Raw genomic sequence first — 57,671 nt, 5'->3', positions numbered from 1 at the left:
AGCCACCAGCTGCCTGTCGTAGATCAGATACGGCAACAGGTCAATTTTATTTAGAAGCGCCACGTCACAAACCCGAAACATAAGGGGATATTTCAAGGGTTTGTCTTCCCCCTCCGTAACGCTCAACACGACGGCCCTGGCATCCTCTCCGATATCAAATTCGGCAGGGCATACCAAGTTGCCGATATTTTCAACAATCAGCAAATCTATTTTATCCAGATCAAACTGTTCGGCTGCCTTCCGGATCACATGCGCGGACAGATGGCAATCACCGCCAAACTCATCTGTGTTGATTTGCACAACGGGCGTATCGATCGACACAAGCCTGTCCGCATCGTTTGTTGTACAAATATCTCCGACAATAACACCGCAGCGGACTTCTGATCCAAGCCTGCTAAGGCTCTTTTCAAGAATGCTGGTTTTTCCAGACCCCGGAGAACTCATCATATTCAAAACAAATACATGATTGGCCTCAAACCATTTTCTGTTTTCTGCTGCAAAGGTATCATTGACATCCAGTACTTTTTTAACGACTTTTATTTCCATTACCATTTACTCACAAAACCCTCGGTTTTAGCGGTCTCCGCTATGACCAATACAGGAATCCTGTATTTCACGTAATGTGTAAAGCAACACCATACTGCCGTTTCAAGATCGGCTATTCATCGTCTGTATCCGAATTGAAATGATATCAAATTCCTGTCCGGTCAGAATTCGTATCGAACCGCGCTGACAATTCGGGCACACAAACAGGGGCGAACCCGATCTCCACTGAAATTGACAGTCAAAACACGCGAACGTCACCGGAATTTCATCGATTTGGAGTTCTGTTTCTGAAAACGGGGTATCGACGGTCATGGCCTGGAAGCAAAAAACGAGACTCTCGGGTATTACCGAGGAAAATTTTCCGATTCGAAGTCGGATGCTCACCAGACGGACCCATTGACCCTGGACGTTTCCGGCTGCAATTTTAATGAATTGCTTTTTTTCTGTTTTAAGCAGATATGCCCATTTTCGCAGGTTGTATCAACAACCGACCGAAAAATGGGCATATCGAATGTATAAATTAAATAATTTTTTTTAGAACTTGAAAACCTTAGCCGCGATATCGCCGATTTCACCAAGATTCTGTGCGACATGAATACCAACGGCCTTCATGGCCGAAATCTTGCCTTCAGCTGTTCCGCTGCCACCGCTGATGATTGCGCCAGCATGGCCCATCCGTCGTCCCGGAGGCGCCGTCAAACCGGCGATAAAACCGATAACCGGCGTATTCGGAAGATTTTCCTTAATAAACTGAGCGGCTTCTTCCTCAGCAGATCCGCCGATTTCACCAACCATGACAATACCCTTGGTTTCGGGATCTTTGGAAAACGCATCCAGACAATCAATAAAATTCGTGCCGTTGACCGGGTCGCCACCAATACCAATAACGGTTGTCTGGCCGATGCCCTGCTGGCTCAGCTGATGGACGACTTCATAGGTCAGGGTTCCGGAACGGGATATAACACCGATCGGTCCACCGGGTTTGTGCATGGCACCGGGCTGGATACCCATTTTACATTCACCGGGCGTAATGATACCCGGGCAGTTGGGGCCGATGAGACGGGTTTTTTTACCTTTCAGGTAATTTTTAACCTTCATCATGTCCATAACCGGAATGCCTTCGGTGATAGCAACGACAATACCCATTTCAGCATCAATGGCTTCCAGAATTGCGGCAGCACAAAATGGCGGCGGTACAAAAATCAAACTGGCGTTCGCACCGGCTTTAGCGGCGGCGTCCGCAACCGTATTGAAAACCGGAACGTCATCCATCTTCTGGCCACCTTTGCCCGGGGTCACACCGGCCACTACATTCGTCCCGTAGGCGATGCACTGTCTTGCATGAAACATCCCTTCTTTACCCGTTATACCTTGGACCACCACTTTTGTATTCTTATTGACAAATATGCTCACTTTATCCCTCGCTTTGTTTTTAGGTTCGCGTGCAAAACATGCGGTTTAGCAATACTATCATCTGACATGCCTTTATTGCTTGTGTCATCAGATATCTGCAAACAATCAAATCAACCTCACCTGCGCAATGCGCTGTCTGACTATTGCGACTGATTATGCTACAAGTTGCGTGATCTTCTTGGCTGCATCCTTCAAATCCACGGCTGTAACGAGATTCAGGCCCGAATCGGCGAGGATTTTACGACCTTTTTCTACATTGGTTCCTTCCATACGGACAACGACCGGTACTTGGAGGCCAATCTTTTTAGCAGCCTGAACAACGCCTTCTGCCAGAATATCGCAGCGAAGAATACCACCAAAAATATTAATCAGAATTCCCTTTACCTTGTCATCGCTGAGAATAATTCTGAATCCGTTTTCAACCTGCTCCGCACTTGCGCTTCCCCCTACATCCAGGAAGTTGGCAGGTGAGGCTCCTGCCAGATTGATAAGGTCCATGGTAGCCATGGCCAGACCAGCGCCGTTAACCATATTCCCGACGTTGCCGTCAAGGTTGATGTAATTGAGGTCATATTTGGATGCCTCAAGTTCCAGCGGATCTTCCTCATCCAGGTCACGGTATGCTTTAATATCGGGATGGCGGAACATTGCATTGTCGTCAAAATTTATTTTTGCATCAATCGCGATAATTTCATCTTTTCCGGTGAGAACCAGGGGATTGATTTCTACCAGTGAGCAGTCTGTTTCCACGCATAATTTATACAAACCATTCAGCATCTTGGTAAACGGTTTAATTGCTGCTTGCGGAAGGTTTAATCCGTAGGCCGCCTGAAGTGCATGATAGCCCTGGATACCATTCAGAGGATCGACAAAAACCTTGATCAGTTTTTCAGGGGTTTCGGCAGCAACTTCTTCGATGTTCATACCACCGGCCTCGCTGGCCATGATGCATATCTTAGCCGACCCTCGGTCCGGAAGGATACTCAGATAAAGTTCTTTTTTAATATCACAGCCAGCCTCAACCAACAGCCGTTTCACCAGTTTGCCCTGGGGCCCGGTCTGTTTGGTAATCAGGGTCATTCCAAGAATCTGGCTGGCATATTTTTCAGCTTCAGCTTTGTTTTTTGCCAGTTTCACTCCGCCGCCTTTTCCACGGCCACCGGCATGAATCTGAGCTTTAACAACTACCGGATATCCCCCCAGGGATTCTGCCAGTTTTACCGCTTCTTCGACACTGAAAGCCGGGCCGCCGTTGGGCACTGGAACGCCGTATTTTCTGAACAACTCTTTCGACTGATACTCATGAATTTTCATTATCTCTATCTCCTTGTTTTCCTTGACTGAACCTTATAGCGAAACGCCACCTTCCGATTTTGTCTCCTTTAAGGGGCCTGTATGCGCTGATTCCAATCTCATGGCCTCTGAAGGCGAATCATTGCGACGATACGCTGATTACGTTTTTGCCAGTTGTGTCAATTTCCACCCAGATTATCTTCCAGGAATCGGCTGATCCGGCAGGGCATTGAACGGCCTCCGGATCAGCCCGAAAACCTTTTCAGAGACTATCCGATAACCGCAAGCACATCGTCTTTGGCAACAGAATCTCCGGAATCAAAGGGGATGGATTTAATTGTTCCGCTGCAGGACGCTTTCAGCGGATTTTCCATCTTCATGGCTTCGAGAACGACAATCGTATCGCCTTCTTTGACGCTGTCACCTTCTTTGACCTCGTATTTAATGATCATGCCGGGCATCGGAGCGGTCAGTGCCGTTCCATCAACAGCGGCAACTTTCGGGGCAGCTTTCTTGGCGGCCGGTTTGGCAGCCGCAGCCGGAGCAGCCGCAGCGGGTCTGGCAGCCGGAGCAGCATAGCTGATGACCGGAGCGCCGCCGACTTCTTCCACCCCCACTTCAAAGTATTCGTCATCCACATATACGTTGAAGGTACGTGCCCCCTCTCCCATTGCGGGTGGATCTTTTTTCTCGACCACCTGATCTTTTTTGGCTTTTACCATCAGATCCAGCATCTTGCGGGCAGCTTCAATCGATCTGGGTTTAACTTCTTCCGGTACAGCTTCCTTGCCGTATTTCCATTTCAAAAACTTTTTACCGGTTACAGGGTAAATGGCATAGAGAATCAGATCATCGATATCTTTGGCCAGATCGCCGATTTCAGCCTTGGCCGCATCGAGTTCGGGCTCAATGATTTGAGCCGGACGGCAGGTGATCGGCTCTTCGCCTCTCACATAGCCCTTGAGGGCTTTTTTCTGTACTTCCGGATTGATCGGAGTGGCTGTTTTCCCGTACATGCCGTAGACCAGATCTTTGACCTGACCGGTAATCATCTTGTAGCGTTCTTCCGGGGTGTCGAACAGTACGTTGTTCACGGTCTGAATACCCACGATCTGACTGGTCGGTGTTACCAGCGGCACCTGGCCCAGATCTTTCCGGACTCTCGGCAGTTCCTTGAACACATCGTCGAGCCGGTCAAGGGCGTTCATTTCTCTGAGCTGATTAACCAGGTTGGAGAGCATCCCGCCCGGGGTCTGATGCAGCAGAACGTTGATGTCGATGGTTGACAGTTTGGTGTCATCCAGGATGTGCATATACTTGGGAACGATATCTCTTTCGAGAATCACATCGATGGCAACCAGCTTGCGGATATCAAAGCCGGTGTCACGGTTGGTTCCCAGAAGGCTCATGACCAGAGGTTCAATCGCCGGATGGGACGTACGGCCTGCATACGGGGCCATACAGGTATCAACGATATCCACGCCGGCTTCAATGGCCTTGAGCTGAGCCATCTGAGACATACCGGATGTGGTATGACTGTGCAGGTGAATCGGGGGCTTTACCGTTTTTTTCAGGGCGGTGATCAGGTTGAACGCATCATACGGTGCAATCAGACCCGCCATGTCCTTGATGCAGATACTGTCGGCGCCCATGGCTTCCAGAGCTTTGGCCCTCTGAATATAATAATCCAGATTATAAACTTCTCCGCCCAGCCGGGCTTCGGTCAGGGTATAGCAGATGCAGCCCTGAAAATGTTTGCCCGCGGCTTTGATAGCCGGAACAACCGTTTCAAAATTTCGATAATCATTCAGAGCATCAAACGTTCTGAAAATGTCCATTCCATTTTCAGCGGCTCTTTCAACAAACGCCTTGGCCGTATCGTCAGCATAATTGCGGTATCCGACAAGGTTCTGGGCTCTGAGCAGCATGGAGAAAGGAGTTTTCTTAACGTATTTTTTCAGAGTTCTGAGCCTTTCCCACGGATCTTCATTCAGGAAGCGATGCATGGTATCGAAGGAAGCCCCCCCCCAGGTTTCCAGTGCCCAGTAACCAATTTCATCCATCTGTTCGGCAACCGGAATCATATCTTCGGTCCGACCCCTTGTGGCAAACAGAGATTGATGACCGTCACGAAAGGTCAGATCCTCAATTTTAATCGGGTTTGCTGCCTTCGGCCTGTCGGGGCTGTAATCCATTGCCGTCATTTTTACTTGGATTTCGCTCATCTTAAGGTTCTCCTCCTAAAAAATTATATAAAACGTTTCGTTCTTCCGATGATTAAAAACTGAATTTCTCTAAATACCCCTATCGAAATGCAGATCCTTTAAAGGATCTGAACTGCATCAGCGTTCTCATCTGCATCACGTTCTGTCGAGCGCTCTGACCCCAGAAACTGATCGGCGTCGGCCTCTGTAAAGGAATTGCAGCCTGCATTGCCAGCTGTTCTTCCTCGGTTTTGATATAATTCGTTACGGCAGCCATCGCAGCCGCTATCTTTTTTCTGGTTTTCATTTGATCTCCGTTTGGCTTAAGGTGTTAAAAGATAGAATCAAATCTCAACCCATTACAACGGAATATTGCCGTGTTTCTTCGGAGGTCTGATCTCTCGCTTGCTGCAAAGGATTTCCAATGCTTCTATCAGTCTGGGCCGGGTCTGTGCGGGCTCTATAACCGCATCGACAAAGCCTCTTTGTGCCGCACAATAGGGGTTGTTAAACAGCGCCTCATATTCATCGATACATTCTTTGCGTTTTGCCACAGGATCTTCTGCCCCCTTGATCGCCTTCGCATAGATAATATTGGCTGCGCCGGCAGCGCCCATAACCGCAATCTGTGCGGTCGGCCAGGCAACGGCAAAATCATTGCCCAGATCCTTGGCACACATGGCCAGATAAGATCCACCGTAATCTTTACGGGTAACCAGAAGCAGCTTCGGCACCGTCGCCTCTGAATAGGTCCAGAGAAGTTTTGCACCATGGGTGATAATGCCACTCCATTCCTGATTGGTTCCCGGCAGGTATCCGGGCACGTCCGCGATGGTCAGCATGGGAATATTGAAAGCGTCGCAGAATCTTATAAAACGGGAGGCCTTGTTGGAGGCGTTGATGTCCAGACATCCGGCCAGAACCATGGGCTGATTGGCGATAATACCGATGGTTCTGCCATTGAGTCTGGCAAAACAGATCAGGATATTCGGTGCATAATATTCATGCGGTTCGAAATATTCACCGTTGTCCACGAGGGATGCAATGACATCCTTCATGTTGTAGCCCTGATTCGGGTTGTCCGGAATAATGGCGTTCAGGGCCGGATCAATCCGTTTGGGATCATCACCCGTATCAACGATCGGCGGATCTTCCATGTTGTTTGACGGCAGATAGGAAAGCAGAATTTTGATCTGATCCAGGCAGTCCTCGTCACTTTCGCAGGCAAAATGGGCAACACCGCTCTTGGTGTTATGTGCCATGGCCCCGCCGAGATCTTCCTGAGTGACTTCTTCACCCAGAACAGCCTTGATCACCTGAGGTCCCGTGATGAACATATAGCTGGTATTTTTTACCATAAATATATAATCGGTCATGGCCGGAGAGTAAACCGCACCGCCTGCGGTGGGCCCCATAATAGCGGAAATCTGAGGAATCACACCCGAAGCGATGGAGTTTCTGAAAAAAATATTCCCGTATCCGGAAAGGGCATCGACACCTTCCTGAATTCGTGCACCGCCGGAATCATTGAGTCCTATGCAGGGGGCTCCCGCTTTAAGCGCCAGATCCATGACCTTGCAGATCTTCTTGGCATGCATTTCACCAAGGCTTCCGGCTCTTGCGGTAAAATCCTGCGCAAACGCGAATGCAGGTCTGCCATTGATATAGCCGTATCCGGTAATGACACCGTCGGCCGGAATTTCAACCTTTTCCATGCCAAAATTTACACAGCGATGTGTGACAAACATGTCAAGTTCCCGAAATGTTCCGGGATCAAAAAGATAATTGAGTCTTTCCCGGGCAGTTATTTTCCCTTTAGCCTTGTGTTTTGCGATACCTTTTTCACCGCCCATCTGCAGAACCTTCTTCTCTCGGTCCTTCAGATCATTTAATTTATCTTGCACAATACCCATCGTCAATTTCCTTTCATCTCTCCAGATTGAACATTTTGGTTAGATAGATATATCCAACAATTTTACTTTGTTCGTCAGTCTGCTTTGTTTATGAAACAATCCGCACGATTTCTGATGCTTAGCGAACACAAAGCAATGGCCTATCAAGTAAAATACGAAATAGATATTTCTCCTCCTTCCTGATTCATATAACTTATATTGTGTAAACGAGATGTAAAATTCTTTTTTCTATACTCGGCTGATCTTGTCAAGAAAAAAAAGCAACCGACTGGCAGCATGAGTTGGAGCAATCTCTCCATTTTCAACTTCTTTTTTAACTCTTGGAAGTATTTTAATCACATTTTGATTTTTGTAAAACCATTGTTCAAGGCCTTCCTTGACAAGAAATTGCATCCACTCAAGAGACTGCTCTCTCCTTACAAGTTCAAACTCTCCGGTTGTTATCATTTTTTTCTTAAATTCCAAAATCATATCCCATATTTCTTCGATACCGGTATGTTTCAATGCACTGCAGATTTTTACAGGAGGAGACCAATTTTGAGATGAAGGGGAAACAAGATGCAGTGCCGTTTCATACTGCTTTTTAGCCAATTTGGCTCTTTGAATATTATTTCCGTCTGCCTTATTAACCACTACCGCGTCAGCCAGCTCAAGTACTCCTTTTTTTATCCCCTGGAGCTCGTCACCAGCGCCGGAAATCTGTAAAACAAGGAAAAAGTCCACCATGGATTTCACTGCCGTTTCAGATTGACCGACTCCGACTGTCTCGACGATCACCACATCGAATCCGGCCGCTTCGCAAACCAGCATTGTTTCGCGTGTTTTTCTGGCAACGCCTCCCAGAGTACCGCCGGACGGAGACGGCCGGATAAAGGCCTGCTTTTCGACAGAAAGCATTTCCATCCGGGTTTTATCTGCCAGAATACTTCCGCCACTTCTTGTACTGCTGGGATCGATTGCAAGGACTGCCACACGCAATCCTTGCTGAGTCAGCATCATACCGAGACTCTCGATAAAAGTACTTTTCCCCGCTCCGGGAACACCGGTAATTCCCAACCGGATCGATTTTCCTGTATGCGGCAGCAGCCGGTCAATAATATGCCTTGCCATTTCCTGATGAGTAAGCAGTGAACTCTCAATCAAAGTAATGGTTTTGGCCAACATCAATCTGTTGCATTCCAAAACGCCCTTTACATAATTTTCTGGATCTTTGAACATCTCACTGCCTCCAGCATTTTAGAGCTACAGTTGACGAAAACATTCGACCAACGGACATCTCCTCCGGCTTTTTCCAGCCGGAGGAGATGTTTCATTCATTGAACATCTCCGGCCCATCGAATTTGAATGAACCGGAACTTTTTACAGTTTATTTACAATATTTCGCTTCAAGAAGATTCATCACATGGTTTGCAGACTCGATAATGGGCGTGCCCGGGCCATAAATGCCTACACAGCCGGCATCATAGAGGTACTGGTAATCCTTGGGCGGAATAACGCCACCGGCAACCACCAGAATCTCCGAAGCACCCTGGCTCTTGAGCTCTTCGATCAGCTGTGGAACCAGCGTCTTATGACCCGCTGCCAGACTGGAGGCACCCACCACGTGGACGTCATTTTCAATTGACATTTTGGCAGCCTCTTCCGGTGTCTGGAACATGGGACTGATATCCACATCAAATCCCAGATCGGCAAACGAACTGGCCACGACTTTGATGCCGCGGTCATGTCCGTCCTGTCCCATCTTGGTCATAAAAATTCTGGGACGCCGACCGGTCTTGTCGGCAAAATCCTGGGTCCGTTTCTTTAAGGCCTGAATAACACTCTGATCTTTGTACTCGGATGCGTAGGCACCAGAGATTACCTGAGTGGTGGCCACATACCTGCCGAAGATTTTTTCCAATGCATCGGAAATTTCGCCGCCTGTCGCCCGGAGTCTGGTAGCCACGACGGTCGCTTCCAGGAGATTGCCGCCTTTTTCCGCGGCATTGGTAAGATCATCCAGCGCTTTTTTCACAGCAGCGCCGTCACGGCTTGCCTTAATCTGTACGAGTCGCTCCATCTGCTCATCCCGAACAGTTGCCGGAACTTCCAGAATCTCCATCGCGCTCAGGTCTTCTTCGATATGATATTTATTCACGCCAACGATAACATCCTTACCCGAATCGATTCGGGCCTGTCGTTTAGCGGCGGACTCTTCGATTCTCATCTTGGGCATTCCGGATTCGATCGCTTTGGCCATACCGCCCAGCTCTTCGATCTCATCGATAATTTTCTGTGCGCCCTTGATGATGCTGTCAGTCAGATATTCAACATAATAGGAGCCGGCCAGCGGATCTACCTCATGGCAAATCTGAGATTCCTCCTGAACGATGATCTGGGTATTTCTGGCGATCCGTGCGGAAAAATCCGTGGGCAGGCCAATGGCTTCGTCATAGGCGTTGGTATGCAGAGACTGGGTTCCGCCCAATGCAGCCGACATACACTCCAGAGTGGTTCGAATGATATTGTTGTACGGATCCTGCTGGGTCAGACTCCATCCGGATGTCTGGCAATGGGTTCTGAGCATGACGGATTTCGGATTTTTCGGATTAAACTGGGTCATCAGCCGATGCCACAGGAACCGGGCCGCGCGCAACATGGCAATTTCCATGAAAAAATTCATGCCGATGCCAAAGAAAAAGGACAGGCGGGGTGCAAAGGAATCAACATCCATGCCCGCTTTCAGTGCCGCTCTGACATATTCAACGCCGTCAGCGAGGGTAAATGCACACTGCAGCACAGAATCTGCACCGGCTTCCATTATGTGATAGCCGCTGATACTGATCGTGTTGAATTTGGGCATTTCCTTGGAGCAGTAAGCCATGATATCAGAAATAATTCTCATGGAAGGCTCGGGCGGATAAATATAGGTATTTCTGGTCAGGTACTCTTTCAGGATATCATTCTGAATGGTACCGGTCAGTTGTTCATGCTTTACGCCCTGCTCTTCAGCGGCGACAATATAGCCTGCCAGAATCGGAAGAACAGCGCCGTTCATGGTCATGGAAACCGACATCTTGTCCAGAGGAATCTGATCAAACAAAATTTTCATATCCTCGACCGAGTCAATTGCTACACCGGCTTTACCGATATCACCGGCGACTCTGGGATGATCTGAATCGTAGCCTCTGTGGGTGGCAAGGTCAAATGCCACCGACAGGCCCTTCTGACCGGCCGCCAGATTTCTTCTATAAAACGCATTGGATTCTTTTGCGGTGGAAAAACCGGCATACTGACGGATCGTCCAGGGTCTTGCGGCATACATGGTCGGCTGAGGGCCGCGGGCATACGGGGGCATGCCCGGAAGCGTATTGACGCATTCCAGGCCTTCGATATCTTCAGCCGTCATTACCGGCTTGACCAGAATCCCCTCGGGGGTCATCCAGTCCAATGTGTCTGGAGATTTGCCTTTCATTGTTTTGGTTGCAAGCTCTACCCATTTTTGTTTATCCGGATGTTCTGCCATACCAAACTCCTTTCATAAATTCTCAGGCTCCTGTGCGCCTCTTTGTTTTCATCTGAAAAAATAAATCCGATATTCCTGTAAAGAAATTAATCTCTTTGGCACAGCTCTACCAGCACACCGTTTGTCGCTTTGGGATGCAGAAATGCGATTTTCGCTCCGCCTGCGCCAATGCGGGGTTTCTGATCAATCAGTTTAATACCTTTCTCCTTCAGGTATTCCAGGGCCTTTTCGATGTTTTCGACACGAAACGCCACATGCTGTATGCCTTCGCCTTTTTTATCAATATATTTGGCGATTGGCCCTTCCTCCGAGGTGGATTCCAGCAATTCAATTTCACTTTCACCGATAGGGAAAAACGCTGTCGTCACTTTTTGTTCCTGAACCGTCTCTGAGCCTGCGCATTTAAGTCCCAGAATGTCGGTCCAGAAATTCTTGACACCGTCAATGCTTTTGACTGCAATCCCAAGATGGTCAATTTTAAGTGTCTTCATGTATCACTCCTTTCATTTTTTTGAAGCATTAGATGTTGACCGGAGTATTTGCTGGAGACAGCCCCGGCTGTGACACCATTTTCCACTGACAAAATGTCCCCTGTTCGCATCAAGAAAATATCTTTACACGCTTTTACCGGCTGTAACGCTGCAGAACCTTCCGGAAACCCGGAATAGAATTGATGATGGTGTTATCATCCACACAATACGCAATCCTGAAATGACCGGGCCCGCCGAATCCGCTTCCTGGAACGACAAGGATCAATTCCTCCTGCAGGGCCCGTACAAATTCAACATCATCGGGAATCGGCGTTTTGGGAAACACATAAAATGCTCCGGGGGGCCGGATAAACTGATATCCACAATCGGCAAGCCCGTCACAGAGGAGATCTCTTTTCCTCTGATAAACCGCAACATTCACGCTTGCACCCTGTATGGAGGCCACAACCTGCTGAATCAGGGCCGGTGCATTCACAAAGCCCAGAATCCTGTTGGAAATCGCCATGCCATCGATTAAATCCTGCTTATATTCAGCCTCCGGATGAACAGCGATAAAGCCGATGCGTTCCCCCGGAATGGAGAGATCCTTGGAATAAGACGACGCGATAATACTGTTGGAATAACAGGAAAATATACTCGGCACCGAAGCCCCCTCATAAACAATTTTCCGATAGGGCTCATCTGATATCAGATAAATGACATGACCGAACTCCTTTCCTTTTTTCTCCAGAAGTTCGCCCAGTTGTTTCAGACACGCTTCGCTGTAAATCTGACCCGTCGGATTATTGGGGGAATTGATCAGAACCGCTTTTGTTCCAACAGCGATGGCATTTGAAATACGATCAATATTTAATGTGAAATCATCATTGACAGGAACGGTTTTTAACAAACCGCCATGATTGGCGACATAAGCATCGTATTCAACAAAATACGGCGACGGAGCGACCACTTCATCACCGGGATCGAGAAGGGTTTTCAATATCACATTCAACGCGCCTGCGGCCCCGCATGTCATCAGTATTTCGGTTTCTGACAGCTGAATCTGCTGCTCAGCGGAAATATAATCCGAAACAGACTTACGGACATGAGGATATCCTGCATTTGACATATAGCCATGGCTTGTCGTCTTTTCAGCCGAGCAGACAATGGCCTTCAATGCGGATGTAAATTGTTCAGGCGGCACCAGATTCGGATTCCCGAGACTGAAATCAAATACGTTTTCAGCACCGTATTTTTTTTTAAGACGGGCACCCTCTTCAAACATTCTGCGTATCCATGACGATGTGGATAGCATTACTTTAATATTTTTAGAAATCGACATAGAGAGCTTTCCAGGTTACTTGTTTCTATTTCCAAACGAACTTTTGAGGGTTAACACGAACGACTTTCAAAAGCTTCCCCAGCCTTACCTGAATTTTTCGTCCAGCTGATTACTGAACTCAATTCTTTTAAAAAATCATCTTATATCCAGCCTCACAAACAACTTGTTTATCATATTGTTATAATTAGAAATTTCAATCAAATTCACAATAAAACATCTATCCATATTTACTTTGCCAAATGCATTTCCCATCAGCGGCAAAAGCTTGATTCTACTTTATTTGAATGGATAGATTATCAGTGCTTTATCAAAAAATTAACAAAGCTACAAGAGAATAAAACATTTTGTTTTATTCTACTGATTCTACTGATTTGATCTCTGGTATCTTCTTTTTCAAAAGACGTTCGATACCAAATTTAAGTGTCCGCTGAGACAGCGGACACCCTGCACAGGCACCCTTCAACCTGACTTTAACGACATCGCCGGTCACGTCTGCCAGTTCCACATCTCCTCCGTCCGCCTGGAGCACAGGACGAATTTCATCAAGCACTTGCCGGACTTTTTCTTTCATGCACATCCCTCCCTTTATGATAGCGATATAAATAAACGTCCAGATTAGTCTTTTTCCATATCAGCATAAAATAGTTTTCTGAAACTCTCAAAATTATTCTGCAGAATGGATTCCCGGATTTGTTTCATCAGCGTGTTATAAAAATGAATATTGTGAATGGTGTTTAAACGGTAGGCAAGAAGCTCCCTGACCATATAAAGATGGCGAAGATAGGCCCGGGAGTAATTTCGGCAGGTATAACAGGTACACCCGGAATCAACCGGGGACTCATCATGAGCAAAACGGGAATTACTTATATTAATAGCGCCTGATTTTGTAAAAAGTTGACCGTTCCGGGCATTTCTGGTAGGCATGACACAGTCGAACATATCAGCACCCATTGCGACCAGCTCGATAAGGTCCTGCGGGGTTCCCACCCCCATGATATATTTTGGCTTTTCATCCGGCAATCCCGGCAGGGTAGATTCCGCAACACCGTACATAAGCTCCTTTGGCTCGCCGACACTGATCCCACCAATCGCATATCCGCTAAATTCTATATCTCTCAGCGCATCGGTGGACCGCTGACGAAGATCCTCGAACATTCCCCCCTGAACAATACCAAACAGAGACTGGGTATCCGGGCATGTCTGTTGCCAGGTTTCATAGCAGCGTTCTGCCCATCGCGTGGTGATCTCCAGCGCGGCCAGGGCCTCCTCCCGGGAAGACGGATAGGCAATACACTGGTCCAGGCACATCATGATATCAGAGCCGATGCAACGCTGAATCCCTATGGATTTTTCCGGCGTCAGCAGATGCCTCGACCCGTCGATATGGGACTGAAAAGACACCCCTTCTTCGGTTATCTTCCTCAGTTTAGACAGAGAAAAAACCTGGAACCCGCCACTGTCAGTCAAAATCGGCCCGGCCCAGTTCATAAACCGGTGAAGCCCGTTGAACCGCTGAAGGATATCGCACCCGGGTCTCAAATATAAATGATAGGTGTTCCCCAGAATAATCTGAGCACCGGCTGCTGTAAGCTCTTCCGGCGTCAGGGACTTTACCGTACCCCTCGTGCCCACAGGCATGAACACCGGTGTCTGAATCAAGCCGCGGGATGTCGTCAGACACCCCGCCCGGGCTCTGGTTTCAGTAGATTTTGCCATTATTTTAAATTTCAGCATATTCTCCTCAAAATCAAATTGCTCAAAAGCGATGTATATCTGCAATGATATCGAGCGGAAACCCGATCTCTTATCCTGGTTCACAGCCGGCGAAAAGGCTTGTCTCAGAAATGCATTCAGCAATAGCGCACCGGGAAAACGAACCGTTTACATTCGCAGATATTATCTGATCAGCATCGCATCGCCGTAGCTGTAAAAACGATATTTTTTTTCAATGGCCTCATGATACGCATCAAACATGGTTTTGTATCCCGCAAAAGCGGCAACAAGCATCAGAAGGGTAGATTTTGGCAGATGAAAATTCGTCAGCATGGCATCCACAACCTTAAAGCGGTAGCCCGGATAAATGAACAAATCGCAATTTCCACTGCCGGGCGAAACCCTCCCGCAGGTATCTGATGCGAATTCAAGCGTACGGACACAGGTCGTCCCGACAGCCACGATTCGCCGGCCGTTTTCTTTGGCAAGATTGATTGCTTCAGCCGTCTCGGGCGAAATCCGGTAGCGTTCGGAATGCATTTTATGTTCCCTGATATTTTCAACCCTGACCGGCAGAAATGTCCCGTATCCGACATGCAGCGTAATGGCAACCACGTTAACACCTTTTGCCTTCAACCTGTCCAGCAGACTTTCGGAAAAATGCAACCCGGCCGTAGGCGCGGCAATCGCACCTTTCTGCGATGCATAAACCGTTTGATACGCAACGCGGTCATCCATCTGCTGGTGGCCGGAAGGCCGTTTGATATACGGCGGAAGCGGCATACTGCCGATGCGCTCGATAGCATTATCGACACCTGTTTCGGAAAAAAACCGGAGGATATTAAAATCATTCTCCGAACCGATGACGCGTGCTTCAAGCCCCGGATCAAAATATAACACAGCGCCCGTTTTTACCTTTTTTGACGTCTTGACCAGGCATTGAAATTCCCGGGTACAATCTTCCCCAGGGTTGTCAGAGGATTCAGAATAATTCAGAATCAGCACTTCGGCTTTTCCCCCGGATGCTTTTCTCCCGTACAACCGGCCGGGAATTACTTTGGTATTATTGATCACCAGAACATCCGAAGGGCGGAGAAGATGAAGCAGCTCTTCAAAAACATGATGGGAATATTCTGCAGTTTTTCTGTCGAGCAGAAACAGACGGGACTGATCTCTTCGGGCCGAAGGCGTTTGCGCAATTAACTCCCCCGGCAAATGATAATCGTAATCGCTGATCGTAAACACAGTGCTACCTTCTCCCTAAAACTACCAGAAACAATCCGGCAAGCATCAACACAAATCCAAATTTTCTCAACATATCATCCGGCACTTCGGTCAGTTTATATATCCAGGTTTTCATTTTTTCCGGTACAGCAAAGTATGGCAGCCCTTCAACAATCATGACCATTCCGAAAACACAAAGAAAAAATTTCATTTTTACCCTCTCAATTACCACATGCTATCAAATTAATTTTTATATCTTCAGCAAGCGACGTTTGTCAAAATAAAAGAAACCGCATCCGCACGATTGCATTCAGTCCTGCTCAGGATAACTACCCGGAAAAGGGGTGACCGCAAACAGCGAAACCAATGCACCCCTTGCTATCCATTTCTACTTGCCAAAACAAAGTAACCAATAGTAAGATTTACATACCCGTTATCCAATTGATGCGAACCCCTTCCTTACACGATAGAGGATGAATCCGTCATGAACAGCGGACATACTCCGGTAGTCAAAAAGCCTCTCTATTTCTGGATATTCTACAAGCATTTAAAGTTTCACTTCCTTCTGCTGCTGATTATCTTTGTCACGGTAGCGGTAAGGGTTGTGCCTCTGGAGATGCAGAAACGCATCATCAATGAAGCCATCAATCTAAAAGATATGAAATTATTGGTTCAATACTGCAGCGTATACCTGGGGGCCGTCATTTTCGCCAGCATTTTGAAATTTTTCATCAATGTCATTCAAACAACGATCAGTGAACAAGTACTGTCTGATATGAGAAAACAGCTCTACAGCCACATTCTGACCCTTCCGTTGAGTTTTTTCAGAAAAACCCCTCCAGGCATGGTTGTCTCGTCCTTGATTACCGAGTTGACGACATCGGGCAATTTTGCCGGCATGGCCATCTCCGTTCCCGCTTCGAGCGGATTGACACTGCTGGCCTTCGCCGGATACCTGTTCTGGCTGAACCCGTTGTTAGCCGTCATTTCCCTGAGCATTTATCCCGCGGTCCTGTTACTGATTCCCATGCTCCAGAAACGGGCCAACCTTAACAATAAGAACCGTGTAGATACGACCCGGACACTATCGAACCTGATCGGGGAAACCATCGGCGGGATTCACGAAGTCCATGGGAACGGATCGTACCACATTGAAAACAGAAAATACAGTCAGCTGGTCAACCGGCTCAAACGAATACGGATCATCTGGACCCTCTATTCCCAAGGCATCAAGCTGACCAATAATTTTTTCAACAATCTGAGTCCGTTTCTCATTTTTATCATCGGGGGCTACCTGGCCATGAAGGGCCAGCTGGAGCTTGGGTCGCTGGTGGCATTTTTATCCGCTCAGGAAAAGCTGTATGATCCGTGGAAAGAGTTAATTGAATTTTATCAGGTATATCAGGATGCCTCCGTCCGCTACAAGCGGACGATGCAGTACTTTGACGCCGAGCCGGATCATATGCTGGCGCCAGTTGGCAGAAAGCCATATGACCTGGAAGGACGCCTGGACATCCGTCACCTTTCCTTTTTCACTGAAGACAGGATTCAGCTGCTCAACGACATCTCTCTGTCTCTGGAGCCCGGAGAGCATCTTGCCCTTGTGGGGTTTTCCGGCAGCGGTAAAAGCACCCTGGCGCTCTGCATCGCACAGCTTTACCCGTATTCGATCGGTCATATTAAAATCGGAAACACGGAAGTGTCCGAACTGACCAAAAAAGATATGACGCTAAACACCGGGTTTGTTTCTCAATCGCCCTTCATTTTTGACGGCAGCATAAAGGACAATCTGGTTTACGGCTGTCTGTCCAAATGCGACGAGCATTCCACCGACACATGCGAATTTATACCTGATATAGACGATATGATTGAAATCCTTCACCAGACAGGCATTTTTGTAGATGTCCTTTCCTTCGGCCTGTCAACAATTCTCAATGCGAAGCAGCTGGAAAAACTCGAACCTGTCCTGATCCGCATCCGTGAAAAATTCAGGGAAAACTTCGGCGACAATCTGGGAGACGATGTCGAATTTATCAATGATAATAAATACCTTTATCATTCAAGCATGTTGGATAATTTAATTTTTGGAACATCGAATCCGAAGATTTTTGACGCCAGGAAACTTTCGGGGAATACGTATTTCCTGCAATTTCTGGATAAAGAAGGCCTGACCCGGCCCCTGATCGATATCGGCAGCGAACTGAGCAATCATATGGTAGATATTTTAAAAAATATGCCAGGAGATACAATATTTTTCACCCGCAGCCCCATCGGTCCGGATGAACTGGATGACTATACACAGCTGGTCGAACGAATGCGACACATACATTCAAACGAGCTCTCAAACGCAGACCGAAACCGGCTGATAGCGATCGCCCTTCGCTTTACCCCCGGCATTCACAAAATCATTTCCCTGCCAGAAGCCCTTGAACAGCGCATCATCGAGGTCCGCGCCCGGTTCAGGGAAAAAATTGTTTCGAATTATCCCGGCGCATTTTCGGTATATAATCCGGGCGACTATATCCACTCGGAAAACATTCTCAACAACATCCTGTTCGGAAAGCTGAAGCCCGACGCTCCTCACGCTCAGGAAAAAATCAACCGGAGCATCATTCATCTACTGATTGAGGAAAACCTGCTGGAAACCATTATCGAAATCGGAATGCTGTATCAAGTCGGCAGCAAAGGCGACAAACTCTCCGGGGGACAAAAGCAGAAACTGGCCATCGCCAGAACGTTTCTCAAATCACCGAAACTGCTGATTTTAGATGAAGCCACATCCGCTCTGGACAATCTGTCCCAGACCCGCATACAGAATCTGCTCGAAACCCGATGGAAAGGAAGAGTCACGACGATCTCGATTGCGCATCGGCTCGATATAATTAAAAATTATGACAGGGTGGCGGTAATGAAGTCCGGAAAAGTCGTCGAACTCGGGCCCTATGATGAATTGATGGAACAAAGAGGAGTCTTATATGAGCTTGTCACCGGAAGGCGATAGCATCTGTGGTCATGGCGAATTCCATGATGATCTTGATCTGCTGAGACAAATCTATTTTTTTTCCGGTCTGAATCCGGAAGCCTTGAAAATAATGGCTTATTTAAGCTGCAGACAGCGATTTCAGGCTGGCGACTATATTTTTCGCCAGAATGATGACGACGGGCAGGCAATCTATATCCTGAAAGGCAGAGTGCAACTGCTGTATGAAAATCACGCCCCTTCCCCGCCGATCAGAGAGTATGAAGCCGAACAATTCCTGGGCGGGCTGTCCCTTCTGGGAAAAATGCGCCGGCTTTTCTCTCTGAAAGCGGCCACCAACACGTGTTGTCTCGTATTGACCCGGGAAAAATTTTCCAAAGCACTGGAACAGTATCCGGCCATCATGCCCGTCATTTTAAACGCTGTCACCAACCGGATCAGAGTATGGGAACAGAATTTTCTACTCGATACATCAACGGCTCAGAATGAGTTAAAGGACCATATCGGCGTCAGCCTTCTGTAGTCATCTGTCTCCTGCTGCTGCGGATGCCGTCTTTTACAAATAACTGAACAATACCACTGACTGACGCATAGATTTGATATGACATCAACTAAAATTTTCTTACGTCTGAAAACCGAACTGTCGGAACTAAACCGGCTCAGCAGAGCGCTGAATCAATTCGGCGCTACGCTGAAGCTGCCGCCAGCCATCATATTCAAAATCAATCTGGCTCTGGAAGAATTGATATGTAATATTATCAGTTACGGACATCCGGAAAATCGTTTCCACCAGATCGATCTGTCTGTTGAATTCAAAACCAATGCGTTGATCATTCACCTTAACGATGACGGGATCCCGTTTAATCCGCTCAACGCTCCGTGTCCCGATTTGGCATGCGGCCTCGAAAACCGCAAAATCGGCGGACTGGGCATTCAGCTTGTCAAATCCGTGATGGACGAGGTCTGTTATCAGCGATACGGCAACATCAACTCACTGACCCTGAAGAAATATATCAATAAATAACGTTCAGTTACTCGTTTTTTTAATGAACGGGCGCTGACAATCCCCGGCAGCCATGGAAAGGATACCTTCATGAAGCTTATAGAACAGCAATACAACCGGTACCGGATTTTTAAAATCGCCGGCCGACTGGATTCAAATACCTCCCCGGAATTTGAAAAAAAAATTCTGGACGCCGCCAGAAGCACGTCTGATTTTATCATCCTCGACTTTAAAGAACTGAATTATATTTCCAGTGCCGGGCTGCGCGTTATCCTGAAAACGGCAAAGGAGATCGAACCTTCGGAAAGAGAATTGTACATATGCGGCATGGAGGATTATGTTAAAGAAGTCTTTGAAATCTCCGGATTCGATACATTTTTAAATATCGTTCCAACCCTTGAGGACGCGTTGAAGGTTCATTAACCGGTTTCAGCCTGAATCCGCTTCCTGTTGTTTCAGTCCTATCATCCCGCGTTTTCCCAGCTCTCTTAAAAACAGGGTTACCGAAACTTCGGCTTCGTTCGGATGCATTCGGCTGATTTCGGAAAATCGTTGAATGATGTTCCATACGGAGCGTTTCCCGTTGATCAAATCCCAGACAATGGTCCCGAACTCGTCCAGTTCAATTCGCTTCATCAGGACCGAAGCTGAAGTTTTGCCGGTCAATCGCATCCATCCGGCCATCCAGGGCCGGTGCGGTATCGGACAGGTGACCACCACGTCTCCACTTTCAAGACGATTTTCGGTCGCCAGAACATGCCTGGCCGGAATACATGCCAATGCTTCAGATCGGCTTATCCGTGCCGGGCTGCCGGGCTTGTTTTTTTTTCTAAAGGCACACATAACCGGAACAGAGCCTCTTGAAACGAGTGAATTGGATCGGTCGCCGGGACAGCAGTTCAACCCCTGTGATACGACTTTCGGTTTCCTGATGACAGATCCGGATTTGCCGATACCGGCGACGGATTGAAACAGCGTACCACAAACGATATCTTAAATCCGTTGACGGGTGGGGCATCTCCCATTCCATAGTCTCTGGCTTTTCAGATATACGAACGATTTTCATTCGCGGAGAAATATTCAGAGTCTGGGCTGCAAACCGCGCCAATCCGCTGTCGCGGAGAAGATAAGACGCCGGTGCCCATCGATACAGGTTCAGTTGTTCCTTTTTTGAAGACACGAACCCCAGTTGAAAATTACCCGGCCTGAAATGGTAGTATGACAGCTCAAACTCATTCGGAATTACCGCATGGATATCGTACACACGCCAGCTGATCCGTTCTTTTGCGCATTGATCGACAAGAGAGGATAATACTGTCGAATTGACCGGATCAACACGTGGTGTTTCGGGCATAATAAATTGTATCAATATGACTTGGCGACAATCCCTGCAGGATAACAGCACGCCTGCACCCCCCAAACGCTTTCCTTTCCACCGGAAACAGGCCGCATCATCAAATCCGGCAACGGCTTCTTCCCAGACAGGGGGGATGGGGACAGGTTCAACGCAGGGACAAGTTCTACCCTGATTCCGGTTGATATCCTTCAGCAACGATTGCAATTTTACCGACCTGCCAGCGGGAATCCATTTGATTTCCAAGGCCGGCAGACCTCGATGCTCCAGCATCAGGTACTGTTTTCCGATCCGTGAAATTTCCCAGGCTGCCGGCACTGTCATATGGATACGGTTCCAGTCCATGGATTTCCACTCTGCCCGATTATATATCTCTTCCATGACAAATCCGTCCTTTGTTAAATCGCTCACTCGAGGCGCTTAAATTAACGCGATAGCGCGGACTAAGGAGCGCTGTCGTTTGAGGACCACTTCGTTTGAGGAGCGATTCGCTTGAGGCAAAAAACAAAAAACTTTTATCTTATAACATCCTCAAAGGCGCAAAGCTCCCACCCCCTTAGCCCTTAGCACTCAGTCCTTTTTTTCGGGCCCGATCATAACTTCGGCCATAGTTCCGAAGAGTGGCCGCGGAGTCCCGCCCGTTCCCGGCGTACGACATTGCACGATCCGGGGAAAAGTTGCCGGGGATGGGCGGGACGGAGCACGCGACAACGTGTCTGAACTTATGGATAGACACTACTCAGGGATAAAACGGTCCCAATCCACAGTATCCCTTGCACGAATCGGATGCCCGGCTTTTTCTGACGGGTCAGGCGCCGCCTTTGTTTGCTCAAAACAGTCCCGTTCTTTTTCAATCCAGTTGGTCATCGCCAGCTTAACGGAATTGCCCAGCTTTTCCTCCACGTCTTTTGTGTTGTGCTGAAGCACCAGACTGATTCTGTTCCGGTGTTCATCGACAAATGCCCATTTCCATGCGATGACAATATGGAACGGATCACCCAGCCATTCGGAAGGCTCCCCGAACCGCTGTTTATAGCGCTCCAGGAGCATCCCGTAAAATTTTTTACTGCTGTCGTCATATTTGAGTTTGATTCTGACGATCTTCCCCGGTTCCGCGCAGGCACCGTAATGGATCAGACCGCTTTTAAATCCCTGCATATGCCGGATTTCAACCTCCCGGATATACTCCATATGACGAATAGGCAAATCCGAGGCCATATTCAGCAGCTGCTGGTATTGCGAAATATCGGTTCCCAGCACAAAGCCTCCAATACCATGAGGCGCCTGCGCCCCGCACAGCCCATGCCCGAAAGCCGCCATCATGACAACCCACAACACCACTTTCATTTTCATATCGCCACCCATCCTTATAATCGCCTTATACCCCTTCGCCCCATACCCGCCTTCTCCCCCGTACCCTACACCTTACACCCTACTCCTTACTCCCTACTCCCCGTCCTCAATATGCCATACGGCTTAAAGACTTAATGATCAGCGCAAAGCTCATAGCAAACATCCCGGTCAACCCCATTCCGCAGGAAAACCCGGCCAGCAAAACCGGCGCGTACTGACGCCACATTTTCCCGTACCGTTTCAGAAAAAAATACCTGCCGGCCAATGCGCCGATGACTTCCAGAATCATACCGTGAGGTGTGCTCTGCCCGAGGCCCCTGACCACACCGTAAATCAACAGCACCGGAAGTCTGAAAAAATTCAGAATAAAATAGGTAATCGTGCCAAAACACAGACCAATCATCACATACCCCCCGTTTAACGCCTGGAAAAACAGGGAATTTCCCTCCAGGGTTGAGGTCTGCATCAGAAGTGTATTCAGCGCCTGAAGATGCCACAGCTCCTGGGCATAGGGATAACTGGCTGACGGAATCGGGGCCAGCCGCCAGATGAACTGGGAAAAGAGGAGGCTTGCCACTATGACTACCGGGAACACGACGATTTCGGCTTTTATGATCCCCCGGATACTGGTTCCGGTCAGCTCGATCTCCCGGAAATGTACCGTGGCTTCACCATAATTATGGATTGGAATCGGGGCGTACCATATCTCGATTCCCTGATAGCCGAAAAATCTCGCTCCGGCAATAAAGCTGGCTTCACGCACCAGCGGCAGGCTGACAAACTGCCCGGCTATTCCCTCCATGCGTGCCGTAACATAGGAAAGAATCGGCGTATATACGAAGCCGTAACCCAGAAAAAAAACCCAGGGGAATCCCGGCACCAACCATACACACAGCCCCACATAGGCGAGGGTCGATGCGACGTAGATACCTATGGCGATCCAGAAATTAAAATCCCCCCGCCCGGGCGGGGGATGAAACAGATCCGAAAATGCGCCCCGTTTCCGGCTGTCGCTTTCCCGGAAGGATCTGAGCACATACCATATCCCTACAGCGGCAATGGCCAGCCCCAGCCCGATTCCAAAACTCATGTAGAAATCAAAACTATTGGCGAACACGGTATCCACGGTTTCCATCCCCGGATGCCAGCGTTTGAGAATGCCGTGTTCGTACAGAATCGGATTGGCGATAATGGTGATGATCAGCCCCACAAGCCCACCGATCACTGCCCAGAAAGGCAGCACCATACCGATAAATATCAGCCCCATGTCCAGCTGAATGCCGGTGGCCACTGCCGGAAGCACTGCCTCGGTATACCGGGTCAGCTCCACCCACGGGATCGGAATCAGACGAACCGGCTCGGTAAAGATCAAACCGGATACCGTAGGCACCAGCACATAGATCCCCCCGAACACGAGCCCGATCATTCCTCCGATGGAAAACACTTTCCATTTCCAGCTTTTTTCCTTCTCTTCGGTGGATTCTGCCAGTGCCATGGTTCCCAGAGCGCCTACCGGAGCCATGGGAAAAGGCAGCTTTTCCACATCGGATGTGATTCGATACAACGCATAGCCCAGACCAAAATGATCGACCCGCTGAATCACCTGCGAGCCGACCAGCAACAAAATCGGAATCAGCCAGTCACGATGAAAAAAAGTCCGCTGGATCAACGCTTCCGATTCCGGACCGGGCGCCACCCAGGAAGGAATGAATTCGACCAGACCCAGCATTCTGGCTGCATCCGACTGAACAAGATACTGGTTCCACAGAAGCCCCTGAAAAGGAGAGGACAAGGCGGCACCGGCCATGTAATACAGAAGAAATATTTCCTGCTGTTTGAGTTCGGTATACGAACGCTTGGCAATTTCGGCAAACAGGATAATGGTGACCCAGCGTGCGGCAGGACCGATTCCCGTACCGATGACCAGCTGAAGATACATGCTGCCGGGCATCATCAAAAACCCGATAAAAACCGATCCGACAACGGTTTTCCAGTCAAACCCCTCCTCAAAATGATCCGGAGTTTTCAGCAGATCCCTGTATTCGTCAAGCTCCCTGTCATTATACATAATTTTGTCTGTCGGCTTATATCTGTTGATTGTCCCTCAAACCCGAAAGAGGGCCCCTCAAGGTCCGAAGGACCGATCCTCAAGCAAAGCGCTCCTCTTTATACCGGTAAAACTTGATAGCTGACATTCCCAAACAACCCCACGATAGCCCACACGCCCGCCATCAGCACATCGCCCATGATCAGCCCCACAAAAAAGTACCGGAGCTGCCTGAACAAGGCGATTCCGCCGTAACGCATGCACAGGGCATTACACATCCAGCCCACAAAAAAACTGAACCATAAAATTTGCATGGCTGAACTGTAGGCCATCAAATAGCCGACCGGATGAATCGGCCACCAGTAAAACCGGTGATAACAGACCACCAGCGCCAGCATGACCCCCGCCCCGGCCGCCGCGAAAAGCGTCACCCATCTGCCGGGGTCTACCGGCGTCTGTATCAGGGTCTGCACATTGTCATACACGGCCACGGTGGTCTGTATGGCCCAGTCCAGCTGAAGCTCCCGAATGCCGAACCGGTAACACAGACACAGCATAGCGACAAACGAGCAGAGAATCCCTGCCAGCAGAACAACCAGAATAGCACCAAATACCAACCGCCGGTTGCCGACATCCTGGGTAATCTTACGGGCATGAACCAGTGACGGCATCAACGATTCTCTCAGATCGACAAACAGCACCTTCTGGGTAACCGCGGCAACCACCATCGCCACCGGCGTAAAAAACTGTGCGCCGGCAACGGTCATGACCATATCGATCGGTGCCGCCGTCAGCGTAAAATAAGCGATGCCGCCCTGGCAGATGACGCGGCTTGCCACAACCATCACCATCAAAAAAGCACCCAGGAGCAGACAGGCGACCTTCACCGGCATGCCGAAATACCGGAACCAGAGGACAATACCGACAGCGCCTGCCACAAACCCCCAGAACGACAGCCGCAGGGAAAACCACTCGGTTTTTACCTGCGTGGACGGTTCCAATCCGAACGCCTGGCGCAGGACATCCATCAGGTGATACCGCGCAAGCCATACAATAAACACAAAAAATATGGCATACGCCCCTATCATCTGCGTTTCTTCCGGCCGGGAAAGCGTGGGGCCGAAGGTCACCCCCAATGCCGCGGCCGGAATATTATAACCCAGAACGCCGAGAGCCCCGATCAACAGCCCGCCCAATACGAAAAACAGCCAGAAGCTGAATGAAATCTGGCGAGAGGTCAGAAAAGCAAATCCGATAAACGCCGGGTAGATATAGAGTTTCAGCTTATAAAATCCTGAAAACAGACCATATTTGGAAAAATAGGGACCTGCCAATATCAAGGTCGGAATCTGGGGAACGCTTGGATAGTACGCATGAAGGCCATTTACCGTATGCAGGCACACCGGAACCAGAAACCCGGCCAGCAGAAAATAATTAAAAAACAATCGCCAGCCATCCCGTTGCTCCAGCGCATCTTCCATCAGGCGGGGAACCTGAAGCAGGGGAAAATTCATACGTTCATTGTGAATCCACTGACGGCTTAAGATATTCACCAGGCAGATCATCACCATGTAACACAGGATAATAAAGCTGCTCCAGACGGCAAGCGGCCCTATCCAGGATGACCAGGGAATGTTTGTGAACGTCTGCCACCACGACATCTGCCGCCCCCCGGGAAGGCCGTTATACAAACCGGCAATCGTATCCGGCTCCCGGGGGCACCAGCTTTTCGGAAGCAATGGCTGCAACTTGTCTTCCCACTGGTTTTCCACCGTGGCAAAGTGATAAGGCGCGGTCATGTTGACAAATAATGTCCGAACCAGGCCGGTATACGCGATGCCTGAAACCAGCACCATCAGGATCCATATGACGAGAAGCTCCCTGCCTGTCAGCGGCAGCCGTTTAAACCATCTGCCGACACCGGCCATGACCGGCATCAGCACCATCAGGATAAAAAACGGCGCCAGCGGAAAATGCCCTCCCCCGAGGGGTGTTGCCTGCCGGTACGCATTGTTGAACGGCGTCAGCAAACAGATAACAACGGCAAGAACCAGACCTGTCACCAGGGCCCGGACCCGTATCCTGTCATGTGCATAAAGCTCCCCGCCCGTTTCAGCAGGGTTGAGGGATTTTTTCGGGGAAAAATCGTCTGTCATAATAAAGCTGCTTTCACCGAAAGATTTTTCAGACCTGATCCTATCTTAAGCAACATTGAGTGCAAAGCATCCCCGTTGTAGTTCTTATGTGTCCATCGGCGTTAAGGGATGAGAAACTAAAGCGGACCTTGCCCGCACCCCAATTTCCATGGAATTGCCGTTACAAAAAACTCTTTAATTTTCTACCGCCCGTTCGCTTCGCTCTCTTGAGGCACAGCGCTCGCAGAGACAAAAAACCGCTGTTTCGAGGCTCTGCATCTCGAGCGAAGCGGGCGGTAACTATAAGGGGAAAATTCTTGTCTTTTTAACCATCCGCACTTTTGTTAAACAGTCGGACTGGATCATAACCGCGGCCATATTCTCTTACGTGTAGCTTCGAAGTCCCGGCCGTTGCCGGCGGACGACATGGCACGATCGGGGGAAAAGATGCCGGGGCCATGAAGTGTTAAGAAGCCCAAACAGTCGTTTGGTTCCTTTTCTGACCTTATCCGCGAGTATCCGCAGCAAAAAAATAAATTTCAGTCGCGGATTTTCTGCTCCTCCGCTCTGTCAAGCAGTGACTCATAATGCTGCTGCACCTCCCTGTCCAGAGATCGCCAGACCAGAAGCTGTTTGCGCAGTTGATGAAGAAACGTTCTGTTGATCCGTTTCCAGGCGTTGACCTCCCCCGAAAGTCTTATCATTTTAACCTTTATTTCCAGAAATCCGGAATCTTCCGCAGACGGACAAAACGACAGCTCAACCCGTTGCATGATCCCGAAATCAAACGGAGCCAGCCAGACGTTGGCATGAAATAAAAAACACGCTTGATCGCAGGCAATGGCCTCCGAAACCGAAAACTGTTCCCGCGCGTCCTTCGAAAAAACCGGCGAAGAAACCGGACAGGCAAAGTCATAGGCCAGATCTCCGGTCGAAAACATTCCATGTGAAACATTCTGATGTTCGTTAAAATACACGAACACATAAGCGCCGATACTTCGGTTTTCACCGTATTTCATCAAAAAGGGCAGGGTGACCTCAAGCACATTACCAACGGGTTCAGGCAGTGCCCATCCCCGGTTGACATCCGGAATCGCAATCCGGGACGCCACCCTGGACGGGTACAGAACCGATACCAGTACCACCAGAAAAACCAGCATCATAGCCGCCACACCCGTGAGTGAAGAGTAATTGACGGTAATCCCTTTCCACAAAGACGTTCCGGAAAACATCACGGCGGTCGTCTGGGCGAGGATATAGCCGAAGACTACGCTGATGACTGCAAACGCCATGGCTTCTGCAACAAACAGAAACGATACATGCGACGGCGCCAGTCCGACCGATGTGTACACGGCGATCTCCCGCTTGCGTTCATACACGCTGCCGACCATGGTATTGAGAACGATCAGGATGGAAATCAGAAGCGGGATGACAATATTGGGCATGCCGCTGTAACTCAATGTATCGCTGACATTATAGACAAAGGTGCCATCCGGCTGCCCTGCAAACAGCGTCAGTCCGAACCGGTCTATCAGCTGCCGGGCCATTTGCGAAATAGACGCGCCCTTATCCGGATAAACCGCCAGAGATTTAAAATTTCCCCCCATGGTCAACAATGTCTGACAGGGAATGATAATGGTTTGATCCGCGGGCAGGTGCTGGTAACGGCTTTGAAACGCACTGACATCCTCGCCGGATTCCATGGCTTCCTGCTCCACCTCGGTCATTTCCATGGACAGTTCGCCCGGGAAGGTAACCGGGGTGAGCGGTTCCCCGTCAAGATCCAGCCACTGATCATACGCATTGTCTGAAAAGGTGCCCACCACCTCAAACGCTTTCCCCCAGAGATACACCCGGACGCCTCCGGGCCCTGCCGGATCGATTCCAAGATATCGGGCCATCCGCTCGGGCAGGAGAATCGCGTTCCGGTCGTGTTCATTGAACCAGCGGCCTCCGGTCAGCATCCGGTCTCTGCCGGCCAGAAGCATTTCCCGGTACGACAGGCCCACCAGTCCCCTGCCCTCAAACACCCGGTCCTGAAACCGGACCGGCACTCTCACCGGCTGGGTTCGGTCCTCATTTTCCATCCAGACCCTTGGCAATGCCACAGCCCTGCCTTCAAAACTATCCGCCAGAATATCCAGAGACTCAACCGGCAGGTCATTCCAACCGACTCGTTTCAACAGCAGCCCATGATACGGTGATTGATTCTGGAATAAAATTCGTGAGTGACGCCGGACAGACTTGACCGACGTAAAGCTCATGATGGTAAAGGTCAGAATAATCAGGGTCATGCAGGTCAGCACCGTCCTGAGGCGTCGTCGACTCAGATTGCTCACCCCGAGAAAGAATGCCGCGGCAAACGCTTTCCAGCGACTGATCTCTTCGGCTCTCATATGCTTTGCCCGGCGCTGAAGCAGCATCATCTCCTGTTCAAACCGGAAAAAAATAATCAGCGTCACGACCAGCGACAGTCCCATGATAAAAAACGCCAGAATAACCACCATCGGACTGTAGGCCAGCTCAAATGCCGGATGGACGTGATATATCACCGCGATCAGAACAAGCAGAATCGCAAAAAACGCGATAATGCGTTTATGAATATCGGCATATGAAAACATCAGCCGCTCCATACTGAATGCAAATGGCACAAACAAAGCAATGTAAAACAGCACCCCCAGCAACACATCTTTCTGGGTGGCATCCACATGATCATAGACCCGGCTGGCCAGGGCCCATGACCGGCGGGCCGAATCAAAAAACCGGTCATATTCCATAGCAGCTAAATACCCGCGGGCGCTGGCTAACGCGGCCTGGCCCTCCTGCTGGATCTGACGGATTTGCTCATCGGCGACCCCATGGCGTTCAAGGTTTTCAATCCGCGGACCCAGCAGCACCCACATGTCCTGCGCCACCATAAACTCGGTCCGGTGAATGCAGGGCCACTCATCGACCCGATAACCGGTGCCCTCCGGTTGACGTTCCGAAGCATGGGTCAGAATCATCTTTTTGGTCAGCATCGTATCAGACAGTGTCATTTTGAGCCGGCTGCCGCTTTCCAGATAAATCGATGAAACAACCGAGGCGCGGGTATCGATCCGGCTGTACCAGTACCGCGCGGGAGGGGCGTCGCGTCGCCCGTCAATGAGCTGAATCTTTGTCAGATATCTGAAACTGCGGGGCTCGAGCAGATTGAACAGAGTGGTCTGTCTGCAGGCAAACATCACCAGATTGGTTTCCATGAACCGACGGCTCATTTTGATGCGATAAGCGTCTTTACCGGTTTGTTTCTTATCGATCGCCCACACGACCGCACCGGTTACCGGATCAAACCGGTATCCCTCGATGATGACCTTGTCCAGCACATGTTTTTTATCAGCAACACCATGCAGATAAAATCTGCCCATCGCATCCACCCGGGCATAATATCTGCCCCGGCCCTGGTAACACATCAGGATGGTACCCGGCGCCGGCTGATCGGCAAACAGCTCACCGTGCCGGATAAAATTGGCCCGCCCGGTCACAGAGGCAAATCCCTGTCTGAGAAGCTTATCCCCCACCCGCACGGGCGACTCGGCCAGCTGTTTCAACAAAGCGCATATCAGCGCGCTTTGCCGGATGCCATTGCGGTCATCGACCTGATCCATCCGGTCATCAGGCGTTCCCCATCGCTGTCTGGCATCATTTACGGTGGCCAGCGTCAAACCCACATACCCGGCCAGCGCGCTGACTTCTCCGCCCATAAAGGGCTTATCCGGGAAAAAACTCTGCCACGGCCGGAGACGGTTTGGACGAAGCGTATCCTGAAACAGATTCCCCGGCATGGTCGTCTGCTGAACCTTTGCGGCCGCCTGAAGCAGCATGTCATTGATAGCGCTGTAGGCCTCGACCCGGTTGATGTCGGATTTTAATGAATAAAGCCAGCCCCGGTTAAACGCACCTGCCCCCGCCCCATGGCTGGAAAGGTGAAGCGATATCACGGCGACCGGCTCACGTTCTACGACCCGTGCCCTGAACTGCCGGGCGCTTTTCAGATGATTCAGCTGGCCTGTGGCATCGGTGATGATCTCCTGATGATCTGCCGCAACCAGAGGAATCAGCCGGCGCATTTCATTTTGTTCTTCATTGGAAAGATCTGAAAATGCCGAGCGCCACCCCATCCGTCTGAGCAGAAGCCTCCGGCGAGCCAGCTGCTGTATAGTTTGCTGGTTCGAGGCATCTGAATTCTGAAGTCGAAGCCGCATGAGCTCCCTTGATATCTCATCGACCTCTGTTTTTATTCGCTCGGATACCGCCCCTGCAAACAGGGCATCTGACCTGGCTTCGGACAGGTTCTCTATCGAAACCCGCTGAAGCGAGATCATCACCGCCCGACTTTTTTCAACCATCGCACTGAGCTGTTTCTGGAGCTCCCGCATATTCCTGGTGGGGGTTGAAATACTCCATATCATTTCACGCATCCCGGCCAGGGTCTGTGCATGACCAGCGGTCGCCACCAACAACACGGCACGACCCGGAGGATTACGCTTCAGGGTGCGGGCCAGATCCAGCAGCGTGGCAATGCTGCAGGCTTCATCCGCGCCCGGCGAACGGCCCGAAACCATGGCGGTACTGTCATAAAAAGCCTCCACGATCATCATCTCGCTGTCCAGCTTCGGATCCGTACCGGGAATGAGGCAATACACATTTTCCGCCTCCACATCCTCCCATCGCATGTTACTGGTCAACCGGATCAGCGGTGAAACCCGGCCGTCGGGAGCCGTTTGAACGTCACCGAACACCTGTTGTATCTGCTCGAGGCTACTCCAGAAACAGGGGAATTCAACTGGCGAAAGTTCGACTTTTTCTTCAAACTGCTCCCGAAATACATTTCCCCTGTCAATATAAATCAATGCCCTGGCGCCGAGGCTGGCCGCATGCAGCCAGTTTTTCCCCGAATCCATCTCCATCAGTATCACGGCGCCTGAAACCGCCTTGCCGTTAAATTCGGCCAGTGATCCGGACCCCACATAAAACAGCGGCCCTTCCATCCCCGGCGGGGGTATGGTTTCCGGGGTAATCACATTGTACCGGAATGCGGCGATCTGTATTTTTTCCCCGCTGCCCGGAACCGATAAAGTGCTGCCGTAATGACGGACTACCGGAGTGGAAAACAACTGGGTCCCGGTCTGATCATACCCGAGACCCGAAAAGGTGTTCCGGATATAGTCAGCAGCTTTGCCGCATCCCGGCGTGCCGGTACTCCGATCCCCCATGGCTGACAGGATGGCAATAGAATTCATGAAGCCGGATTCCGCGATTTCGGCAGCCGCTACGCTGTGAGACGCGCCCTGCAGGATCAAAGCGCACCACACGGCCGCAAGTACCTTTGACAGCGCCCTATGGCTTATGAAATGGCAGACCCGGGTCATTGGCTGGCTCTCATCCTTTTTGCTTCCGTCTTTTACTGCCTATAAATTTATTATCAGAAAAACCCATGATTACGGACCGTCTCCAATCTTCACCGATCCGTTCCGGCAACGCTACCTGCTTTCAACTTCACCGACGGAAATGGACAGCTCATGGCGGCTTTCTATCTTTTCCACCCGGCCATCCCTGATCCATACAACCCGATCCGACACATTGAGCATCTTGATATCGTGGGTGGCGGATATAACGGTCACATGACGTTCCTGACTGAGATGCTTGAGAAGTCTGATGATTTCCTCTCCGGTAGTCAAATCCAGATTTCCTGTGGGTTCATCCGCCAGGATGATGGCCGGATCGTTTGCGAGCGCCCGGGCCACGGCAACACGCTGCTGCTGACCGCCAGAAAGCTCAAACGGTTTATGGCGGAACCGGTCGCCAAGGCCTACCATCTCCAGCAAACGGATTCCTTTCTCAACGGCTGCATCGTTGCTCATACCGGAAAAAATCATGGGTAATGTCACATTCTCTAAGGCCGTCATGACCTGAATCAGATTGAATGTCTGAAAGATGTAGCCGATTTTCCGACATCGGAGCCATGCCAGCTCATATGCGTCCAGTTGCGCGATGTCGACCTCATCGATAAACACTTTGCCGGAAGTCGGTTTATCCAGCCCGCCGATCATGTTGAACAACGTGCTTTTCCCCGATCCGGAAGGTCCCATGATCGAAAGATATTCACCCACGGTGATCTCCAGCGATATACCCTTGAGTGCCTGCAGCTGTGTTTTCCCGAGCCGGAATGTTTTGGTGACGTCATGGACGCGAACAATACGGTGAGCTGTGTTCATGATGAGTTACCCGTCATTTTTTTTCGAAGGGTGTCAGAGATGTAATTCGGATTTTTCCTTATAAAAAATTTAATCTCACGCAAAGGCGCAAAGGACGCAAAGGGTTTGTCTTTATTTACCCGTGATTTGTCTCATACAAGATTTTATTACATTAACAAAAACAACAAGATGGATTATTTGTTTAAAGTCATACCCACATTGCCGCTTCATTCCGAAGGCAACCGGACACAACTCAACTCCAGTAAGAATTTTTTGCGCCTTTGCGCCTTTGCGTGAAAATTATTTTGTCTCGACTTGACTGAATCAAAAATGGCTTTAAATCGTAAAAACAAAATTTCCAATCAATTACTGTTCAACTCGCATGGCTTCCACCGGCCGCATTCTGGACGCCACCACAGCCGGATACAGGACACCCAAAAGACTCAATATAAACCCGATGCCGGTTGCCAGGCACACGGATTGTGCCGCAGATGCCCATGAAAGACTGGCGATGGCTACCGGACCGATTCTGATCCATGCGTTGATCAAAGAAAATCCGCCTCCGACGACAGCGCCCAGCCCGCCTCCGATCAGCCCCTGTATCCCGGCTTCCAGAAGAAACAGCCGGAGGATGAACCGGTCCAGCGCCCCAAGGCATTTCATGGTTCCGATCTCCCGAAACCGTTCGGTAACGGCCATCAACTGGGCATTTACAATCCCGACCATACACACCAGCAGAGAAAGCGCTACCAGCCATCGCTGTTTGGGACTGCTTGCGGCTGAGGTATCCTCCGCCTCAAGATCATATCCCGAACGGACAAGTGCCGGTCTCAACAAGGGATCTCCGGTAGCCAGAAGCCCGCTGGTGATATCGATGTTCACGTTGATAAAACTGAAAAACGAAACAGCCAGCACCAGACTCATCGTTGTGATGGCGGATCTGAAAAACCGGACCCGGATACTTTCAAACGCGATGCTGACCGATGTCTTAAACGGCAGCACCACCAGACGGTTGACGGGAAGTTGTCTATGCCCGGGTTGATTGGAAATCATTTCGGCGCTCCTGGCCCTACAAGCGCTACATACTGATATAACTTATTATATTGCCAATAGACATCATTCATTAAAAAACGATATTGTAATAAAATTAATCTCACGCAAAGGCGCAAAGGCGCAAAGTTTTTGTTTTTTTCATCCATGATTTTTTTCAGACCAGTTTTTTATTTTAACAAGAGCAATAAAATAACTCGCTATCGCGTGGGCTTAGGACCGCTATCGCTTGAGGAGCACTTCGTTTGAGGCAAAAGATAAAAAGCAAGAGGCTTTTATCTGATAACATCCTCAAGGAAGGAAAGCTCCCGGCCCTCAAATTGGACACGATTCCTCGTGCCCCTACACCAGTTTTTCTCTGTGAACTCTGTGTGCTCTGTGGTTAAAAAAAGGTTTCAAACAAAACTCCTTGTCTAAATCATCAAAAGCACCCTCTCCTGTCCTTCAGCAACTTTTTCTGAAAAGGAAAAATTCACCACAGAGCGCACAGAGGACACAGAGAAAGATCGAAAAGTATCCATTTACATGGATCTGGTGATCATTTACCTATTCTCCTTTTGCGTTTTTTGTGACTCTTTGCGGCTATCAATCTTTGCGCCTTTGCGTGAAAATTATTCTGCTCCCGGCTCGAAGTGTGGGCTGACAAGATTTCAGAAGGATATACATAATTTCCCTACGCCAGATCCTTCAGATGCATCGCCAACAGTTCCCGGCGGGTTGAAATAATCCGGCAAAGATGTTTCAGAAAATAAAATGCGGCATTATTCATTCGCTGGTGGTGGATCATGATTCCACAGAATCCGCATGAAATCGCCTGATGAATCTCGCCCAACAGATTTTCCCATCCCTGTTCGGACCGGATTTCTTTTCGTGTGTGAAGATCGACGTTGACCGGAATATCCGGCAACCCATCCGGAGGCGGGCAGCAGCTGCCCCGGCTTCGCGATACGGCATGGTATTCCAGGTCTTTGAGCTGCTGAAGCGTTGTCACATCACAACGGTTCCAGGGGGGCGTAAATGCCGGATAAAAATCCGGTCCCAGGAGGATTTGAAGCCGATACCGCCCTTTTTCAAGATCCGCCGTGATATCCTCCCGGCTCCGGCTGGCGCCGAATTCACTTTTTTTCCCGGCGGGTTCATGGTTGACATGCCGCCAGCCATGCTGGTGCCAGCACCACAGCGCCCTTTCACCTGCCCCGGATTTTCTGAGATCTGCCCACCGGGCGGGCGTAACCCATGCCGGCACAACGGCCAGTGAAAGCGGCAGTTGATGTGCCAGAAACAACGCCATCAACCGGTCAAAGCTGTTGCCCGGAACCGCCACGTCATCGGCCCTGAAAAAAATGGTAACGGGCCGGGCGGATCCGGCCCGGTCAATGGCCGCAGCCACCGTACGTTCAAGCCGGGAAACCATATCCGATGGAAGGTCCAGCCACAGAGAAGATACGCTCACGCCCATGAGATCCTTTCCCGGCCCGATGGATCAGTACCAATCGGATTCATTCGCAGCCGCACCCATCCGGCCGTATGCTCAGCGCCCTCAAGATCAATGTCCACCGGCCCGGGTTTGGGTTGCGAAAGCATCCGGGCCATCTGCCGGGATAAAGACACGGGTTTAAGATCCTGATCCTCAAGCACGTCAATCCATCCATATCGGGCCAGTCGCTCTGCCCGTATCCGCTGTTCCCGGTTTTGAGCAAACGGCAGGAGAAGCGCCGGGGTCCGAGCCGCCAGAACATTCATGCAGGTGTTATACCCGGCCATGCTCACCGAAAGGTCGGCTGCCGCAATCAAAGACAGAAATTCCGGATCAAACCGCCTCACGGCAATCCGGTCATCCGTAAGGGATAGCAGCTTGCGGTAGTCCGCCGCCGGCATGAACGGGCCTGACACCATCTGCAGACGAACCGCCTGCCCGGATTTCATCTCCCTGACTGCGTTTGCTACGGCTTCCAGAAGGCGGCAACCCACCTTTCCGCCGCCGGCACTGACCACCACCAGCGCCTGATCCTCTTCGATGCCAAGCCGGTCTCGGGTCATTGCCCGTGCCGCCGGCGGCGGTTTTGATGCCACAAATCCGGTATAGGCCACCTCAATGGCGATATCATTCATCCGGCAAAATGTTTCATCGAGCGTCAATATCCGTGGATCGGAATGGATCAACAGCGCGTCAAAACTACGATTCAGGCGTTCAGCCACCCGGCGCTCATATTTTTCCGCATTTTCCTTCTCCACGAGAATATCTCTCAGACTGCATACGACCCGACACGGTAAAAGTTTTCCATTTTTGATGCCATCGAGGACCGGTTCCAGTTCAAACCGAAACGCCCGGCGCCCGAACGGATAGAGTTCAATCAGAAACAAATCCGGTGCTTCGTTTAAAAACAGATCATACAGCTGCCGCGATCTTTCCTGTTTGACGCTCTCCAGACTTTTACCGGACTGAACCGGTGACAGATTCTGAAATTGGGTATCCATCATCAGCCCGGCCTGTCGAACCAGCCGCACGTGGGCAGGAAAATCCACCTGAATTCCGGGTCCGCCGCTCACCAGAAGCACCGGTTGAGGCGCCAGTGCCCGGCAGATTTCCAGACTCCTGAAAAAATGGCCGATCCCGAGAACATGCTGACAATAGTAGATAATTTTCATTTATTCCAGTGGTAGCGCATTGATCTGCGCCTTGAATTCGTTGTGTTCATATATGAGCCAGTGCAGATGAAACGGCTGGATCAGTTTTTTCTCCGACGGAAGAAACTGCCTGCCACAGATCCGATACAGCAGGCATTTGATGACGCCTTCATGGGTCACGATGAGAATGCGTCTGCCCCGGTTATCACGGATGATGTCGTTCAGAACCCTCATGCTTCTTTCCCGTGCCTGGTTTCTGGACTCACCGCCCGGAGGGCAAAATCGCCATCCCGATTGTACCTGCCGGCGCAGGAGGTCAGGCGCTTCTTTCTGAATCTGAGCCAGGGTTTTACCTGTCCAGCTTCCCCAATTCTGTTCTCGAAGCCGGTCATCTGCCGCCAGGGGGATCTTCAGGTGTTGATTCATCAATTCTGCGGTTTTCAGCGCTCTTTGGCTGCTGCTCGAGCACATGGCATCCCAGGAAAGCCGGCTCAGCCGCTGGCCCCACGCCCGGGCCAGCTCTTCGCCTTCGGGAGTCAGAAGGACATCCCGGCGACCCTGAATCCGTTTTTCCCGGTTCCATTCCGTCGGGGCATGCCTTACCAGCCCAAACCGGAATGCAGGCGTCGTTTCTTTCATGAATTTTATCCTGACGGACTTTTTTTGACGGGATGACCGGAACAATCCGAATCCATCATCGTTTCACGCAAAGACAATCGGGAAGCCGAAAGGCGATTCAAAATAGCCTCCACCTGCTGATAATTTATGTCCAGATCATGCTCGGTCCGCACGTATTTTTTGGCATTATCTCCCATAATCCGCCGCAGAGCCATATCGGATATCAGCCGTTCCATGGCCTTGACATAGACGTCCATATCAAATACCGGCACCAGAAAGCCGGTCTTTTGATCCTGCACCACCTCCGGGATTCCGCCGTTTAAAAAGGCAACCACCGGAAGCCCGCATGACTGCGCTTCGAGGAACACCATCCCCAGAGATTCGCGAATTCCCGGAAAGGCGAAAATGTCTCCGGCACTGTAAAACCGGTACAGATTATTCCGGTCAATTTTCCCGACAAAACGGACCCTGCCGGGAAGGCAGTCGTCCGCCAGGCGACGGAGCGTTTTTCTTTCCTTCCCGTCTCCGGCGATCACCAGAAAACCGGGCCTCCCGTCTTTGAACAGCGCTGCACATGCCCGGATCACCCAGGCCAGTCCCTGTGATTTGACGCCGGGCCTGAACATGGCCGCTGAAACAATCACCGGGGCATCACCCACATTCCATTGCTGCCGAAGTTCGGCCCTGGCATCGGCGCTGAAGGCAAAACGGTCCGGAAAGATGCCCGGTTTAATGTACGTGAGATCGCCGGGCAATATGATCCGGTTCAGGTTATCCAGATCTTCCCTCCGGTTGGTAAACACATGCGCGGCTGCACGCAGGGCGATGGTGTTGAGTTTAAACCCGGGCCTTGTCCGCCAGTGCCGTTTGCGTCTGGTCGAATATATCCCCTGGAAAACGATATAGAAAATATTCGTCCGGCTGGAAACAAATGGCCCCAACACATCCGGTGCCTTATAATAGGTATGATAGGTCAGCCACAGATCCGGCCTTGCCCGCCGTACATACCGGACCGTCCGGGCCCGGTCCCGCAATACCCGGGGCCACAACCAGAATTTCCAGAAAATCCATCGCATCCGGACCGAAGGTGCCGGCCATATCTGATGCCCCCGCCGCTTTAAAAATGAATACAACCCGCTGGCAATGACCAGATCGCCGGATGGGGTCTGGCAGTCCAGGGGTTTAAAGGGTGTACAGAAACAGATCCGCATATGTTTTGTTTCCGGTTTAACTGGCTGTTGATGAGAATACGTCGGTTGGTTTCACACAAACCGAAAAAAAGCATCTCACGCAAAGGCGCAAAAAAATACATCACGTTTTAATTACCTTTTATAATCCCCGCAGGGAACACCCACGTATCGCCGCCCTGCGGGGGCTTTAGAAATATTGTTTATATCGTTATCCACGGGCTCCCGCCCGTGGCTACGGTGTTCCGCCCTCTGCGAGGGCTCTTTCGCAAAAAAGCCACCCGTTGTTGTCGTTCCATTCCCGCGTTGGGTCTTGATCATAACAACGACCATATTTTCGTGCGTGCAGTCTCAGCCCCAAATCCCTTTTGCGCCTTTGCGCCTTTGCGTGAGACATTTTTTTCAAACCATTCGGTGTGCTCACAAAATCAGGGGGGTCCGGAATTTACAAAGCTCAAAACGCATAGTTGTATATTTTCTGTGCCGGATCAGACTGTAGGATTTTTCCGGATTCCGGGCTGTTCGGAAAGGACACAACCCCTTCCTTCCGATAGATACCGGCCAGCTGCTGGATCAGTTTCCGGTTGTCAAAGTGCTGCTGAACGTTTTCTCCTGCCAACCGAATGATACGCTGTCTCAGAGGGATATCGGTCAGCAGTCGAATCATGGCCTCTGCCAATTGCTCGGGGTTTCCGGGCGGCACCAGCAGCCCGGTCCGTTCATGTTCGATCAGCTCCGGAATGGCTGAAATCCGGGTCGCCACCACCGGAACTCCCATGGCCATGCTTTCCATGAACACGTTGGGAATTCCATCGATGTCACCGTTCGGCGCCGTTTCACAACCCAGGACAAACAGATCGGCCCGTCGATAATGTTTCAGAACCTCATGATGGGGCATCGTTCCGAGCCAGCGGGTGACATGACCGATGTTCTCCTCCCGGATCAGGGACAGAATTTTCTCCCTGTCTTCTCCATCGCCGATCAGGGTGTACTGAACCGGAACATTCAGATCACAGAGCCTTCGAATCGCCTTGATAACAACCGGCAGTCCTTTTTTGGCTGTCAGCCGGGCCACCGTCACGATCTGAAAAGGCGGGGCCGGGGCCATAGGCGTATCGATGGATTTATGAGGCATCTGACTCGCGAACAACTCCAGATCAATGCCGTGATAAACGCGATAGACCGGGGCTGCTGAATCCGGCAACAGCCCCTGAAGGTAATGTTTATTGTATTCTGTGCAGGTCACCACGAAACGGGCCATCTGCATCTTTTCCGCCAGTTGCCTCGGATCAGAGGTATAGATGTCTTTGGCATGGGCCGTAAAGCTGAATCCCAGACCGCTGAGGAGGCTCGCATACAGGGCGACCGATGTCGGAGAATGGGCAAAATGGGCATGCAGGTGAGTGACACCGCTTTGCGGCAGCAACCGGTGAACCAGGTATCCGGCCTGAAGCAAATGCTTCACGGTGGCCAGTTTCCGGGTTCTGCGAAACCGGCGCCATGCCAACCGCATCGCACGCAAATACAGCCGGGGGATTTGTCCTGCCAGCAATCCATTGTGATAAAGCAACCGGGGCAACGGCCTTAAAAGGGTTTCCGGCAGATAATCCACCGCTGCACGGATCTGCCTGACGCTGTCATGGCAAAAAGGCTCCCGCGGCTGACGCATGGAAAACAGCCGGATTAAAAATCCCAGGCGCTCCAGCAGCAATATTTCATTGGAGATGAACGTTTCGGAAATTCTCGGATATCCTTTGAGGATCATCCCCAGAACCGGTTTTTGAATTTTGTCCATTATGAAATGTTTTAAACCTTTCTATCCGCTTTTTCATGGTATCCAGCCCTGTCAGACGAAACCGGGAGATGGCCTCAAGCCTGGGCCCGGGAGATTCGAGCATCTCGATGATTTGTCTGCCAAGCGCTTCGGGCGAAAGCGCATTCCACGGAATATAATCCGCCAGCTGGTGCTGTTTGAACACCCGGGCCCGAATCAACTGCTCTTTTCTGGGGGTGTCCCGGGGGATCACGAGCGCCAGGGTTTTCTGTGCGAGAATCTCACAAAGCGTATTGTACCCTCCCATCGTTACCACCAGATCCGCTGCCGCCAGTATTTCCTCCATCTTCCTGAAAAACCGGCAGCTGATCACCCCAAGCCGCCTGGCCCGTTCAAAAACCATCTTTCGTTCCTGTTCGGGCATAAAGGGGCCCGTGATCAGTACGCTCTGAAAGGAAACTTTGCCGGATGCCCGTTCCAGCATCGTCAGGTAGGCATCCATCACCGGATATCCGTCGCCGCCCCCCCCGGTGGTGACCACTACCAGTTTTTCGCCATTTTTGAACGCATAGGTCTTTTTCATCTTTCGGGACGCATCCTGATCCGTAATCTTTCGGGGAATATATCCGGTAAAGCAGCTGTGCCGTGCCACGGATTCGGGAATCGCGTATTCCCGGATCGAATCATAAAAATGTTGAAGCCCGTAAATCCAGACTTCACTGTAAAGGCTGTCGAGCACCTCATAGATGCCTTTGCGCGTCCAGTCGTTTCGAACGGTTTTGGCATCGTCCATAATATCCCGAAGACCCAGCACCGTCCGGGCCCTCGGCAGATTCCGGCGCATCCATTCGAGCGTTGGCAGAACCTCCTTTTTCAGACCGAGCGGTTCCTTGTCCACGATAAACAGATTCGGCTGGAAGCTTTTCGCCGTCGCCTTGATGATGCTGCTGCGAATATTGAGGGCATGTTCCGAATTGATTTTGATGGAAAGCGGCAGATACTCTTCATTGGTCTTTTTAATCATTCCCGGAATTCTGACAAAATCCACATGATCCGGAAACGCAAACCTGCCGGCAATGGGGGAGCCCGTCAAAATAAGGATATTTGTCGACGGCCCCCGCAGATGGGAAGCAATGGCCATGGTTCTGCGGATGTGGCCAAGGCCGTAGGTGTCATGGGAGTACATTAAAATATTGTAGGTGGAATTTCGGCCCATCGATGGTTCCGATCGCTGAGGCAAATACCGTAAAAACCGGGACAAAACCTGCTGAACAAGGGTTCTTCCCATCTTCAGAATTCAACTGACGCATCGTGAAATGCAGAAAATAAACTTTTGAAGCAAGTGAGGTTTGAAGCCAACCATCTTATGTGAACGGCGATGAGCGTTATGACACCATCATACTTTCGGAAACTGTATCGACCTGAAAATCATCAGGTAAGACAACTGCTGAAATACATATGAAAGGCAATACGGACATACGGTAATTGAAAAGCTTGACCGTTGCATCTGATTTTTTGCTGGAGTAGTATATAACTAAAGCTATGCGATTTTCAGTAAAAGATCAAGATGCTTTTCCTGTTTCGTTCCTGAGATATCTGTTTATCCTGTATTAATATCAACGGTACCCAACCGTATGGCGATCCCTCAGGACCTCGACGAGGCCCTGATTTAATTTTTTTTCTGCTTCCTCACGATACGATTCAATACGGATGATCCCATGCATATAACACGGACTGATTTTCCAACCGATTATCATTCATGCCCCCTCAAACGGCTTGAAACTTTTTTTCACCTGATCGATTCCGGGCATATCTTCAACAGCGTCAGCCCGGATTCCTTTCATCAGCTTCGGGCCGCTGTCGCAGATGCCCTCGTTCAGTCCCTGGTCTGGCATCGCCCGACGCTGGAGACATCCAGGGGACTTTTATGGCCCTATGAATCATTACGCGAACGAGCACCTTTTTTCGAGCAGCAGGCAGAATCCAAAAGCCCCTTTATCCGAAACCAGGCCAAACTATTTCTGACACTTCTTCCGTTTCCCGGCCAGTGGCACCGAATCATCACCGCAGAAAACGAGCTGATAAAAAACCCTGAATTTCAGGCATTTATATCCACAGAGCAGCACAATATTGAAGCAAAAATCCGGCAAAAACACCAGAAGCGGTTTAAACTCCGCCATTTCTGCCAGATCTTGAAAAAGCCCCGACTTCCACATGAAAAGGGTATTCTGCGAATTTTTTCACTCCCCTATCTTTTCACCGACCAAAATTTTCTCAAGCAGCTGTGCCGATATTATTTTTTATATATTGAGCCTCCGATGGGTATCGTCTTTCGCCATGCATGGTGGAGACATTTTACAGCGCAAAGCGATCCATGCCTTTTTGGCGCGGGATCCGATGAAGACGCGCGGTTTCTTGAGAGCCAGGAAAACGTTCTGACCACCCGTCTGGCACACGGCGATTTTCTGGAAAACGACATCTGCCCTGCGGCCGGCGGCGGTGAAAAAAAATTTGATATCGTATTCAATGCCACATTTGACGATCTCCCGAGAAAACGCCATCTGCTGATGCTTTCCCTGCTCAAGCATCCGCTATTGAACGCTGCGTCGGCACTTTTTATCGGGCGGGGAGAGCCTGCCGCGGTTGACCTCTTCAGGGAAAAGGTCCGCCAGGAAGGGCTTGAAGGCCGTATCACCGTTTTGGACAACCTTCGCCGGCAGGATGTGACCGCATATCTCACCCGGTGCCGCATGGGGGTTCATCTGTCCCTGTATGAAAACGCGTGCAGATGCATTTATGAATTTTTCAGAGCGGATCTTCCCTGTGTGATTTCCTCGTCAATGGCAGGAATAAACCTGAAAATCTTTACCCCGCAGACCGGTCTGGCCGTAACCGACAAAAACCTGCCCGAAGCCATCGGTTATGTCCTTTGCCACCCGGATCAGTTTTCCCCCCGGAATTGGTTTATGACCCGTTCGGGAACCCGAAACTCCACTTACCGTTTAAACCGACAGTTGAAAACCATTTATACTGATTTCGGTTATCGATGGACAGAAGATATCGTCGCCCTTGGAAGCAGTGGCGCCAACCGCTATATTCATCCATCGGATTACCGGCGGTTCGGCGAGCAGTTCAAACAGCTTCATGATTTGTTTTCAGCGCACTGCCCGCTGTCTGTCCTGATAAATCCGGACTGAATTAAAAAATTGCCGGCAGCGTGTTCTGGAAAAGCGCTTGACTAATTGTTCATTTTTAGCAAAACTGCGAACTTAACGCCCTTGCGGGCGGACTTCTGAACGCTATCGCTTGAGGACCACTTCGTTTGAGGCAAAAGACAAGAAGCTGATAAAATGAAAGAAAAAATAAAAACGCCGATCCTATTGAACAAACAAGCGGATGTTCCCCCAATACAGTTTCATATCAAAGGACGATACCATGGAATTTGAACCGGTCATCGGGCTTGAAATTCATGCCCAGCTAAAAACAAAAACCAAAATTTTCTGTAGTTGCTCGACCCGATTCGGGGCACCTCCCAACACCCATACCTGCCCGGTTTGTCTGGGAATGCCGGGTGTGCTTCCTGTGCTGAACAAAAAAGTGGTTGAATTTACCATGCGCATGGCCCTGGCAACGAACTGTACCATCGCCCATGAAAGCCGGTTTGCACGAAAAAATTATTTTTATCCGGACCTTCCCAAGGGCTACCAGATTTCCCAGTACGAACTGCCTTTAGCCGAATCCGGCCATATGGATATTGAAATCGATGGACAATCCAAACGGATCGGTATCACCCGAATTCACATGGAAGAAGACGCGGGCAAACTGACCCATGACCCGGTCCGCCCGTACAGCCTGGTGGATCTGAACCGGACCGGAGTCCCGCTGATGGAAATTGTCAGCGAACCGGATATCCGCTCGCCTGAAGAGGCCGGAATTTATCTGCACCACATGCGCGCCATTGTCCGGTATCTGGATATCAGCGACGGCAATCTGGAGGAAGGCAGCTTCCGGTGCGATGCCAATATTTCCGTACGCCCCAAAGGACAGGCTGAATTCGGCACCCGGGCGGAAATTAAAAACCTGAACTCCTTTAAAGCCGTTGAAAATGCGCTTGCGTATGAAATCGACCGTCAGATTGACCTGATTGAAAATGGCGGAAAGGTGGTGCAGGAAACCCGGCTCTGGGATCCGGATAAAGGCAAAACCATCTCCATGAGAAGTAAGGAGGAAGCCCACGATTACCGGTATTTTCCGGACCCGGATCTGTTGCCCCTGACCATCGATGATGCCTGGATCGAAAAAATTAAACAAACGATTCCGGAGCTTCCCGACAAGAAAAAAAAGCGGTTCATGTCCGAATACGATCTGCCGGTCACTGACGCTGAAATTCTGACCGAAAATCGTGCGATGGCCGAGTATTTTGAAAATTGCGTACGATCCTTCAATCAGCCCAGACAGGTCTGCAACTGGATCATGGGCTCCCTGCTGGCACTGCTCAACGCTGAAGGAAAACCCATCGACGAATCCCCCATATCGGCTGAACATCTGGCCCGGCTGCTTCAGCTCATCGATCAAGGGGTCATCAGCGGGAAAATCGCCAAAACCGTGTTTGACGAGATGGCACAAACCGGAAAAGAACCGGGGGCCATTGTCAAAGAAAAAGGACTGGTTCAGGTCTCTGACACATCGGCTATTGAAACGGCGGTTGAAAAGGTGCTTGGCGCCCATCCGGACGAAGTCCAGAAATACCGGAACGGCCAGACCCGACTGATAGGATTTTTCGTTGGCCAGGTCATGAAGGAGACCCGGGGAAAGGCCAACCCGAAGATGGTCAATGAGGTATTGGCGGAAAAACTCGGAGAACCAGAGGACAGGGGTCAGGGGTCAGGGGTCAGAGGACTGAGGACTGAGGACTGAGGACTGAGGACTGAGGACTGAGGACTGAGGACTGAGGACTGAGGACTGAGGACTGAGGACTGAGGACTGAGGACTGAGGACTGAGGACAAAAAAGCCGGAAGCGGTAACCGCTTCCGGCTTTTTTTTATGCTATATCATCAGCTTTTGACTCAGATAAAAAATCATCAAGTCTTAGAAACTGAGGGACAGTCTTGAACCGATTTCGTACGGATCTGCGTCATCTGCGCCTTTGTAGGTGGCATCTCCGGCAAACAGGTAAGCGCCGACCAGATCCAGATTCAGGTTATCCATCAATTTTACGGTGGCAACCAAGTCAAATTCCGTTCCCAGGTCTGTATCGCCGGCGGCATTATCTTCTGCCAACTCAGCATACCACAGGTCAGCTTTCAGCGTGACATTGTCCATGGCTTTGAAGGAAGCGCCCAGGTTGTAGGCAATCAGGTTGGAAACTGTATCGCCGCAAGAACCCGCGGAAGCCTGATTATCCAGGATGCCAAGGCCCATGATTTCAGCCCAGTAGTAGGACTGGCCTGCGGGTACAAAGAAGGCCTCTTGATCAGTTGAAGTTGAAGTGAGATCCTGGCCGGATGCATAGAATATCTGACCATGAAGGTTCATTGCGTCCAGGTCGTAACCTGCACCGACTGTAAAAACGTAGGCGGAGACATCATCAGAATTTCCGGTGGCGATCACGTCTGCACTGCCGGTTTCATAAATACCGGTAAACCAAACAGAGGCTGCATCAAATTTGGCGTCAAAATCAACACCCAGGTAATACAGATCCACTGTATCGTATCCAGCCATTCCACCTGCTGCCCAGGAATTCGCATCGCCTGATTTTACATACAGAACGTAAGGTGTGATGGTCATGGCATCGCTCAGGTTAAAAGACGGAGCCACTGCGTAATAATCCACATCAGCGGTATCGACTGTGCCGCCTTCATAGGCTTTCATCCAGATAAAGGGAATCTGGAAGCCGTCACCTTTGTAGGTCACAACGGCGCCGGAAAAATCATCGTCAAATATAATACCGCGGGCCAGAACCCTTCCCTGGATACCGACTTTGAAATTCATATCGGCATAATTGAAATCTGCGTAGGAATTTTTGACAACCAGCGTGTTGCCATCAGCTCCGATATCACCGCCAACGGTATCACCCCATACGGAATTGAATTCGAACTTGTTGACGAACTTCAGATTGTCGTTGATTTTTGCCGTGTAGTAGATCCGGGACCGGGTATCCACGCGGGTCACATCTTGAGTCGATGCAACATCTTCACCGTCAAAATTTTTCTGCATGAACGCCCGTGTACGCCAGTAACCGCCAAACTCATTTTCCAGTGCTGAAGCCGGTACGGTAAACGCAACGACCAGCAGTGCTGCTAATGCAAAAACTGCTAATTTTTTCATCTTGTCTGTCTCCTTAATGGATGATCACTTTTAAAAAACCTAATACCTGACCTATGTAACAACCTAATACCTAACCTAATTGTAACCTAATAAAAACATAATACCTAACTGATTTTGATTGATTTTTCTGCGGGAGTCACCCACCTCCTTTCGTTCCGAATTGAAAAAACGAAATCTCAAAATCAAGCCTATACTATATAAACGTATGTCACAGTTAGCAATACTATTATTCAATGTCAATGTTTTTTTATTATCCGGAATGCCCCCCGCGGTTGAGGTTGAACCGCGTTTATCTTCCCGAGAAAAGATACCATATGTCGCAATTTGCAAGCCATTTAATACCATATATTGTTTATTCTGTCTTCCCGTACCTGCGATCCGGTCGTCAAACAAACCGATTTCTCCGCAGGTCTGTTAAAATTTCTTTAAAAATATATTTCTTCATGCTAAAAGAATTCAATTTAACGCCTTAAAATTGTTCAAATGTTGCAGGATGAATTTAATGTCGGATTATTGCGCGAAGCGCTGTCAAATCTTCGACCATGGCATTTCTGACCCGACCCGGAGAGCTTCCTGACCGCAAACCGCTATGATGTCTCATTGACAGCCTGTTTAAAGCCCGGCACCCCATAAATTATTCGATAGATTCGCCGGCTATTGAACCTTCATTTGGATGATCCCGCACATGAATCATACTATTTTTTAAGAGAGAGGATTGTTTTGAAAACTAAACTATTTACCGCCTTAAAATCAGTCATCGGATTACTTCTGATCATGTTGCTCACCAGCAGCTCAGCATTTTCAGCAGGCCCTTCACGCATCCTCATACTGCCATTCGATGTTTTTTCCGAAAAGGACCTTTCATTTCTGAAAAACGGCGTCAATGCCATGCTGTCCACCCGGCTATCAACAGATAAAAGTATCGTCCTGCCACACTCCGAATCGATCCAAAAGGCCGTCGAACAGCTGCCACAGCCCCTTACGGTTCAGGCAGCTGCAGATTTTGGTGCCAGATTTAAGGTTGACTACGTGGTATCCGGGACACTGACGGTGTTCGGTGACAGCATCAGCACCGATGCCCGATGCATCTCCACCACCCGGCAGCAATCCCTGGTTACCTTCAATCAGGCCGGAAAAAGCACGGATGAGGTCATTTCCCATATCGACCAGTTCTCCAGCCAAATCCGAAAAAACGTATTGGGCATCCGTGAATCCACCGCAGCGGTTGCTTCTTCACCCGCAAATCCGGCCACAACGCCGCAAACTGATTACCGAACCCATCCGGACAAGCTTTGGTCGGCAAACAACCCGCTCACCGACGAATCCTCCTACGATGAATCTTCTCCAACGACCCGGAGCCTGGGCGGCATCTGGAAAAGCCATAAATTCAACACCCGGATCCGAAGCATGTCCGTTGCCGATGTCGACGGCGACGGAAACAACGAAACCGTTTTTATCGATCAGCATACGGTCTTTATATATCGGTTGTTGAACCGCACCCTTGAAAAGGTTGCCGAAATACCCGGTGGAAATTTTGAAACATATCTCAGCGTGGATGCCGCCGATATCAATCATAACGGAAAAGCGGAAATTTTTGTCACCAACCTGATCGAAAAAAGCCAGCGACTCAAGTCATTCGTCCTGGAATGGGACGGAACCGCCTTCCGGACGATTTCCGATTCAAAAAACCGCTACTATCGGATTCTGGATACCGATGGAGACGGAAAGCGGCTGATCGCCCAGAAAAAAGGGATGAAAGAACTATTTGTATCCGGTGTCAACCAACTGGTATGGCTCAACGACGACTATGTTGACGCCGATCAATATCCACTCCCGAAAGGAATCAACGTATACGGATTTACCGTCGGAGACGTTCTCAACACCGGGCAGCCGGTTTTTGCCGCGTTTACAGACAGCGGTATCATCCGTTTGCTGGAGAACAATGGAACCGAGGAATGGGCCAGCAGCGAATCCTATGGCGGAAACCCTGTCTTCCTGCAGTTCGATTCGGATGTGTATTCGGAAAAGGGCCCGAACAAAGAAAAAGGCCATTACTATCTGCCCCAGAGGATCCATATTTCGGATATTGATAACGACGGAAAACGGGAATTAATCCTGATAAAAAATAAGGACGCTGTCGGGAAGCTGTTTTCCCGGTTCCGGAGTTATACCAGCGGCCATATCCAGTGCCTTTCCTGGAACACTCTCGGAATGGTGCCCAAATGGAAAACCCCCACCCTCTCCGGTTATATCAGTGATTATGCCATTGCTGATGTCGACAATGACGGGCAGAACGAACTGGTATATACAGCGGTAGCCAAAACATCTGCACTGGGATTAGGAGAGGAGAAAAGCTTTGTAGTGTCACAGGAACTTAATTTTCAACAAAACTAACCCGAAGATAAAGGTAGCAGATGATGAAAAAAATAATTTTTACGCTGGTGTTATTGTTTTCTGTATCTATCTGTTATGGCGGCAATGTGGACACCTGCGGCATCGGTTCCAAAGCCACTGCTCTGGGTGGAGCCTTTTCTGCCTATGCTGACGACCCCTTTGCCGCGTACTACAATCCGGCGGGCCTGAGCCAGATCGACCATATTATGATTTCCGGCGGCGTCCAGATGCTGGACCCCAGTTTGAATATTTATGACTACCAGATATCCGGCGTCGCCGGCTCCACCGACATATCGGACACATCGGACAATCTGTTCGTCCCTCATTTTGGGGTGGCGTACCCGATTTCAGACAAAATCGTTGCCGGATTGGCCGTTTATGTTCCCTATGGACTGGATATTCAATGGGACGGCAATGCGGCTGCGAATCCGGCTGCCTACGACTGCACCCGTTCCTACTATTTCAGGGAAGTGGTGACGCCTTCTTTTTCCTACAAATTCAACGATAAATTTGCTGTCGGCCTGGGAATCTCTCTTGGAAAATCCGAAACCGGCGTGGAAAGAAACAGTTATGCCGCAAACAAATTATACGGACGGGATGTCAAAACTGAAACCGAATTAAAGGATGATTTCAACTATTCCTATAATATCGGCGCCATGTTTAAACCGATTGAAACCGTCACCTTAGGCCTTACCTACCGAAGCCGGACCGACACGGATTTTGAAGGGAATCTGACGGTTACCGGATTGACGGCTGCCCCTGTGGCACTTGATGCAGAAACATCGATCGATCACCCGGAGCAGATTCAGGCCGGCATCCGCTATCAGCCGCATGAAAAGCTGTCGCTTGAGTTCGATTACGTATGGACCAACTGGAGCCTGATCGACCGTTATATCGTGAATCTGACCCCGGGCCCGACGGCCATGGCTTTGCTGGGAAAACAGCGCGAAACCTTTGAGCGGCAATGGAACGACACCACCCAGATTCGATTCGGAGTGGAATGGGCCGTTAACCGCCTGCTGGTGCTTCGCGCCGGCTATTTTTATGATCCATCCCCCATTGAGGACAACACCTTTGATATACAATGGCCCGATGCAGACAAAAAAACCTATTCCGCCGGATTGGGCCTCAACTTTGACAGATGGTCCATCGACGCAGTCTTTCAATATGCGATGGTTGAATCCGAACGCCAGATCGGCGGAGAAAGTGAGACGCTGAACGACGCCTATACGGTGGTATCCACTCCGGATATTTCCATGAGTGCCGACGGCAACATATGGGGAATCGGCCTGACGTTTAATTACAGTATATAATTTGTTATTTATTTCTGATCTTAACCGCCCGTTCGCTAACGCTCACTCGAGACGCAGAGGGAAAAAATGTCTTTTTGCTCTGCGTCCTCTGCGCCTCAAGCGAAGCGGGCGGTATAATTTTTCCCTCAAGCCCTGCAAGGGCGCCCCTCAAGGTCCGAAGGACCGATCCTCAAGCGAAGCGCTCCTCAAGCCCTGAAGGGGCGGTCATCATCACACAATCCGTCTAAACAGTTTTTCCACAGATGTAAGACTCCACGTAATCCAGGTAGGCCGCCCATGAGGACAGAAGGAGGGTTGTTCGCACAGATCCAGCTGCTTGAGCAGATGCTTCATCTGCTCCCGGGCCAATGGCTGATTGGCCTTCATCGCCCCGTGGCAGGCCATCAGGATCAGGTAGTCGTCCAGCGCCATGGACTTGTCCGATTCGGGGCCGGTTGAAAAACCGAGCGCTGCCGCCTTTTCGACCATCTCACGGATCAGGGGAATGACCGGCTTGCCGGAGAGCAGTGCCGGGACAGATTTGACCGCAAAGGTGGCCCCGCCAAACGGCTCTATTTCCAGGCCGTATGTTTTCAGGTCCGGAATCATCTGCGTCAGCATGTCAGCCTCGACATACCCCAGATCCAGGGTCTCCGGAATGAGAAGGGATTGAACCGAAACCGGGGATTGTACGGAGCGGTTTTTGAGCTGCTCGAACAGGATGCGTTCATGAGCGGCATGCTGGTCCACGAGAAACAGCGTATCGGATGATTCACAAATAATATAGGTATGATGGTATTGACCGATAACAGCCAAATCGGAAAATTTTCCGGGACGCCACAACCCCTGCTGCTCCCTGACTGGCAAAGTGTCCGTGTGATGTCCCCGTTTTTCCTGAACACCCGCGGTGTCTGCAGGCCGCTGTCTTACTTGGGAGGACTGCGCAAAGGCAGTCGGTTGAACTGTGTCATAACCCGCAGCTGGTTCTGAAATTTGAATGCTATCGACCGGCTCGGCATCCGGCGTAATCTCGATCCGAATTTCAGACAAATCATCAACTGGCGTATCCGGTGAAGCGAAAGGCAAGGGGTCTGATGAAATGCCCGGCGCCGTAACGGTCGTATCATCCAGCGAGCCAATCGGAGTGCCCGCAGGCAGGGCATCAACAGCTGCACCCGGAGTATCCGATGCGGCATCCGGTATTTCCTTTACAGAAGTCCACGAGGGCCGATCCGTAACATCCAGCGTTTTTTTAACGCTTTCGGCGATACAGTCAAACACGTGCCGGGAATCGGCAAACCGGATCTGGTGCTTGGTGGGGTGAACATTGACGTCCACCCGGTCAAAGGCAACCGTGACAAACACGGCAGCTGCCGGGAACTGCCCTTTCATGAGCCGACCCGCGTATCCGTTGAACAGGGCATGCTGAATCGCCCGGTCCCGGACAAAGCGTCCGTTGACATAAACGTAAATACCGCGGGAGGTGCTGCGCCGGACATGCGGAGCGGTCACCCATCCGTCGACGGTAACCAGAGGATCGGTGAATTTGATCCGGTGAAGATTGCCCCTCAGCTCCTTGCCCAGGATATCGACCACCCTCAGAATCGGATCGGATACAGCCCCAAAGGTCTTTACGATGCGTCCGTTATGGGACAGCCGGAACTGAACATTCGGCCATGCCATGGCGATGCAGCAGACCGTATCAATAATATGGCCCATCTCCGTGCCGACGGCTTTCAAAAATTTTCGCCTGGCCGGTATATTATAAAACAGCTGCCGGACACTGATCAGGGTACCGACCGGCGATCCGGCTTCAGAAACCCGTTTGACCTGACCGCCATCCACCTGAACTTCGACCCCGGTTTGAGAATCCCGGTCCCGGGTGGACAGGGTAAACCGGGATACCGATGCAATACTGGGAATTGCCTCTCCCCTGAAGCCGAGGGTCGAAATGCCGAACAGGTCCTCATTGCGATAAATCTTGCTGGTGGCATATCGTTCCAGGCAAAGCAGGCCATCATCATAATTCATTCCCGTGCCGTTATCCGAAACCCGGATAAGAGACCGGCCACCGTTTTGCACTTCGATCATGATCCGGCTGCTGCCGGCATCCAGCGAATTTTCAACCAGCTCCTTGACAACCGAAGCCGGCCGCTCGACCACTTCACCGGCGGCAATCTGGTTGGAAAGGGTTTCAGGAAGAATTTTTATACGTGACACAAGTTAACATCCCCCAACCGGTTTTACGCTTTTTCTTCGGTAATCAACCGGGCCAGAAACGCTCCATCTTTCGGAGACAAATTAAATTTGACACTGGCCTCATCGATCAGTTTCTGAAGGGATATTCTGCGCTGATCTTTTCTCATCTCAGATATCCACTTGACGGCCTTTCGCAGATCCTCACCCTCGGGCTGTATACTCATCATGACTCTCCCTGTTAAAGATTCATATCATTTCATCGTGTTGAACGTTTACAGCGACGGCTTCCGGGTATGCCAGTCGGTTGCCTGCTCAAAATTATACGCTACATTCAGCAGAACCGCTTCATTAAAATGCTGGCCCATCAGCTGAAGCCCTATGGGCATACCGTCAGCTGAAAACCCGCACGGGATGGACATGCCGGGTATTCCGGCCATATTGGCCGACAGCGTGAAAATATCCGACAGATACATGGTCAGCGGATCGTCTGCCTTTTCACCGATCCTGAACGCCGGGGTCGGCGTCACCGGTGACAGAATCACATCACAGGACTCAAAGGCGGTCGTAAAATCCTGCATGATCAGCGTACGGACCTGGGATGCCTTTTTATAATAGGCGTCATAATACCCGGAGGAAAGCGCGTAGGTTCCCAGAATAATCCGCCTCTGAACCTCGGTGCCGAATCCTTTTGACCGGGTCCGGTGATACATTTCGATGAGACTGTCGGCATCGGCATCCCTGAATCCGTAGCGGACGCCGTCATACCGGGCCAGATTTGAACTGGCCTCCGATGGGGCGATGACATAATAGGCGGCCACGGCATATGTTGTATGAGGAAGCGATACCCGGACGCATTCGGCCCCGAGCTGCTCCATGACGTCAATGGCCTGCCCTACGGCGCGGGTTACGTCCGGATCGATCCCTTCCCGATTATGATATTCTTCAGAAATTCCGATCCGGACCCCCTTGAGCCCCGTTTCTGAAAGCGCCGCGTAATCGGGCACCTGCCTCGGGACGGAGGTTGAATCCGACGGATCATAGCCGCAAATGCCATTCATCAGGATGGCGCAATCGGTGACATCTTTTGCCAGAGGCCCGATCTGATCCAGCGATGACGCAAAGGCCACCAGACCATATCGGGATACCCGGCCGTACGTAGGCTTCATTCCAACAACGCCGCAATGGGAAGCCGGCTGGCGGATCGATCCGCCGGTATCCGAACCCAGAGATCCAAGACACATGTCCGCAGCCACTGCAGCAGCGGACCCGCCGCTGGAGCCGCCGGGGATCCGTTTCAGGTCCCATGGATTTTTGGTAACTTTGATGGCTGAATTTTCCGTAGATGATCCCATGGCAAATTCATCCATATTCACCTTTCCGACCATCACAGCGCCGGCCTGCTTCAGTTTAAGGATCACCGAGGCATCATAGGGCGGGATAAAATTTTCCAGAATTCTGGATGCGCAGGTGGTCCGGACCCCTTTTGTACAAATCAGGTCTTTAATGGCCAGCGGGATACCGGTGAGCGGCGTGATACGCCCCGCAGCAATGGCGGCATCCGCCTGAGCGGCCTGCGTCATGGCCAGCTCCCCTGATACGGTGATGTAAGCCGCCACATCCGGCTCGATCTGATCTATACGGTCCAGCACCGCCCGGGTCAGCTGCCGGGAGGTGATCTGGCCGGTCCGCAACAGATCATGCGCCTGATGTATCGTCAGTTCATAAAGTTTCATGTATCGTGCTCCTTATCCGATCACTTTCGGCACCTGAAAATTTCCGTCTTCCTGCCCGGGTGCGTTACTCATGGCGGCATCCCTGTCGATAGAAGATTTCACTATATCATCCCGAAACGCATTGGTCAGGGATATGGCATGCGTCGTCGGGGCCACTCCCCGGGTATCCACCTGATTGAGCGTATCGACATATTCCAGTACCTGTCCGATTTGACTGGCAAATTTATCAACCGATGCGGGATCGATTTCCAGCCTGGCCAGACTGGCCACATGCAATACCTCTTGTTGTGTAATTTTCATGCTGTTCTCCATGCGGTAAACCTGATTACCGCTTCTCATACAGTTCTGTTTGCTGCTCCGGTTATCGGCTGACTGTCCGTTCGAACGGACACGGGGGGTTATGATGCATTGCGGTTACGGATCAGCATCGGTTTAAATTTTTCATTTTTCAAACGCTGCATCGTTTGCGCTGCCTCATCCCTTGTTTTAAAACTGCCGATTCTGACGCGAAACCATATCCCCTTGCCAGGAATATTTCCCTCGGTACGGCATGCCGGATATCCTTTCTTTCTAAGCGAACTGACCAGCGCGTCGCACATGCTGCCGTCTTTCATTGAGGCGACCTGAATAACATATTCGCCTTTGCGAGACTCCTTTTCCGGTGATATGACGGGTTTATCGACTTCGGCTGCCAAAACGAGCTTGGATATTTCAGCACGCTTTTCCGATTTTTTCAACACAGCTGTTTTATGAGGGATGGCTCCGATATGAACGGCCCCGGAATCGACAGGCATCTCAACGGATTCAGCATCATCGGTTACTTTCAGCGCCTCATAAAATTCAAGCTCATTTTTACCGGACATATCTTCCGGAATAATTTTAAACCGGTTCTGTTGTTTTTGATCTACCGTTTTTTTGAGAGCCGCCAGTTCATGATGAATCTTTTCGATATCAAATTTTATCGGAGCCGTTTCCCGGCCCACCAGAACACCGAGAATAAACATCCATCCCGATATAAGGACGATAGGGCCATATCGGCGAAGTACAGCGCCAGTGGCACAGCCCAAAAGCATCTTTTCCGGTTTTGCTGACAATTTTAACGGCTGTGTTTTTTTTCCCATACACTCAACGCCCCTGACATGGCCAGTTTCCATGGTCCTGTCTGATGAAACCCAGGACAATCAACCCATCCCCGCCCGGGGATTCATTCCGGATGCAGTACATTCTTACCCCCGGCGCCGGGGTTACATCTTCTCCGGCGCAGAAACACCCAGCAGCGTAAGACCGTTCCGGATCACTTCCTTTATTGCCTGAATCATGTAAAGCCTGCCGAGGGTCAGCTCAGGCGTATCGGTCAGGACCCTGTGGTGGCTGTAATAGGAATGAAACGCCGCGGCCAGCTCCATCAGATAATAGGTAATCCGGTGAGGCTCCATCAGGGTTGCGCTTTTTTCAACGATCTCCGGATACCGGCTCAGAAATTTGATCAACTGAATTTCCTCGGGCTCTTGAAGCATGGCGATGGCCGGATCGTTCCATTCGATACGCGCAATTCCGTTTTCGATGCCCTTTCGAATAATACTGGATATTCTGGCATGAACATACTGAACATAATAGACCGGGTTCTCATTGGTTTTTTTCTTCGCCAGTTCCAGATCAAAATCCAGGGGACTCTCATAATGACGGGTCAGAAAAATAAACCGTGCAGCATCCGAACCCACCTCGTTAATCACATCTTTTAACGTAACAAATTCTCCGGCGCGGGTCGACATGGCAACCGGCTCTCCGGCTCTCAGCAGATTGACCAGATGAACCAGAATCACGTCAAACTGATCCTGTCTATACCCGGACGCTACGACAGATGCCGCCATTCTCGGAATATAGCCGTGATGGTCAGCACCCCAGACATCGATCACCCGGTCAAAACCACGCCGATATTTATCCTGATGATAGGCGATATCTGAAGCAAAATAGGTCGTCTCCCCGTTTCCCCTGACCACGACCCGATCCTTCTCATCCCCGTAATCGGATGTTTTGAACCACTGGGCACCATCTTTCTGATAAATAATACCGCGGCGTTGAAACTCATCGAGTACGGCTTCCACCCTGCCCGATTCAAAAAGTTTCTGCTCGCTGAACCAGCAGTCAAACGTAATGCCGAACGTTTTCAGGTCATCTTTGATCCCCGCCAGAATATTATCCGCCGCATACCGGGCACAATAACCGATGGCTGCTTCAGGTGTCAGTGCAAGCAGCTCCGCGGCTTTTTCGGATTTGATCGCTTCGGCAAAATCAACGATGTAATCGCCCTGATAACAATCCTCCGGGAAGGTCTCCGCCTGCCCGAACAGTTCACAATACCGCAGATAGACCGAACGGCCAAGGGTATTGATCTGACGCCCCGAATCATTGATATAATATTCTTTTTCAACCGCATATCCGCAAAAGGACAGGATATTGGCCACGGAGTCACCCACTGCAGCCCCCCTGCCATGCCCCACATGAAGCGGCCCTGTCGGATTGGCGCTGACAAATTCGACCTGTATTTTCCGGCCCCGGCCCATATCAGAGGCGCCAAAACGAAGTCCTTCCTCATGAACTTTTCGAAGAACCGGATACCAGGCAGAAGGCCTGATGAAAAAATTTATAAAACCGGGGCCGGCGATATCGGTCCGGTCTATCAGAGGCTCCGGCAGTTGATCCAGATCATTCAGATGACGGCAGATGATCTCTGCGATCTTTCTGGGAGACATTTTCTGCGCTGATGCCATAATCATGGCTATATTGGTTGAAAAATCGCCATAGGTAACAATTTTAGGTTCTTCAATTTCAACGGGTGGTATGTGTGATGATGAGAGGTCCCCGCTTTCAAATGCGTGTTTCAGTGCATCCACGATGCGTTGTCGTATATTTTCTTTCATATTTCTCCTAACCCGGCTTATAAATACCCCGGCATTACAAAAGTCGAAAATGCTTTAGCGCCAGGCAGCCTAAGGGTGAAGCGGTAGTCTGTTACCGCTGTTCCCCCTGACAACGCAGTTATGATACAGCATTATCGGCTTTACCGAAGGGTAACCAAAATGATGATTTCAATAAAAGTCGATTTCACCATCCGTGATATCCAGATACAGTATTACGAATTTTCCATCTATCTGTAACTATTTATTTATTCTATTCCTGGCCATTTTGTTGATGCAACGATGGGGCATGGCTGATCTTTCAGACCGATATACCATCGAGCTGTCCAGAAAATGAATCCATCTGAATCATAGTCTGTCCCGGGGTATTCAAATCATCCGGACTGAAAAAATATCAGATAAATTAAAAAGTTATATTTTATAAAAAGATTTCGATGCTAAGTCAAGACAGAAACCCCCCGGATCAATTTGGCATCGGTAATGAAACTGATCCCCATCCATCCGATGCCCTTTCAATTTGCTTAACCAGACAAATTGGATATATTATAAAGGTATCACGTCCAGAGATGTTACCCCCCACCTTAGCCCAAGTTCGCCAAAATTGATGGCGTAGAGGGTGGAATTTGGCCAAATTGAGCCATATGAGTCATCTAACTATATGATATTTTTAGAGTAGAATTTTTTGAAAGCCGATGTAGTGACCCACAAAAACATTTAAAGCTTGACAGTGCATGTATTCCATAGTATGCATGGTCTCATGTATATTAAAAAAGTCAAAAAAAGCCATCGCAATTCAAATAAGGTCTACGAGTACCTTCA

Annotated in this window: 44 protein-coding genes (1 of these 44 running past the window's edge); 8 read left to right on the top strand and 36 right to left on the bottom strand. The window is 50.1% G+C overall.

Annotation, left to right across the window (positions count from 1 at the left end; all coding sequences use genetic code 11):
- From hypB to PHQ97_09080, 14 genes are all read right to left on the bottom strand, one after another.
- Positions 1-546, bottom strand: the 5' portion of a protein-coding gene (hypB, locus tag PHQ97_09145) for a hydrogenase nickel incorporation protein HypB (protein MDD4392895.1). Its footprint begins 147 nt before the window's first position; the window shows 546 of its 693 coding nt (coding positions 1-546); it begins with the start codon at positions 544-546; the stop codon falls past the left edge of the window.
- A 534-nt stretch (positions 547-1,080) separates the two neighbouring features.
- Positions 1,081-1,959, bottom strand: a complete 879-nt coding sequence (gene sucD, locus PHQ97_09140; GenBank protein ID MDD4392894.1) for a succinate--CoA ligase subunit alpha — start codon at positions 1,957-1,959, stop codon at positions 1,081-1,083.
- A 153-nt stretch (positions 1,960-2,112) separates the two neighbouring features.
- The gene (sucC, locus tag PHQ97_09135; GenBank protein MDD4392893.1) at positions 2,113-3,273 is read right to left on the bottom strand and encodes an ADP-forming succinate--CoA ligase subunit beta; all 1,161 of its coding nucleotides are present in this window, start codon (positions 3,271-3,273) and stop codon (positions 2,113-2,115) included.
- A 248-nt stretch (positions 3,274-3,521) separates the two neighbouring features.
- Positions 3,522-5,477 (bottom strand): pyruvate carboxylase subunit B, encoded by a 1,956-nt coding sequence (locus PHQ97_09130; GenBank protein MDD4392892.1) that lies wholly within the window; start codon positions 5,475-5,477, stop codon positions 3,522-3,524.
- Positions 5,478-5,556: 79 nt separating this feature from the next.
- Positions 5,557-5,763, bottom strand: a complete 207-nt coding sequence (locus PHQ97_09125) for a hypothetical protein (GenBank protein MDD4392891.1) — start codon at positions 5,761-5,763, stop codon at positions 5,557-5,559.
- Between the two features lie 52 nt (positions 5,764-5,815).
- Positions 5,816-7,369, bottom strand: coding sequence for an acyl-CoA carboxylase subunit beta (locus PHQ97_09120; protein ID MDD4392890.1), 1,554 nt, complete (start codon positions 7,367-7,369; stop codon positions 5,816-5,818).
- Positions 7,370-7,597: 228 nt separating this feature from the next.
- Positions 7,598-8,587: a methylmalonyl Co-A mutase-associated GTPase MeaB gene (meaB, locus tag PHQ97_09115; GenBank protein MDD4392889.1), complete on the bottom strand. Its 990-nt coding sequence runs from the start codon at positions 8,585-8,587 to the stop codon at positions 7,598-7,600.
- A 148-nt stretch (positions 8,588-8,735) separates the two neighbouring features.
- A complete protein-coding gene (scpA, locus tag PHQ97_09110; GenBank protein ID MDD4392888.1) occupies positions 8,736-10,874 on the bottom strand; it encodes a methylmalonyl-CoA mutase in 2,139 nt (712 codons plus the stop codon).
- Between the two features lie 86 nt (positions 10,875-10,960).
- A complete protein-coding gene (gene mce, locus PHQ97_09105; protein MDD4392887.1) occupies positions 10,961-11,365 on the bottom strand; it encodes a methylmalonyl-CoA epimerase in 405 nt (134 codons plus the stop codon).
- A gap of 133 nt (positions 11,366-11,498) precedes the next feature.
- On the bottom strand, positions 11,499-12,686 hold the full coding sequence (locus PHQ97_09100) for a pyridoxal phosphate-dependent aminotransferase (protein ID MDD4392886.1): 1,188 nt from the start codon (positions 12,684-12,686) through the stop codon (positions 11,499-11,501).
- 349 nt (positions 12,687-13,035) lie between these two features.
- Positions 13,036-13,257 (bottom strand): NifU family protein, encoded by a 222-nt coding sequence (locus tag PHQ97_09095; GenBank protein ID MDD4392885.1) that lies wholly within the window; start codon positions 13,255-13,257, stop codon positions 13,036-13,038.
- A 44-nt stretch (positions 13,258-13,301) separates the two neighbouring features.
- Positions 13,302-14,420 (bottom strand): tRNA guanosine(34) transglycosylase Tgt, encoded by a 1,119-nt coding sequence (gene tgt / locus PHQ97_09090; GenBank protein MDD4392884.1) that lies wholly within the window; start codon positions 14,418-14,420, stop codon positions 13,302-13,304.
- A gap of 162 nt (positions 14,421-14,582) precedes the next feature.
- The gene (gene queA / locus PHQ97_09085) at positions 14,583-15,644 is read right to left on the bottom strand and encodes a tRNA preQ1(34) S-adenosylmethionine ribosyltransferase-isomerase QueA (GenBank protein MDD4392883.1); all 1,062 of its coding nucleotides are present in this window, start codon (positions 15,642-15,644) and stop codon (positions 14,583-14,585) included.
- Between the two features lie 4 nt (positions 15,645-15,648).
- The gene (locus PHQ97_09080; protein MDD4392882.1) at positions 15,649-15,834 is read right to left on the bottom strand and encodes a DUF2065 domain-containing protein; all 186 of its coding nucleotides are present in this window, start codon (positions 15,832-15,834) and stop codon (positions 15,649-15,651) included.
- A gap of 273 nt (positions 15,835-16,107) precedes the next feature.
- Here PHQ97_09080 and PHQ97_09075 point away from each other — a divergent pair, with 273 nt between their 5' ends.
- The 4 genes from PHQ97_09075 to PHQ97_09060 all read left to right on the top strand — a co-directional run bounded on the left by PHQ97_09075 (position 16,108) and on the right by PHQ97_09060 (position 20,029).
- Positions 16,108-18,624, top strand: a complete 2,517-nt coding sequence (locus tag PHQ97_09075; GenBank protein MDD4392881.1) for an ABC transporter ATP-binding protein/permease — start codon at positions 16,108-16,110, stop codon at positions 18,622-18,624.
- Positions 18,599-19,126, top strand: coding sequence for a cyclic nucleotide-binding domain-containing protein (locus tag PHQ97_09070; protein MDD4392880.1), 528 nt, complete (start codon positions 18,599-18,601; stop codon positions 19,124-19,126). Before PHQ97_09075 ends, PHQ97_09070 begins: the two co-directional genes overlap by 26 nt.
- A gap of 78 nt (positions 19,127-19,204) precedes the next feature.
- Entirely contained in the window at positions 19,205-19,627 is a 423-nt protein-coding gene (locus tag PHQ97_09065; GenBank protein ID MDD4392879.1) for an ATP-binding protein, read from the top strand.
- A 69-nt stretch (positions 19,628-19,696) separates the two neighbouring features.
- On the top strand, positions 19,697-20,029 hold the full coding sequence (locus tag PHQ97_09060) for an STAS domain-containing protein (GenBank protein MDD4392878.1): 333 nt from the start codon (positions 19,697-19,699) through the stop codon (positions 20,027-20,029).
- Between the two features lie 6 nt (positions 20,030-20,035).
- On the opposite strand, the gene PHQ97_09055 is transcribed toward PHQ97_09060, so the two are convergent.
- The 14 genes from PHQ97_09055 to PHQ97_08990 all read right to left on the bottom strand — a co-directional run bounded on the left by PHQ97_09055 (position 20,036) and on the right by PHQ97_08990 (position 41,204).
- Complete coding sequence (locus PHQ97_09055; protein MDD4392877.1) at positions 20,036-20,449, bottom strand: PqqD family protein; 414 nt, start codon at positions 20,447-20,449, stop codon at positions 20,036-20,038.
- The gene (locus tag PHQ97_09050; protein ID MDD4392876.1) at positions 20,436-21,341 is read right to left on the bottom strand and encodes a hypothetical protein; all 906 of its coding nucleotides are present in this window, start codon (positions 21,339-21,341) and stop codon (positions 20,436-20,438) included. Before PHQ97_09050 ends, PHQ97_09055 begins: the two co-directional genes overlap by 14 nt.
- A 354-nt stretch (positions 21,342-21,695) precedes the next feature.
- Positions 21,696-22,313 (bottom strand): hypothetical protein, encoded by a 618-nt coding sequence (locus tag PHQ97_09045; GenBank protein ID MDD4392875.1) that lies wholly within the window; start codon positions 22,311-22,313, stop codon positions 21,696-21,698.
- A 106-nt stretch (positions 22,314-22,419) separates the two neighbouring features.
- Positions 22,420-24,381, bottom strand: a complete 1,962-nt coding sequence (locus PHQ97_09040) for a peptide transporter (GenBank protein MDD4392874.1) — start codon at positions 24,379-24,381, stop codon at positions 22,420-22,422.
- A 98-nt stretch (positions 24,382-24,479) separates the two neighbouring features.
- Positions 24,480-26,516 carry a hypothetical protein gene (locus PHQ97_09035; GenBank protein MDD4392873.1) on the bottom strand — a complete coding sequence of 679 codons (2,037 nt, stop codon included), beginning with the start codon at positions 26,514-26,516 and terminating at the stop codon, positions 24,480-24,482.
- A 518-nt stretch (positions 26,517-27,034) separates the two neighbouring features.
- Positions 27,035-31,777 carry a peptide ABC transporter permease gene (locus tag PHQ97_09030; GenBank protein ID MDD4392872.1) on the bottom strand — a complete coding sequence of 1,581 codons (4,743 nt, stop codon included), beginning with the start codon at positions 31,775-31,777 and terminating at the stop codon, positions 27,035-27,037.
- Between the two features lie 240 nt (positions 31,778-32,017).
- Positions 32,018-32,752: an ABC transporter ATP-binding protein gene (locus PHQ97_09025; protein MDD4392871.1), complete on the bottom strand. Its 735-nt coding sequence runs from the start codon at positions 32,750-32,752 to the stop codon at positions 32,018-32,020.
- A 345-nt stretch (positions 32,753-33,097) separates the two neighbouring features.
- A complete protein-coding gene (locus tag PHQ97_09020; GenBank protein ID MDD4392870.1) occupies positions 33,098-33,784 on the bottom strand; it encodes an FtsX-like permease family protein in 687 nt (228 codons plus the stop codon).
- A 670-nt stretch (positions 33,785-34,454) separates the two neighbouring features.
- Positions 34,455-35,240 (bottom strand): polysaccharide deacetylase family protein, encoded by a 786-nt coding sequence (locus PHQ97_09015; protein ID MDD4392869.1) that lies wholly within the window; start codon positions 35,238-35,240, stop codon positions 34,455-34,457.
- Positions 35,231-36,430 carry a glycosyltransferase gene (locus PHQ97_09010; protein ID MDD4392868.1) on the bottom strand — a complete coding sequence of 400 codons (1,200 nt, stop codon included), beginning with the start codon at positions 36,428-36,430 and terminating at the stop codon, positions 35,231-35,233. Before PHQ97_09010 ends, PHQ97_09015 begins: the two co-directional genes overlap by 10 nt.
- A complete protein-coding gene (locus PHQ97_09005) occupies positions 36,431-37,048 on the bottom strand; it encodes a histidine phosphatase family protein (GenBank protein ID MDD4392867.1) in 618 nt (205 codons plus the stop codon). It lies immediately after the preceding gene.
- Positions 37,049-37,053: 5 nt separating this feature from the next.
- Positions 37,054-38,238, bottom strand: coding sequence for a glycosyltransferase family 4 protein (locus PHQ97_09000; protein ID MDD4392866.1), 1,185 nt, complete (start codon positions 38,236-38,238; stop codon positions 37,054-37,056).
- Positions 38,239-38,668: 430 nt separating this feature from the next.
- A complete protein-coding gene (locus PHQ97_08995; protein ID MDD4392865.1) occupies positions 38,669-40,009 on the bottom strand; it encodes a glycosyltransferase family 4 protein in 1,341 nt (446 codons plus the stop codon).
- Entirely contained in the window at positions 39,930-41,204 is a 1,275-nt protein-coding gene (locus PHQ97_08990) for a glycosyltransferase (GenBank protein MDD4392864.1), read from the bottom strand. Before PHQ97_08990 ends, PHQ97_08995 begins: the two co-directional genes overlap by 80 nt.
- A gap of 502 nt (positions 41,205-41,706) precedes the next feature.
- On the opposite strand from PHQ97_08990, the gene PHQ97_08985 reads away from it, so the two are divergent.
- Entirely contained in the window at positions 41,707-43,185 is a 1,479-nt protein-coding gene (locus PHQ97_08985) for a glycosyltransferase (protein ID MDD4392863.1), read from the top strand.
- A 238-nt stretch (positions 43,186-43,423) separates the two neighbouring features.
- A complete protein-coding gene (gene gatB / locus PHQ97_08980) occupies positions 43,424-44,905 on the top strand; it encodes an Asp-tRNA(Asn)/Glu-tRNA(Gln) amidotransferase subunit GatB (protein MDD4392862.1) in 1,482 nt (493 codons plus the stop codon).
- A gap of 172 nt (positions 44,906-45,077) precedes the next feature.
- On the opposite strand, the gene PHQ97_08975 is transcribed toward gatB, so the two are convergent.
- Together PHQ97_08975 and PHQ97_08970 are read right to left on the bottom strand one after the other, a co-directional pair.
- Positions 45,078-46,316, bottom strand: a complete 1,239-nt coding sequence (locus PHQ97_08975) for a hypothetical protein (GenBank protein ID MDD4392861.1) — start codon at positions 46,314-46,316, stop codon at positions 45,078-45,080.
- 75 nt (positions 46,317-46,391) lie between these two features.
- On the bottom strand, positions 46,392-46,709 hold the full coding sequence (locus PHQ97_08970; protein ID MDD4392860.1) for a hypothetical protein: 318 nt from the start codon (positions 46,707-46,709) through the stop codon (positions 46,392-46,394).
- Between the two features lie 327 nt (positions 46,710-47,036).
- Between PHQ97_08970 and PHQ97_08965 the strand changes: the two genes are divergently transcribed.
- On the top strand, positions 47,037-48,710 hold the full coding sequence (locus PHQ97_08965; GenBank protein MDD4392859.1) for a VCBS repeat-containing protein: 1,674 nt from the start codon (positions 47,037-47,039) through the stop codon (positions 48,708-48,710).
- Positions 48,711-48,730: 20 nt separating this feature from the next.
- Complete coding sequence (locus tag PHQ97_08960) at positions 48,731-50,023, top strand: outer membrane protein transport protein (GenBank protein MDD4392858.1); 1,293 nt, start codon at positions 48,731-48,733, stop codon at positions 50,021-50,023.
- A 210-nt stretch (positions 50,024-50,233) separates the two neighbouring features.
- Here the strand turns inward: PHQ97_08960 and mutL are convergent, their stop codons facing one another.
- From mutL to argS, 6 genes are all read right to left on the bottom strand, one after another.
- Positions 50,234-52,222 carry a DNA mismatch repair endonuclease MutL gene (gene mutL / locus PHQ97_08955; GenBank protein MDD4392857.1) on the bottom strand — a complete coding sequence of 663 codons (1,989 nt, stop codon included), beginning with the start codon at positions 52,220-52,222 and terminating at the stop codon, positions 50,234-50,236.
- A gap of 23 nt (positions 52,223-52,245) precedes the next feature.
- The gene (locus tag PHQ97_08950) at positions 52,246-52,428 is read right to left on the bottom strand and encodes a hypothetical protein (protein MDD4392856.1); all 183 of its coding nucleotides are present in this window, start codon (positions 52,426-52,428) and stop codon (positions 52,246-52,248) included.
- A 45-nt stretch (positions 52,429-52,473) separates the two neighbouring features.
- Positions 52,474-53,934: an Asp-tRNA(Asn)/Glu-tRNA(Gln) amidotransferase subunit GatA gene (gene gatA, locus PHQ97_08945; GenBank protein ID MDD4392855.1), complete on the bottom strand. Its 1,461-nt coding sequence runs from the start codon at positions 53,932-53,934 to the stop codon at positions 52,474-52,476.
- Between the two features lie 12 nt (positions 53,935-53,946).
- Positions 53,947-54,234: an Asp-tRNA(Asn)/Glu-tRNA(Gln) amidotransferase subunit GatC gene (gene gatC, locus PHQ97_08940; protein MDD4392854.1), complete on the bottom strand. Its 288-nt coding sequence runs from the start codon at positions 54,232-54,234 to the stop codon at positions 53,947-53,949.
- A 98-nt stretch (positions 54,235-54,332) separates the two neighbouring features.
- Positions 54,333-55,055, bottom strand: coding sequence for an SPOR domain-containing protein (locus PHQ97_08935; protein ID MDD4392853.1), 723 nt, complete (start codon positions 55,053-55,055; stop codon positions 54,333-54,335).
- Between the two features lie 123 nt (positions 55,056-55,178).
- On the bottom strand, positions 55,179-56,855 hold the full coding sequence (gene argS / locus PHQ97_08930; protein ID MDD4392852.1) for an arginine--tRNA ligase: 1,677 nt from the start codon (positions 56,853-56,855) through the stop codon (positions 55,179-55,181).
- Positions 56,856-57,671: the final 816 nt, after the last annotated feature.

This window comes from Desulfobacterales bacterium, assembly GCA_028704555.1.
Lineage (GTDB): Bacteria > Desulfobacterota > Desulfobacteria > Desulfobacterales > JAQWFD01 > JAQWFD01.
This window is presented reverse-complemented; position numbering and strand designations above follow the sequence as displayed.

Coding starts and splice junctions, on each gene's coding strand:
- PHQ97_09120 (MDD4392890.1), bottom strand. CDS start 7,369: ATGGGTATTGTGCAAGATAAATTAAATGATCTGAAGGACCGAGAGAAG.
- PHQ97_09095 (MDD4392885.1), bottom strand. CDS start 13,257: ATGAAAGAAAAAGTCCGGCAAGTGCTTGATGAAATTCGTCCTGTGCTC.
- PHQ97_09020 (MDD4392870.1), bottom strand. CDS start 33,784: ATGATTTCCAATCAACCCGGGCATAGACAACTTCCCGTCAACCGTCTG.
- PHQ97_08975 (MDD4392861.1), bottom strand. CDS start 46,316: ATGAAAAAATTAGCAGTTTTTGCATTAGCAGCACTGCTGGTCGTTGCG.
- gatB (MDD4392862.1), top strand. CDS start 43,424: ATGGAATTTGAACCGGTCATCGGGCTTGAAATTCATGCCCAGCTAAAA.
- PHQ97_09000 (MDD4392866.1), bottom strand. CDS start 38,238: ATGCGGATCTGTTTCTGTACACCCTTTAAACCCCTGGACTGCCAGACC.
- PHQ97_09005 (MDD4392867.1), bottom strand. CDS start 37,048: ATGAAAGAAACGACGCCTGCATTCCGGTTTGGGCTGGTAAGGCATGCC.
- PHQ97_09010 (MDD4392868.1), bottom strand. CDS start 36,430: ATGAAAATTATCTACTATTGTCAGCATGTTCTCGGGATCGGCCATTTT.
- PHQ97_09130 (MDD4392892.1), bottom strand. CDS start 5,477: ATGAGCGAAATCCAAGTAAAAATGACGGCAATGGATTACAGCCCCGAC.
- argS (MDD4392852.1), bottom strand. CDS start 56,855: ATGAAAGAAAATATACGACAACGCATCGTGGATGCACTGAAACACGCA.
- PHQ97_08935 (MDD4392853.1), bottom strand. CDS start 55,055: ATGGGAAAAAAAACACAGCCGTTAAAATTGTCAGCAAAACCGGAAAAG.
- PHQ97_09125 (MDD4392891.1), bottom strand. CDS start 5,763: ATGAAAACCAGAAAAAAGATAGCGGCTGCGATGGCTGCCGTAACGAAT.
- PHQ97_09015 (MDD4392869.1), bottom strand. CDS start 35,240: ATGGGCGTGAGCGTATCTTCTCTGTGGCTGGACCTTCCATCGGATATG.
- PHQ97_09070 (MDD4392880.1), top strand. CDS start 18,599: ATGAGCTTGTCACCGGAAGGCGATAGCATCTGTGGTCATGGCGAATTC.
- meaB (MDD4392889.1), bottom strand. CDS start 8,587: ATGTTCAAAGATCCAGAAAATTATGTAAAGGGCGTTTTGGAATGCAAC.
- PHQ97_08950 (MDD4392856.1), bottom strand. CDS start 52,428: ATGATGAGTATACAGCCCGAGGGTGAGGATCTGCGAAAGGCCGTCAAG.
- PHQ97_09050 (MDD4392876.1), bottom strand. CDS start 21,341: ATGGAAGAGATATATAATCGGGCAGAGTGGAAATCCATGGACTGGAAC.
- PHQ97_09055 (MDD4392877.1), bottom strand. CDS start 20,449: ATGTGTGCCTTTAGAAAAAAAAACAAGCCCGGCAGCCCGGCACGGATA.
- PHQ97_09040 (MDD4392874.1), bottom strand. CDS start 24,381: ATGTATAATGACAGGGAGCTTGACGAATACAGGGATCTGCTGAAAACT.
- PHQ97_08990 (MDD4392864.1), bottom strand. CDS start 41,204: ATGGGCCGAAATTCCACCTACAATATTTTAATGTACTCCCATGACACC.
- PHQ97_08960 (MDD4392858.1), top strand. CDS start 48,731: ATGATGAAAAAAATAATTTTTACGCTGGTGTTATTGTTTTCTGTATCT.
- PHQ97_09075 (MDD4392881.1), top strand. CDS start 16,108: ATGAACAGCGGACATACTCCGGTAGTCAAAAAGCCTCTCTATTTCTGG.
- tgt (MDD4392884.1), bottom strand. CDS start 14,420: ATGCTGAAATTTAAAATAATGGCAAAATCTACTGAAACCAGAGCCCGG.
- PHQ97_09060 (MDD4392878.1), top strand. CDS start 19,697: ATGAAGCTTATAGAACAGCAATACAACCGGTACCGGATTTTTAAAATC.
- PHQ97_09045 (MDD4392875.1), bottom strand. CDS start 22,313: ATGAAAATGAAAGTGGTGTTGTGGGTTGTCATGATGGCGGCTTTCGGG.
- PHQ97_09030 (MDD4392872.1), bottom strand. CDS start 31,777: ATGAATTCTATTGCCATCCTGTCAGCCATGGGGGATCGGAGTACCGGC.
- PHQ97_09025 (MDD4392871.1), bottom strand. CDS start 32,752: ATGAACACAGCTCACCGTATTGTTCGCGTCCATGACGTCACCAAAACA.
- mce (MDD4392887.1), bottom strand. CDS start 11,365: ATGAAGACACTTAAAATTGACCATCTTGGGATTGCAGTCAAAAGCATT.
- PHQ97_09100 (MDD4392886.1), bottom strand. CDS start 12,686: ATGTCGATTTCTAAAAATATTAAAGTAATGCTATCCACATCGTCATGG.
- PHQ97_08995 (MDD4392865.1), bottom strand. CDS start 40,009: ATGGACAAAATTCAAAAACCGGTTCTGGGGATGATCCTCAAAGGATAT.
- sucC (MDD4392893.1), bottom strand. CDS start 3,273: ATGAAAATTCATGAGTATCAGTCGAAAGAGTTGTTCAGAAAATACGGC.
- scpA (MDD4392888.1), bottom strand. CDS start 10,874: ATGGCAGAACATCCGGATAAACAAAAATGGGTAGAGCTTGCAACCAAA.
- gatC (MDD4392854.1), bottom strand. CDS start 54,234: ATGAAAATTACACAACAAGAGGTATTGCATGTGGCCAGTCTGGCCAGG.
- PHQ97_09080 (MDD4392882.1), bottom strand. CDS start 15,834: ATGAAATTTTTTCTTTGTGTTTTCGGAATGGTCATGATTGTTGAAGGG.
- PHQ97_09065 (MDD4392879.1), top strand. CDS start 19,205: ATGACATCAACTAAAATTTTCTTACGTCTGAAAACCGAACTGTCGGAA.
- gatA (MDD4392855.1), bottom strand. CDS start 53,934: ATGAAACTTTATGAACTGACGATACATCAGGCGCATGATCTGTTGCGG.
- PHQ97_09035 (MDD4392873.1), bottom strand. CDS start 26,516: ATGACAGACGATTTTTCCCCGAAAAAATCCCTCAACCCTGCTGAAACG.
- PHQ97_08985 (MDD4392863.1), top strand. CDS start 41,707: ATGCATATAACACGGACTGATTTTCCAACCGATTATCATTCATGCCCC.